Here is a 53,426-nt window from a genome sequence, read left to right as displayed (position 1 = left end):
AGGCTGAAGTGACGGATAGCGCGGGGCGCGTAGAGCATTATTGGCCTCCCAGTTCGGCGACGGCCTGATCGGCGGTGATCTCGCCGCGGGCCAGGCGCTCCAGCACCTCGGCGCGAGCCAAGGTGGGATGGGGCTCCGGATCGACCTCGACGAATTCGAGGCTGGCGGCGATGCGGTTCAGCCGGGCCTTGATGGTCGGGTAGGAGACGCCGAACACCTGCTCCATCTCCTTGATCGAGCCGTGGCCGCGCACAAAGGCGGCCACGAACACCTGATCCTCGGCGGAGAGCTGGGCGAGCCGCGGCAACTCGAAGGCGCCCTCGATGGCCACGCCCTGTTCGACCAGGCGCACGCGCTCGACGACGATGGGCCGGCCACGGGTCAGCTCACTCAGCGCTTGCCAGTCCTGGACGGCGGCTTGGGTTTTTGTATCGCTCATGACTCTGATATTGAGATTTTTAATATTGAAGTCAAGTTTTTTAATTTTGCACCGCGCACCTAGGGGAAAATCGGTCCTGCCGATTGAATCCGGCCGCCGGCTCTGCGACACCGGCTGTCACAATTGGGAGTGCGAGATGGCGTGGAAGCTTGTGATGGCCGTGACCGCGGCGGCGGTCTTGACGATGGGCGCGGACCCCGCGCCACCCTCCGCCATGCCGCCGCCGCCCGCCATCAAGCCCTATCTCGGCGCCGCGGGCCTCCCCGACACGCTCAAGATCCTGCCGCCGGCCCCGCAGAAGGGCGACATCCGCTACGAGACCGACCGCAAGATGTTCCTGGGCACGCGCAAGCTGGCCGGCACGCCCCGCTTCGCACTGGCGCTGAATGACGACGCGCTTTCCGGTCAGGCGCTGATGAAGGACTTCAGCTGCGCGCTCGGCGTCGAACTCACCGCGGCCAACGCGCCGAAGTTCATGTCGATGATCCCGCGCATCGGCCGCGACGCCTCGACCGCCACCAACCTGCCCAAGGACTACTGGAAGCGGCAGCGGCCGTTCCTGATCGACAAGGGCCCGACCTGCATCGATCAGAACGGCCCGATCAAGGACACCCTGGACTATCCCTCCGGCCACAACACCTACAGCTGGGCCGTGGGCCTGATCCTGGCGGAGCTGGCCCCCGACCGGGCGACGGAGATCCTGGTCCGCGCCCGGGCCTATGGCGAAAGCCGGATGGTCTGCGGCGTGCACAACATGAGCGCGGTGGAGAACGGCCGCACCAATGGCGGGATCCTGGTCGCCGCCCTGCACTCGTCCCCGGAGTTCCGCGCCGACATCGAGACGGTCCGCGCCGAGATCGCCAAGGCGCGCAAGGCGGGCCCGGCCCCCGATCCGGCCGCCTGCGCCAAGGAAGCGGAGCTGCTGACGTCGCCGTACTGAGCCGACCCCGGCCTTCGCAGGGGTGAGTCGCTACGCGCTCAAATCCCCGCGTACCACTCGTAGCCGCGGTCTTCCCAGAAGCCGCCATTGCCGCGGCCGAGGTGGGCGTAGTCCGCCACCGCCTCGATGCGCATGATGTACTTCGCCTGCTTGTAGCCCAGCTGGCGCTCCACCCGCAGACGCAGCGGGGCCCCGTGCGCCACCGGCAGGACCTGGTCGTTCATGGCGTAGGCCAGGATGGTCTGCGGGTGGTAAGCGTCGACCAGGTCGATGCTCTCGTAGTACTGGCCGGTCCCGTCGAGCGTCTGCTCCAGGGTGTCGCCGCAGTGGAAGACGATGTAGCGGGCGCTCGGCTTCAGGCCCGCCTTGTCGAGCAACGGCCCCAGCCGCGCCCCGGTCCACTTGGCGATCGACGACCAGCCCTCGACGCAGTCGTGCCGTGTGATCTGGGTGCGCGAGGGCTGGGCGCGCAAGTCCGCGAGGCTGAGCGACAGGGGCCGCTCCACCAGACCATCGATCACCAGCCGGTAGTCGGCGAAGCCCTTGGTCTTCAGCGCCACATAGTCGGGGTCGTTGGGATCGATGGAGCCGTTCGGCCGGAAGTCGGAGGAGATGTCGGCATGGGTGAATTCCCGCGCCAGGGCCTTGCGGTCGACCAGCAGGCGCTGCGCGCGCCGCGTCAGGCCCTCGGCGCTCTGCAGGAAGGCGACGCCCTGCTTGCTGTTGGTGATCTTGTCGCAGGCGCCCAGCGCCAGCGCGCCGGCCGAGGCCAGGCCCGCCCGCAGCCAGCCGCGGCGGTTGACGGGGGCGTTCACGCCGGCTCTCCCGTCTTGTCGGGGATGATGGCGTAGCGGCCGGTGATCATCGAGCGGATGTTGTTCCAGGTCCCCGACGCCACGACCATGAACAGATGCAGCAGCACGAAGCCGACGAGGCTGAAGGCGGTCAGGAAGTGGATCGTCCGCGCCGACTGGCGGCCGCCGAAGAAGTCCACCAGCCCCGGCGCAAACGCGTCGAAGCCCGGCGACATGCAAAGCCCGGTCAGCACCATCAGCGGCAGCAGGATCAGCACCACCGCCAGATAGGCGCCCTTCTGCAGGACGTTGTAGTGGCGCGCCTCCTCGCCCTTGGGGAACTTGAGCTTCGCGTGGGTGACGATCTCATGCCAGACGTTCCTGGGCGCGACGTCGTGCCTGGTCGGCAGAAGGTCCTTGCGGATATGGCCGCCGATGAGGCCGGCCAGCCAGTAGGTCAGGCCGTTGATCACGAAGAGCCAGGCGAAGAAGAAGTGCCAATGCCGGCTGTCGGCGAGATCACGGAAGCTCGGCACGGTCGCCCAGGCCGGGAAGGCCACCGGGACCCGTTCGCCCACCTTGCCGGAATAGCCGAGCAGGCCGGTGGTGTTGAACTTCGCCGCGCCGATCTGGGTGAAGCCGATCATGTCGGCGCCCTTCGGCTCCGCGCCGATCAGCACCCACGGGTGGGCGAAGACCGCCTTCTGCCCCCAGTAGAGGGCCGGATGCGCGCCGAAGATGTTGAGCCCGCTCATCAGCAGGAAGGTGAGCGCCAGCACATTGATCCAGTGCGTCGCGCGGGTGACCGCGGCGTGGCGGTAGACCAGGACTTTCTTCGGTTTGGCCATCGTCTCGAAAGCTCCTCCCCCGAAGCTTGCCTCTGTTTGGCGTCAAACACCATTCGCGGCGGCGCGGCCAAGGTTACAGGCGCGGCGCTAGGCGTTTCGGGGCGGGCGCCCTTAAGTTCCGCGCGCACGGCGGCGGGAGGCGGGTCTTGAGCGAGGGCGTGGAGGTCTGGCGGGGCAGCGTGGCGACGTGGGAGTGCGACGCCATGGGCCACCTGAACGTCGGCTTCTATGTGGCCAAGTCGATGGAAGGGCTCGCCAGCCTCGCCGCCGAACTCGGCATGGCCGGGGCCTTCGCCGCCGACGCGCGGGCGACCCTGACCGTGCGCGAGCAGCACATCCGCTTCCTTCGCGAGGCCAGGCCCGGCATGCCGCTCGCCATGACCGGCGGGGTCATCGAGATCGGCGAGAGCCAGGCCCGGCTGATCTTCCTGCTACGCCACGCCGACGGTCAGTTGGCCGCGAGCTTCCAGACGCTCGTCGACCACGTCACCGCCCGGGACGCCCGCGCCTTTCCCTGGCCGGCGCGGGTGCTGGCGCGCGCGCAGGCCCTGCGCCTGCCGGTCCCGCCGGAAGCGGCGCCACGCAGCCTCGGCCTGGAGCCGGTGGAAAGCCGCGCGAGCCTGGCGCGGGCGAATGAACTCGGCCTTCGCCGCACCGGCCTGGGCGCGGTGCGGCCGGGCGACTGCGACCTCTTCGGGCGGATGCGCACTGAGCTGATGATGGCCCGCATCTCCGACGGCATCCCGCACTTCCTGCAAGGCCGCTCGCTGAACGGCGAACCGCCGGGCCAGCGGGCCGGCGGCGCGGCGCTGGAATACCGGCTGATTCACCTGGACTGGCCGCGCGCCGGCGACCGGGTCGAACTGCGCTCCGGGGCCTCGGGCGGCGACGCGCGGTTCCGCAAGCTGACCCACTGGCTGCTGGACCCGGACTCAGGCCGCGCCTGGGGCGCCGCGCAGGCCATCGCCGTCTCCTTCGACCTGGAGACCCGCAAGATCATTACGCTTTCCGACGAGGCGCTGGCCGCCGCCGACGCCCAGGTGATCCCCGGCCTGACCCTCTAGCGCGCCGCGCAGGAGGCCAGGAGCGCGCGGACCAGCTCCGGGCGCTCCATCGGCAGGAAGTGCGTGGTCTTGGGGATGGTCTGCACCTGGATGCGGCCGTCGTCGCCCAGATCGTTCTCGTGGCCTTCGAGCCGGAAGGTCGAGCCCTCGGCGGCCCGCAGCACGCGGATCGGACAGCGGCTTTCGTGGAAGGCCGCCCAGGCGTCGTAGTTGTGGGTGCGGAAGTTCGACGCCTCCCATTCCGGCGCGCAGGTCAGCGTCACCTCACCGTCCGCCGTCTCGCGGAAGCCGGCCTCGACGTAGTCGGCGATCTGCGCCTCGCTCCAGGTCCTGAAGCCGCCGCGGCCGAGGTAGGCCTCGAAGGCCGCCTGCTTGCTGGGGAAGGTCGCGCGGCGCCTGAGCGCGCCCGCCAGCAGCGGCGAGTCCTCCGTCGCGCCGGACCGCTGCGCCTCGACCGGCACCACCACCGGGTCGAACAGCGCCAGCGCGCGCACCCGCGCCGGCTCCGCCGCGGCGGCCAGCAGGCTGGAGGTTCCGCCCATGGAATGGCCGCCCAGCACCACCGGCGCCTCGCAGGCCGCCGCCAGCAGCGCCAGCAGGTCGTCGCGGAACTCCAGCCATCCCTGCCGGCCCTTGATCACCGTCGGCAGGGTGCTCGCGCCGTGACCTCGCAGGTCGAGCGCCAGGATGCGCACATCCGAGGCGAGCGGCTGCAGGATCGTGCGGTAGGTGCGGCCGTTGAAGCCGTTGGCGTGGGAGAAGACGATGTCCACCGGCCGGTCGGCGGGTCCGAAGTCCAGCGCGGCCATGGCCCCGCCTCGGCTGGGAAGCGGAATCGTCCGCTCACGCGGCTCGGTGTCGACCAGGGCGTTCATGGCCCCCATATAGCCGCCAGACCCAGGAGGAGAAGACATGAAGCTCGCGACCGTCGGCTATGAACGCGACACCCAACCGGCGGTGATCGACCGGTTGAAGGCGGCCGGCGTCGAGCTGGTGATCGACGTCCGGGCCGTCGCCGCCTCGCGCAAGGCCGGCTTCTCCAAGACCCTGCTGTCGGCCAGTCTCAATGCCGAGGGCATCGGCTACGTCCACCTCCGCCAGCTCGGCACGCCCAAGCCCGGCCGCGACGCTGCGCGGAAGGGCCACGTGGCGGAGATGCACGAGATCTTCAAGGCGCACATGGCCGAGCCCGGCGCGCGCATGGAACTGGCCAAGGCGACCGAACTGGTGCGCGACGGCAAGAAGGTGGCCCTGCTCTGCTACGAGGCCGACGCGGCGGGCTGCCACCGCACGATCCTGGCGAACTGGATCTGCGAGGATCTGGGCTGCGGGATCGAGAACCTCTAGCGCGAGCCTAGACTTCCAGTTCGGCGTCGGTCAGGTCGCAACCGGCGAGGTTCGCGCCGTTCATGTCGGCTTCCAGGAAGCGCGCCCGGTGGGCGTGGGCCCCGCGCAGGTCGGCGCCGCGCAGCACCGCGCGGGTGAAGTCGGTGCGCACGAAGCGGCCGCTGCCGATGGTCAGGGGGCCGAGCTTGGCGCCGCGCAGGTCGGCGCGGGTGAAGGACGCGCCGACGAGCTTGGCGCCGCGCAGATCGGCGTCGCGCAGGTCGCAGCCGCGGAAGTCCGCGCCGGAGAGGTCGGCGCCCTGGAACTGGGCGGCCTGGATGTCGAGACCGAAGAAGATGCCGTTGCGGCCGACCAGCCCGGTCAGCCGGCGGTCCTTCAGCGTCTTCATCGGGCGGAAATCGACGCCGCTCATGTCGACCACCGAGCCCCGCGAGCCGCTGCTATCGCAATAGGCCTCGTGCTCGGCCAGCACCTTGTCGAGCGGCCGCTCGTCCACATAGGTCACTTCCGGCGGGGCGCGCAGCACGTCGGTCATGTCGACGTTGTCGAGGATCGCGCCCTCCAACATCGCGCCCGACAGCACCGTGCGCTTCATCGAGGCGCCGGAGAGGTCCGCGCCCGCGAGGTCAGCGCCGGTGAGATCGGCGCCGTCGAGCACGGCGCGGGTCAACTTGGCGCCGGCCATGTGGGCGCCGGAGAGATTGGCGTCGGTGAAGTCGCTGGACATGGCCACGGCGCCGGCCATCTGCGCCCCGGCCAGGTTCGCGCCCGAGAGGATCGCGTAGTTCAGCTCGCCGGGCCTGTGCTCGTGGCGCAGGATGCGGAAGCCGTCGAGCTTGTCCTGCAGGGCGATGCGCCCCTCGCGCAGGTCGCAGCCAGGCAGTTCGGCGCCGGCGAGGTTCGCGCCTCTGAGGCAGGCGCCGCGCAGGTCGGCGCGGCTGAGATTGGCGCGCCGCAGGTCGGCTTCCCGCAGGTCGGCGCCAAACAGGATGCCGCGCGTCAGGTTGGCCCGAGCGAGCGTCGCCCCGTGGAAATTCGCGCCGGCGAAGTCCGCCTCGCGCAGATCCAGGCCCTCGAGCGTGCAGTTGGAAAGGTCGGCATAGGTCAGGCTCAGGCGCCGTCCGCCGGAACGGCCCGCCAGATAGCGCTGGTGCGCCTCGACCGCCTCTCTGAGCGCCTGAGCGTCGAGAGCCAGATGGTGGGGTTGGGCTTGGGAGGGCATTGGTGACCTTTGCGCGCCCGCAAAATGCGGCGCCGTCACTTAAAGAACGGTTGCGCCGGGCCCTTCACGAACCAGGTTATTTCAGAACCAGCCGCGCCGCTTGAACCACAGGACCGGCAGGATCGCCGAAATCGCCATCAGGCTGAGCGCCATCGGATAGCCGAACGGGAAGTCCAGCTCCGGCATGTGCTTGAAATTCATCCCGTAGACGCTGGCCACCAGCGTCGGCGGCATCAGGATCACGGCGGCCACCGAAAAGAACTTGATGATCCCGTTCTGCTCGATGTTGATCAAGCCCAGCGCCGCGTCCAGCAGGAAGGCGATCTGACCCGACTGGGCGTTGGCGTGCTCGGTCAGCGACTGGCCGTCGCGCTGCAGGGCGTGCAGGTGCGCGGCGCACTCATGGTCGGCGGAGATTTCCGGCGCCAGCGCCGCGAAGCTGAACAGGCGCGAGAGGCTGACCAGGCTGTTGCGGGTCAGCGACGTCAGCGACTGGGCCCGCGCCAGGTCGGTCAAGAGGGCCTCGAACTGCGCGCCCTTGGGCCGGGCGAAGATCGCCTGGGAAACGCTCTCCACCTCGGCGCCGGACCGCTCCAAGAGGTCGGCCAACCGCTCGACCACCGCGTCGAGCAGGCCCAGCAGGCAGGAGGAGGCCGAGGCTGCCTCCAGCGACTGCGCCCGCTCGGCGAACAGGTCGAAGGCCTTCAGCTCGTCATAGCGGATGGTCACCAAGAGGCCGGCGGCCAGCACGAAGGTCACCGGCGCATCGGCGCGGCCCTGGCCGTCGTCGCCGCGGCGCGCCAAGAGGCTGGCGGTCATGAAGGTCGCGCCGTGCGCCTGATAGAGGCGGCTGGACGGCTCGATCTCGGCCATCTCCTCCCGCGTCGGCAGCCCCAGGGACAGCGCCGCCTCGACGGCCAGTTCCTCCTCGCGGGTCGGATGGATCAGGTCGAGCCAGAGCGCATCGGCCGGCGGACGCCAGCCGGAATCCGGCGTCACCGCTTCCGGGCGAGCCGCACCACGCCTCAGGATCTTCAGCACACCAGGTCTCCGCCAGGGAGCGTCCCTAGTGGAGCGTCACGCGAATAGCGTCAATTCGATTGGACGGGTCGGCTCTAGTTGCTGCCGCTGTCGCCACGGGCCGCCTTAGCGATCAGGGCGGCGATGCGGTCGGTGGAATCGGCCGCCTGATTGAGCATCGAAAGCGGGCCGCCGCCGGGCCGCACGGCCGAGGCCATCTGGCTGGCCGCCGACTGCGCCATGGCGATGGCGGTGTTCTCGGCGTTGGACAGGCCGCTGGCGGCATAGAGCTTGGCCTTGGCGTCCTGATAGATGAAGCCGTAGGTCTGATAGGTCGATCCGCCCAGATCGCGGCTGGGGTCGTACCAGACCTTCACCTGGCTCCAGTTGCCCTCGGGGGAGACGTCGACCAGGGTCACGTCCTTCTCGACCTTGCCGCGGCCGCCGTCGATCGGCGACCAGTTGGCGTGGGTGATCTGGACGATGCGGTCGGTCAGCACCTCGGAGACCACGGCCACGTGTCCCAGGCGCATGCGCTCGGTGGGCTTGAAGCAGAGCACCGCGCCGGCCTTCGGCTGAAAGCCCACGTCGTACTTGCCGATGGCCTGCTGCCACCAGGTGTAGGCGTCGCCGAAAAGTTGGATGCCGGACACCAGGCGCGCGAAGGGAACGCACTGCCAATAGGTCTCGGCGAACGCTCCCCCAACCGCGGGAACGAGGCTCATAACCGCCGCGACGGCGAGGGAACCCAAAAGGGTTCTCGTCCGCTTAAGCATGTTTGTGAAACTCCCCGAACGCAAACTCGATCATGAGATAACCCTATCCCGCGTAGAGTGAAAAGAGGGTTTAGATTCGCGCGACGGAACGCCGCGCACGGATTATCGCGCGTCAGGCTGAGCCGTAGGGCTGAATAGTTATAAAATCCGAGAGTTGACAAGAAAAATCCTACAATCAATCCCCTCGATTCAAGATATCAATCCCACTCAGCGCGTTCTTACGCCGTAAGATTGTCTATCTAGACGTCCAACGTATTCTGATGATTGTTCTGTCGCATCCATCGAACACTTCGGATCACGCCCCTGTAACGAAATGAAACAAGAGCTCGCCGTCCGTGGCGAGGTCTTCGCCTGCCAAGCGAATTTTTTCGCAGGCGCCCTCACAAGTTCGAGATGCGGGCGCCCGGCGCGCCAATCGCCTGCAAATGCGGCGGAATCGGTCATTTTCGGCCAGGCCGGCGCGGCCCGCGGCGCAACTGCGGACCACGCCCCCGCGTTCAGCCTGCCAGACATTTGGAGAGCCCCTATGAAAGCCTCGATCATCGCCGCCGCCCTGGCCGCGACCGGGTTGCTGGCCGGCGCCGCCGCCGCGCAGACCGGAGACAATGAAGCCGGCGTGCCGCTGACGCCCGCCGAAGCCGCCGGCGTCTGGACCGTGGCGTCGCAGGGCAAGGACCTCTGCGTGCTGACGCTCGGCGCCGCTCACTCGGTGAAGGCGCCCTCGACCTGCAACGAGGTCGTGGGCGGCAATCCGACCGGCTGGCAGCCGACCAAGGACGGCATGCAGCTGATCGGCGCCGGCGGCCAGCAGATGCTCGCCTTCCACCGCTGGAGCAACAGCCTGTTCGTTTCGCACCGCTCCAGCGGCGTGGACATTCAGCTGCGCCGCGGCGGTCCCACAGGCTAGGCCCTACAGGAAGCTGTAGGGATCGATGTCGATGGCCACGCGGATGGCCGCCGGCGGCCGCACCCGCGCGCGCCACGCCGCCATATAGGCCGAGAGGTCCACCGCGCGGTCGGCGCGGACCAGGAAGCGCTTGCGCCGCCGCCCGCGGATCAGGCCCAGCGGCGCGTCGGCCGGTCCATAGACCTCGACGCCCGCCGAATTGGGCGCGGCCTGAGCCATCAGCTGGACGAAGCTCTCCAGCTGCGCCGGGTCGATCCCCGACACCACCACCGCCGCCAGGCGCCCGAACGGCGGCAGGCCGGCGAGCTCGCGCTCCGCCATCTCGGCCTCCACGAAGGCGTCCCGGTCCTGCGCCGCCAGCGCCTGCATCACCGCATGCTCCGGCGCCCAGGTCTGCAAGAGCGCGCGGCCCGGTTTGTCCCGGCGCCCGGCCCGGCCGGTGGCCTGCGCCAGCAGCTGATAGGTCCGCTCCGCCGCGCGCAGGTCGCCGCCGCGCAACCCCAAGTCCGCGTCCACCACGCCCACCAGGGTCAGGTCCGGGAAATTGTGCCCCTTGGCCGCCGCCTGGGTCGCCACCAGGATATCGATCTGGCCAGCCGCCATGGCTTCGATCAGCCGGCGGCCCTCCCGCGCGTCGAAGGCGGTGTCGGAAGAAAAGACCGCCACGCGGGCCTGCGGGAACAGCTCCTTGGCCTCCTCCTCGACCCGCTCGACGCCCGGCCCGATGGAGACCAGCGCGTCGTGCGCGCCGCAGTGCGGGCAGGCCTTGGGCTTGGGCATGGAAAAGCCGGTCAGGTGGCAGACCAGCCGCCCGGAATAGCGGTGCTCGACCAGCCAGGAATCGGTGTCGGGCGCGGTCATCCGCTCGCCGCAGGCCTTGCAGAGCACAAGGGGCGCATAGCCCCGGCGGTTGAGGAACAAGAGCGTCTGTTCGCCCCGGGCGAAGGTCTCGCCCATGGCCTTGATGAGCGCCGGCGACAGCCAGCGGCCGGCGGCCGGCGGGCTTTCCCGCAGATCGATCAGCTCGATATCCGGCAGCTGGGCGTCGCCATGCCGCGCCGAGAGCCGCAGCCACCGGTAGCGGCCCTGCTCGGCGTTGCGCAGGCTCTCCAGCGACGGCGTCGCCGAGGCCAGCACCACCGCGGCATCCTCGATCTTGCCCCGCGCCACCGCCAGGTCGCGGGCGTGATAGATGAAGCCCTCCTCCTGCTTGAAGGAGGCGTCGTGCTCCTCGTCGACGACGATCAGCTTGAGGTTCGAAAACGGCAGGAACAGCGCCGAGCGCGCGCCGACCACGATCCGGCACCGCCCGTTCGCCACCGCTTCCCACACCCTGCGCCGCGCGGGCGGGGCGACGTCGGAGTGCCATTCGCCGGGCTCGGCCCCGAACCGCTCGGCGACGCGGCCGATCACCGCCTGGGTCAGCGCGATCTCCGGCAGCAGGATCAGCACCTGCGCCGTCGGATCGGCGGCGAGCGCCTGGGCGGCGGCCTCCAGATAGACCTCGGTCTTGCCCGAGCCGGTGACCCCGTCCAGCAGGGCGACGCCGTAGCCGCCCTCCGCCAGCATGGCTTTCAGGCCGTCCGCCGCCGCCGCCTGGCTGGGGTTGAGGCTGGCGCCGGCCCGCGCCGGGTCAGGCGGATCGAACGACGCCACCGCCTCGACCAGCGAAACCGCCAGCACGCCCTCGTCGATCAGCCCCTTCACGACGCCCGAGCCCACGCCCGCGGCGCGCGCCAGATCCGGCGGGGTGAGGGCCTGGGCGGCGGCGGCCTCCAGCACCCTAGCCCGCGCGGGCGTCGGACGCGCCGGCTGAGCGCCGGTGAGCGCTGTGATCCGCACCGGCCGGGGCTTTGGCGCGCGGGCGCCGCGTAGCGCGATGGCCAGCGGCTGGCCCGGCCAGTCGACCGAATAGCGCGCCGCCCACTGCACGAACTCCACGGTGCCGGGTGGCAGGCGCGGCTCCTCCAGCAGCGCTTCCAGGGGCTTCAGCGGCCGGTTGCCGCCGGCCGCCTCGCGCAGGCCCACCACCACGCCGCGCAGCAGGCGCGGACCGAGCGGCGCGGCCACCTGGTCGCCCAGCTGCAGGCCCATGCCCTCCGGCTCGGCGTAGTCGAAGGCCTCGGGCAGGGGCATCGGCAAAAGAACGGAGGCGATGCGACTCATCCCAAATCTTTCTCTGCGCGCGGAGCGCAGGGATGGGCTTTTGCGCTTTGCCTCTGGGCGAGTACAAGCCCCACTCTAGGACCTTGCCCCGCGGGCGCGGTCCGCGAACCCAGGATCTCAGCTATGCAACTCTTCCTCGACAGCACCGACGTGGCCGCCATCAAGGACCTCGCCGCCACCGGCCTGGTGGACGGCGTCACCACCAATCCCACCCTGATCGCCAAGTCCGGCCGTCCCATGGCCCAGGTCATCGCCGAAATCTGCGGCGTGGTCGAGGGGCCGGTGAGCGCCGAGGTCGCCGCCCAGGACACCGCCGGCATGCTGGACGAGGGTCGCAAGCTGGCCGGCATCGCGCCCAATGTTGTGGTCAAGGTGCCGCTGACCCGCGACGGCCTGATCGCCTGCCGCGAGTTCGCCCACGAGGGCATCTCCACCAACGTGACGCTGTGCTTCTCCGCCGCCCAGGCCCTGCTGGCCGCCAAATGCGGGGCCAGCTACATCTCGCCCTTCATCGGCCGCCTCGACGACGTCGGCGCCGACGGCATGGACCTGATCGTCGAGATCCGGGCGATCTACGACAACTACGATTTCGACACCGAGATCCTCGCCGCCTCGATCCGCTCGACGGCGCATGTGACCACCGCCGCGCTCGCCGGCGCCGACTGCGCGACCATCCCGCCCGACGTGTTCAACGGCCTCTTCAAGCACCCGTTAACCGAACGGGGCCTTGATCAGTTCATGAAGGACTGGGCCAAGACGGGTCAGTCCATCCTGTAGGCTTCTGAGGCGCTGACATGGACGGGACGCAGGGCGATCTTCTGGAGGCCCGGCTGGAGGGAGTCCGCCTCGAGCCCGGCGCCGTCCGCCGCTTCCTCTCGGACAATCCGGAATTCCTCACCGGCGACGACGGCCTGCTGGGCGAGCTTGGCCTGAAGGTCGCGGGCGGCAATGTCGTGGACTTCGCGCCCGCCGCCATGGCCCGCATCCACGCCGCCCACCAGCAGGAAGCCAGCCAGCGGCAATATCTGGAGGAAACCGCCCAGGCCAATTTCGCCGCCCAGGCCCAGACCCACGGCGCGGTCGTCGACCTTCTGGACGCCCGCAACCACTCCGACCTCGCCCGCCGCGTCGACGAGCTGGCGCAACAGCGCTTCGGCCTCGCCGCCGGGGTCATCGCGCTGGAGACCGAAGGCCTGCCGCCGGCCGGCTGGAAGATGCTGGTCGAGGGCCAGGTGGACATGATCCTGGGCGGGCCGCAGCGGCTGGCCCGCATGGGCTTCGCGCCCACCGCGCTTGGCCTGTTCGGCGAGCGGGCCGAGGGCGTCGCCTCGATGGCCATGGTGCGGATGGCCATGTGGGAGCCGTCGCGCCAGGGCCTGCTGGCCTTCGGCTCCGCCGATCCGGAAGGGTTTACGCAGGACATGGGCGCCGAACTGGTCGCCTTCCTCGCCCGCGTGGTCGAGCGCACCGCCGAGCGCTGGCCGATTCTCTGATGACCGCGAAAGAGGCCCTGGCGCTCTGGCTGGAGCACCTGGCCCACGAGCGCCGCGCGTCGCCGCGCACGCTGGAGGCCTACGGCTTCGCCGCGCGCCGCTACATCGCCTTCCTGGAACAGCATCGCGGCGAGGCGATCTCGCTCGCCGACCTGGGCGGGATGACCGCCGGCGAGGTGCGCGCCTGGCTGGCCCACCTGCGCCAGGGGGACAGGCCGCTGTCGCCCCGTTCGCTCAGCCAGGCGCTGTCGGCGATCCGCAGCTTCCACGGCTTCCTCGACCGGCGCCTGAACACCCCCAACGCGGCCATCGCGCTGGTCCGGGGGCCGAAGGTGAAGCCCGGCGCGCCCCGGCCGGTCAGCGAGGACCAGGCGCGGGGCATGCTGGCCGAACCCGGCCTCGACCCCGACCGCGAGGACTGGGAGGCCGCCCGCGACGAGGCGGTGCTGACGCTGCTTTACGGCTGCGGCCTGCGGATCTCCGAGGCGCTGTCGCTGAAGCGTTCAGACGCACCGTTCCCCGAGAGCCTGCGCATCCTCGGCAAAGGGTCCAAGACCCGCATCGTCCCGGTCCTGCCGGCCGTGCGCGAGGCCACGCAGGCCTATCTCGCCGAAATGCCCTTCGCGCTCGGTCCCGACGAGCCGCTGTTCCGCGCCAAGCGCGGCGGGCCCCTAAGCCCTCGCCACGTCCAGGCGACGGTCCAGACCCTGCGCGGGCGCCTGGGCCTGCCGCCCAGCGCAACGCCGCATGCCCTGCGCCACAGCTTCGCCACGCACCTTCTGGGCGCCGGCGCCGACCTGCGCTCGATTCAGGAATTGCTCGGCCACGCCTCGCTGACCACGACCCAACGCTACACCCAGGTCGACGCGACGGCCCTGCTCAGCGCCTATTCGAAGGCGCATCCTCACGCTTGATCGCCGTTGAGACCGCCTGCGTCGTCACCGACGGCGTCGCGGGGTTCGGGTCGTCCGGTTTCACATTCCCCCAGAGCACGGTGATGACGCGGCAGCCGTCTATTTGGCGGTCGACGGCATAGATCACCCCGCCCGGTGGAAGCTCGGCGAGCTTGTGCGGCAGGACCTTGCCGTCGCGGTCCACCACCCGGTAGGGTTGGTCCCTGCAGCGGTCGGGAACCTGGAAAAGGTTCGGCGTGCGCTCGGTCCGTGGCGGGCCGCCGATCGTCGCGGCGGCGAAAAGTGCGGCGAGGATCATTTCGCGTCCTCCACCCAGCACGAGACGCCGTCGGGATAGTCGGCCCAATTCTTCAGAGGCTTTGGCGGCCGGTCGCCCTGGCGGTAGAGGGCGATGGGCTGGGCGAACGACACCTCCAGACGGCCGAGATCGTTGCGGCAGGCCGCTTTGCGGGGCAGCTGCCTGATGATCTCGGACGAGCGTGGCGGGGCCGGGGCGGCGAACGCCTGCAGGTTCGGATTGCTCGGGACCATCCCGACGATCTGCGAGGCGAGGAGGAGGGCGATCATGGCGCTTATCTCCGGGTCTTCGGCGAATTGGCCCGCAGAGTCTCACCGCGGCGTGGCGGCGACAAGTTAACTCTCAGGCCGGCCGCACCAGCCGCAGCCAGTCGATGTCCGAGCCCGGGTCGCGCCCGCGTTCGGTGCAGCGGAAGCCCTCGCGGCCGTAGAAGGCCTGGGCGCGGAGGTTGGGCGCCTGGACCTTCAGCGACAGGGGTCCGTCGGCGACCGACGCCACGTGGTCGAGCAGCGCCTTGCCCACGCCGCCGCCGCGCGCGTCCACATAGAGCGAGTGCAGGAAATTCTGCGGGCGGAAGAAGGCGGCCAGGCCGAGCACACACCCGCCGTCGACGGCGACATAGATCTCCTCCTCCTTGGCCGCGCGCAGGAAATCCTCGCGACGGTGCCGCGCGGGCGGCAGCCAGGTGAAGGTCTCCGACAGCACCCGCACATAGAGGTCCGCGCAGGCGCCGAGCTCATCGGACCTGGCGCGGCGGATCTCCATCGGAGGATTCAGGCCTGCATCGTCCACCCCTCGACGCCCATGGCCGCCTGGCGCAGCGCCTCGGAGCGTGTGGGGTGCGGGTGGCAGGTGCGTGCGACGTCCTCGCTGGCGGCGCGGAACTCCATGGCCACGCAGTATTCGCCGACCATCTCGGAGACGCTGGGCCCGATCAGGTGGGCGCCCAGCACCTCGTCGGTGGCGGCGTCGGCCAGGACCTTCACGAAGCCCTCGGTCTCGTGGTTGATCTTGGCGCGGCTGTTGGCGGTGAAGGGGAACTTGCCGGCCTTGTAGGCGCGGCCCTCGGCCTTCAGCTCCTCCTCGGTCTTGCCGACCCAGGCGACCTCCGGGGTCGTGTAGACCACGCTTGGGATGATCCCATAGGCCACGTGCCCCGCCTTGCCGGCGATGGTCTCGATGCAGGCCACCGCCTCGTCCTCGGCTTTGTGCGCCAGCATCGGGCCGTGGGTGACGTCGCCGATGGCCCAGACGCCGGGCGCCGAGGTCTTCCAGTGGTCGGTCTCGATGAAGCCGCGCTTGTCGGGCGCGATCCCGACGCTCTCAAGGCCGAGCCCGTCGGTGTAGGGCTTCCGCCCGATGGCCAGCAGGACGTAGTCCGCCTCGATGGTCTCGGCCGCGCCGCCGGCCACCGGCTCGACGGTGACGCTGACGCCCTTCTTGCCCGCCTTGGCGCCGGTGACCTTGCTGGAGAGCTTGAAGACCATGCCCTGCTTGGTCAGCGACCGCTGGAAGGTCTTGGCGACCTCGGCGTCCATGCCGGGCGTGATGCGGTCGAGGAATTCGATGACCGTCACCTGCGCGCCCAGCCTGCGCCACACCGAGCCCAGCTCCAGGCCGATGATGCCCGCCCCGATCACCACCAGGCTCTTGGGAACCTCCGGCAGCGATAGCGCGCCGGTGGAATCGACGATCCGCTTCTGGTCCACCTCGACGCCCGCCAGGCCGGACGGCAGCGAGCCGGTGGCGATGACGATGTTCTTCGCCTCGTGGGTCGCGACAGCGCCATCGGGGCCGGTGACCTCGACCTTGCCGGGTCCGGCGATCTTGCCGGTCCCGCGCAGCCATTCGACCTTGTTCTTCTTGAACAGGAACTCGATGCCCTTGGTCAGCTGGCCGACCGAGGTCGCCTTCTGGGCCATCATCTGAGTGAGGTTCAGCTTCGGCGCGACCTCGATGCCGAGCTCGGCGAAATGGTTGGCCGCGGCGTCGTACATCTCCGAGGCGTGCAGCAGGGCCTTGGACGGCATGCAGCCGACGTTCAGACAGGTGCCGCCGAGCGTCGCGCCGCCATCGATCCCCTTGTCGACGCAGGCGACCTTCAGCCCCAGCTGGCCCGCGCGGATGGCGGCGTTGTAGCCGCCGGGGCCGCCGCCGATGATGATGACGTCATACTGAGCCATGGAGAGAGCGCCTGCTTCAAAAGTGCGGGCTCAGATATAGGCATTTCGGCCGCGAAGCGAGGCCGCAGGGGCGCTTTCTACCTCTGTCTCGACGCCCGCCGCCGGCGGACGCTCAGACGGTCCTAGTGCGGGCTGGGCTCCGCCACCGCCGTCGGCGGGTTGGGCGCGTCGCCGCTGCCGGGCGGACCCTTGGTCGTCGTGCTGCTGTTCGCGCCGGTGATGGCGGGCGCGACGGCGGTCGAGCCGGAGTGCTGCGAGCCGTCCATCCAGCTGCTGCAGGCCGCCAGCGTCAGGACGGCGGCCGCGACGCCGGCGAGGCGCGTGCCGGCGATCAGGTCATGTCTCATCGGAGGGTCCTCCAGGTGGGTCCGGACCAGCAAAACCCTGTCCAGGCGTCGCCGTTCCCGGAAACCCCGCCCGGAAGGCGCCTAGAGATCGAGCAGCAGGCGCTGCGGCTCCTCGATGGCTTCCTTCACGTGCACCAGGAAGGTCACCGCGCCCTGGCCGTCGACCACGCGGTGATCGTAGCTCAGCGCCAGGTACATCATCGGACGGATCACCACCTGGCCGCCGATGGCCATGGGGCGCTCCTGTATCTTGTGCATGCCGAGAATCCCCGACTGCGGCGCGTTCAGGATCGGCGTCGACATCAGCGAGCCATAGACCCCGCCGTTGGAGATGGTGAAGGTGCCGCCCTGCATGTCCTCGATGGCCAGCTGGCCGTCGCGGGCTTTTTTGCCCAGCGCCCCGATGGCCTTTTCGATATCGGCCAGGCTCATGGCGTCGGCGTCACGCACCACCGGGACCACCAGGCCCTTCTCGGTGCCGACCGCGACGCCGATGTCGTAGTGGTTCTTGTAGATCAGGTCCTGGCCGTCGATCTCGGCGTTGACGTCCGGCACCATCTTCAGCGCGTGGGTCACCGCGCGGACGAAGAAGCTCATGAAGCCGAGCTTCACCCCGTGGGTCTTCTCGAAGGCGTCCTTGTAGGTCGCCCGCATGGCCATCACCGCGGTCATGTCCACCTCGTTGAAGGTGGTCAGCATGGCGGCGTTGTTCTGGGCTTCCTTCAGGCGGCGCGCGATGGTCTGGCGCAGGCGCGTCATCCGCACCCGCTCCTCGCGCTCGTGCACCGCGCGGACCGGCGCGGGACCGGCGGGCGCCGGGGCCGGGGCGTTGGCGCGGGCGTCCAGCGCGGCCAGCGCATCGCCCTTGGTGATCCGGCCGTCCTTGCCGGTGCCGGCGATGGCGGAGGCGTCGAGCTTGTTCTCGGCCACCACGCGCTGCGCCGAGGGCGCCAGCACCGGCTCGGCGGCAGTCTTGGCGGCCGGGGCCGGAGCGGGCGCAGGTTCAGCCGCCTTCGCGGGCGCCGGCGCGGGCGTTTCGGCCTTGGCCGGGGCCGGCGCCGCGGCGGGCGCGGCCGCCTTGGGTGCGGCGGCGCCTTCGGTGATCTTGCCCAGGATCGCGCCCGGCTCAACGGTCGCGCCTTCCTCGAAGGCGATCTCGCTCAGCACCCCGTCCGACGGGGCGGCCACTTCCAGGCTCACCTTGTCGGTTTCCAGTTCGACCAGGATCTCATCCTTGCGGACCGCATCGCCGGCCTTCTTGGCCCAGCGCGCCACCGTGGCTTCGGTGACGGACTCGCCCAGCGCTGGCGTCATGATGTCGGCCATAGGGGATGCGCTCCTTAGATTCTCAAAAACTCAGACGAACTTGACGGATCAGGCGAAGGCTTCGGTGAGGAAGGCTTCGAGTTCTTTCAGGTGCCGCGCCATCAGGCCGGCCGCGGTCGAGGCCGAGGCCGGACGGCCGACGTAGCGGGCGCGCTTGGCCTTGATGTTCAGCCGGTCCAGCGTCAGCTCCAGCCAGGGGTCGACGAAGGTCCAGCCGCCCATGTTCTTCGGCTCTTCCTGGCACCAGACAAGGTCGGCGTTCTTGAACCGCTTCAGCACGCTGGAGATCGACTTCAGCGGCCACGGATAGAACTGCTCCAGCCGCAGCACATAGACGTCGTCGCGGCCCAGCTTGGCCCGCTGGTCGGTGATGTCGAAATAGACCTTGCCGGAGCAGATGATCACCCGGGTGATCTTGTCGTCGGGCTGCAGCACGATCCCGCCGACGTCGGCGCCGGCCTCGGCCCCGTCGATCATCACCCGGTGGAAGCTGGTGCCCTCGGCCAGGTCGGAGAGGTTGGAGACCGCGCGCTTGTTCCTGAGCAGCGACTTGGGCGTCATGACGATCAGGGGCTTGCGGAACTCGCGGATCATCTGGCGGCGCAGGACGTGGAAATAGTTGGCCGGGGTCGAACAGTTGACCACCTGCATATTGTCTTCCGCGCAGCTCTGCAGGAAGCGCTCGAGGCGCGCCGAGGAGTGCTCGGGGCCCTGGCCTTCGTAGCCGTGCGGCAGCAGCATCACGAGCCCGCTCATCCGCAGCCACTTGCGCTCGCCCGACGAGATGAACTGGTCGATGACCACCTGGGCGCCGTTCACGAAGTCGCCGAACTGGGCTTCCCACATGTCCAGCGTATTGGGGTCGGTCAGCGAGAAGCCGTACTCGAAGCCCAGCACCGCCTCCTCCGACAGCGCCGAGTTCAAGACCTCGAAGTGCGCCTGGTTGGGGCCGAGGTTGCGCAGCGGGAAATAGGTCTCTTCGGTCGTCTGGTCGATGATGCCGGCGTGGCGCTGGGTGAAGGTGCCGCGGATCGAGTCCTGGCCCGACAGGCGCACCGGGTAGCCCTGGTCGAGCAGGGTGGCGAAGGCTAGGTGCTCGGCGGTCGACCAGTCCAGGCCCTCGCCCTTTTCGATCGCCTCGCGGCGACCGGCGATCACCCGGTCGACCGTCTTGTGGACGCTGATCCGGTCGGGGACGGTGGTGATCTTCTGGCCCAGATCGAGGAGCTTCTGCTTCGGAACCCCGGTGACGCCGCTCTCTTCGGAGCCCGGCAGTTTCAGGCCCGACCACTTGCCGTCCAGCCAGTCGGCCTTGTCGGCGTGGTAGGTCTTGCCGCTGTCGAACTCGGCGTCGAGGAACTTGTCGAAGTCGGCGATCCAGCCGTCGACCTCGGCCTGTGTCGCCGTTCCCTCGCTCACCAGGCGCTTGGCGTAGAGGTCGCGGACCGTCGGGTGGTCCTTGATCTTCGCGTACATCAAGGGCTGGGTCATCGTCGGGTCGTCGCCCTCGTTGTGACCGAACCGGCGGTAGCAGAACATGTCGACCACCACGTCCTTGCCGAACTGCTGGCGGTACTCGGTGGCGACCTTGGCGGCGAACACCACCGCTTCCGGATCGTCGCCGTTGGCGTGGAAGATCGGGGCCTCGACCATCAGGGCCACGTCCGACGGATAGGGCGAGGAGCGGGAATTCTTCGGGCTGGTGGTGAAGCCGATCTGGTTGTTGACGATGAAGTGGACCGAGCCGCCGACGCCATAGCCGCGCAGTTGCGAGAGCGCGAAGCACTCGGCCACCACGCCCTGGCCGGCGAAGGCCGCGTCGCCGTGCATCAGCAGCGGCAGCACATGGCCGCGCCCGGCGCTGGCGTTGGCGCGCAGCGTGAAGGCCTGCTTGGCGCGCGCCTTGCCGATCACCACCGGGTTGACGATTTCGAGGTGGCTGGGGTTGGCGGTCAGCGACAGATGGACGGAGTTGCCGTCGAAGGCGCGGTCGGAGCTGGCGCCCAGGTGGTACTTCACGTCGCCCGAACCCTCGACGTCGGAGGGGAGCGACGAGCCGCCCTGGAACTCGTGGAAGATCACCTGATAGGGCTTGCCCATCACCGCGGCGAGCACGTTCAGGCGGCCGCGGTGCGGCATGCCGATGATGATGTCCTTCACGCCCAGCGCGCCGCCGCGCTTGATGATCTGCTCCAGGGCCGGCACCAGGCTCTCGCCGCCGTCCAGGCCGAAGCGCTTGGTGCCGGGGAAGCGGCGGTGCAGGAACTTCTCGAAGCCCTCGGTCTCGATCAGCTTCTTCAGGATGGCGACCTTGCCCTCCTTGGTGAAGACGATCTCCTTGTCACGGCCCTCGATGCGGGCCTGCAGCCAGCCCTTCTCCTTGGGGTCGGAGATGTGCATGTACTGCACGCCGACATTGCCGCAGTAGGTGCGCCTAACGATCTCCAGGATCTCGCGGATCGTCGCGGTCTCCAGGCCCAGCACGAAGTCCAGGAAGATCGGCCGGTCGTAGTCGGCGTCCGAGAAGCCGTAGGTCGCGGGATCCAGTTCGGAGGCGTCGCCGGGCGTGGTGGCGATGCCCAGGGGATCGAGATTGGCCTTCAGGTGGCCGCGCATCCGATAGGCGCGGATCATCATGATGGCGCGCAGGGAATCCAGCGTCGCGGCGCGGACGGCGTCGGTGGAGGGCGCGGGGCCGGAGGGCGCGGCGGCCGCGGGCGCGGCGGCGCGTTCGGCGATCTTGGCGCCGAGCTTGGCTTCCACCGCCGGCCACATGCCGTCGAGCGCCGAGAGCCAGTCGGGACGGGCGGGCGGGGCGGCGCGCTGGATCCAGGCGGGGTCGGCCGCGGCGCGCGTCACATCGCCCGCGGCGTCGTGCAGCGAGGCGAAGAAGGCGCGCCACGAGGCTTCGACCGAATTCGGGTCGGCCGACCACTGCGCATAGAGGTCTTCCACGAAGGCCGCGTTGCCGCCGTAGAGGAAGGAGGTCTCCGACAAGACCTCGTTGATCAGACCTGCATCGTCCGCCATGTCGTCCGCATTCCCTTAAGCGGGGACCGCGGAGCTTCTAGGAAAAGGAGCCGAGCGCGGACCGCTCTACTTACGTCTAGTTACCGGCTTAAGCCCCTTTAAGGACCTCAAGAAGGGTTTCACCGAGTTTCGCCGGCGATGGGGAGACACGGATGCCCGCAGCCTCCATCGCGGCGATCTTGTCCTCGGCTCCGCCCTTGCCGCCGGAGATGATCGCGCCCGCGTGACCCATGCGCCGTCCAGGCGGCGCGGTGCGTCCCGCGATGAAGCCGACCATAGGCTTCTTGGTCGGTGAATTCTTGATGAATTCCGCCGCATCTTCCTCGCCCGCGCCGCCGATCTCGCCGATCATGATGATCGACTCGGTCTCCGGGTCCTTCAGGAACAGGTCGAGCATGGCGATGAACTCGGTGCCCTTCACCGGGTCGCCGCCGATGCCCACGGCCGTCGTCTGGCCGAGGCCCACCTGAGTGGTCTGGAACACGGCCTCATAGGTAAGGGTGCCGGAGCGGGAAACCACCCCCACCGAGCCCTTCTTGAAGATGTTGCCCGGCATGATGCCTATTTTGCATTCATTGGGGGTCAGCACGCCCGGGCAATTGGGTCCGATCAGCCTGGATTTCGAGCCGTCCAGGGCGCGGCGCACCTTGACCATGTCCGACACCGGGATGCCCTCGGTGATGCAGATGATCAGCGGGATCTCCGCGTCGATGGCTTCCAGGATGGAGTCCGCGGCGAAGGCCGGCGGGACGTAGATCGCCGAGGCGTCCACCCGCTCGTTCTTCACGATCTCGGCGACGGTGTTGAACACCGGCAGGCCGATGTGGGTCGTGCCGCCCTTGCCCGGGGTCACCCCGCCCAGCATCTTGGTGCCGTAGGCGATGGCCTGCTCCGAGTGGAACGTGCCCTGCGCGCCGGTGAAGCCCTGGCAGATGACCCGGGTGTCTTTGTTGATCAGGATCGACATTCAGTTCGGGCTCATTTTGGTGGTCGCGATCATGCCAATCGCCACAAACGGACCGAGGCCTTGTGTAAACAGGACCTTCGCTCCCTCGGCTGAAGACGTTTGAAGCTCGTCCGACGACAAAGCCTTGCGGCCACCTCGCCCGTCTCGCCATGCGTAAGCCGTCGCGCCAGGAACAAGGCCGGAGGTTTCGGGGACCGCGGCATAGGTCGACGCGTCAGTTTTGACACTCTGCGCGTCGCCTTGGACGATAGTGGCACAAAAATCCGCGCCGAAAGGGAAGCCTTCAGCGATCTTTGCGGCATGTCCAACGACGACCGCGGCCTTGATAGAGGCGGGGGAATTCAGATCGCCATCGACCCAACCATCAACGTCCGAAGGCTGGCCGACAAAAGTCGGAAACGTGGCGAGCTTCTCCCTCGGAATGGCGCTCCACTTACGAGAGTCCGCTGCGGCCAGGACGCCGGCTTTGGAACCAGCAGTATCCAGGCAAACGGCCTTGAAAGTCTCAAAGCCGGTCTCTGCCCGCGCAGCTGCAGGCGCGATCACGACCAAGACTGCCAGGGCGGCGAGGCTCAGCTTCACGCAGCGCCCCGCACGGCCTTGACGATCTTCTCGGCGCCGTCCGAGAGGTCGTTGGCGGCGATGACGTTCAGGCCGCTCTCGTTGATGATCTTCTTGCCGAGCTCGGCGTTGGTGCCTTCCAGGCGCACCACCAGCGGGACCTTCAGCCCCACCTGCTTCACGGCCGCGACGACGCCCATGGCCAGGATATCGCAGCGGGCGATGCCGCCGAAGATGTTGACCAGGATGCCCTTCACGTTCGGGTCGGCGATGATGATCTTGAAGGCCGCGGTGACCTTGGCCTCGTCGGCGCCGCCGCCGACGTCGAGGAAGTTGGCGGGCTCGGCGCCATAGAGCTTGATGATGTCCATGGTCGCCATGGCCAGGCCCGCGCCGTTGACCATGCAGCCGATCTCGCCGTCGAGCGCGATGTAGGAGAGGTCGTACTTCGAGGCCTCGATCTCCTTGGGGTCCTCCTCGCTCTCGTCGCGCAGCGCCTTGATATCCGGGTGGCGGAACAGCGCGTTGTCGTCGAAGGAGACCTTGGCGTCGAGGACGCGGAGCTGGTCATCGGCGGTGACGATCAGCGGGTTCACTTCCAGCATCGCCATGTCCTTGGCGACGAAGGCTTCGTAGAGCTGGCCGAGGAGCTTGCCGGCCTGCTTGGTCAGGTCGCCGGTCAGGCCCAGCGCCGCGGCCAGCTTCAGGCCATGGAAGCCGCGCACCCCGGTCACCGGGTCGATGGAGAAACTCACGATTTTCTCGGGAGTCGATTGCGCGACCTCCTCGATGTCCATGCCGCCTTCGGTGGAGGCCACGACCGAGACCCGGCTCGTCTCGCGGTCGACCAGCAGCGAGAGGTAGAGCTCGCGGGCGATGGCGGCGCCTTCCTCGATGTAGAGGCGGTTGACCTGTTTGCCCTTGGGCCCGGTCTGGTGGGTCACCAGCACCCGGCCCAGCATCTCGGCGGCGTTGGCGGTGACGTCGGCCACCGACTTGACCACCCGGACCCCGCCCTTGGCGTCGGGGCCGAGGCCCTCGAAGCGGCCCTTGCCGCGCCCGCCGGCGTGGATCTGCGATTTCACCACGAAGACCGGACCCCCCAGCTTCTCGGCGGCGGCGGTGGCCTCGGCGACGGTGAAGGCCGCGAAGCCTTTCGGGACCGCCACGCCGAACTCGGCGAGGACGGCCTTGGCTTGGTGTTCGTGGATGTTCATGAGGCTCGCAGGAACGCGCTGGCGAAGGGGGCCCGCCGGCTCGGCGAGTGGGCGGCGTTATAGGCGCCGCTCCGAGGGAAGACAACCGCGGGACGGTCGTAAATCCAGGTTCTCTAGCCCGCGCCTTCGAAGGCGGCGCTGGCGCGGCGTTCGAGCTTGCCCCAGCCGACGCGCGCGCCGTGCAGGGCCGCGTCGATCGACTTGACCACCACATAGTACATCAGCTGCCGGTAGCCGAAGCGCTGGATCGGCATCCAGACGAGGTCGCCCCAGGGCGCGCGGCGCTCCAGCGCCATGCCGAGCGCGCCGGCCGACAGGTCCAGGAAGATGAAGGCGGCCCAGTAGAACAGCGGCCGGGCCAGGTCGTCGGGCGACCACTCCGTCGCATGGTTGGTGAAGCCGTAGAGCGCCGAGATCAGGCTCCAGACCACCGCCAGGTCGATCAGCGGCGCGACCGCCGTCAGGATGATCTGGAACAGCCAGATCTGCGGCAGGGCGACGAAGCCCAGCACCGGGCGCTTGGGATTGAACAGCGCCGAGCGGTGCTTGTAGATGCATTGCAGGGTGCCGAACGACCAGCGGAACCGCTGCTTCAGCAGGCCGCCCACCGTCTCCGGCGCCTCGGTGTAGGCGCGCGCCTCCGGATCGAACTCCACCCGCCAGCCGGCGATCTGCAGGGCCATGGTCAGGTCCTGGTCTTCGGCCAGGGTGTCATCGGGGTAGCCGCCCATCGCATCGAGCGCGGCCTTGCGCCAGGCCCCGACCGCGCCCGGCACCACGGTCACCGCGCCCAGGGCGGCGAGCGCGCGGCGCTCCAGGTTCTGGGCGGTGACATATTCCAGCGCCTGCCAGCGGGTGATCAGGTTGCGCCGGTTGCCGACCAGCGCGTTGCCGGCCACCGCGCCGACGCGCGGATCGCCGAACCAGCGGGCGAGCTTGGCCAGGGTGTCGGACGGGAACAGGGTGTCGGCGTCCAGGGCCACAACCACCTCGCCGTGCGCCTTGGCGAGGCCCCGGTTGAGCGCGCGCGCCTTGCCGCCGTTCTCGAAGCTCATCAGGGTCACGCGCGGCTCTTCCGAGAAGGCCTTGCGCACCACCTCGGCGGTGTGGTCGGACGAGCCGTCGTCCAGCACCAGGACCTCCAGCTTCGCCCAGTTGGACGCCAGGATCCGGCGCACCGAGCTCTCGATCACCTTCTCCTCGTTGAAGCAGGGGATCAGCACGCTGATCAGCGGTCCGGTCGCCGGGTCCGGCATCGGCGGCGTGCGCCGGGTGATCGTGAAGCGGTGGACCAGCGCCAGGATCCCCAGCAGCAGCAGCCGGGCCACGCCCAGCACGATGGCGGTGATGAACAGCGTCGTGAGCGCGATGTTCACCCCGTGGAAGAAGCCGAAGCCGATCCGGTCGAGCAGCAGCTCGAAGGAATTGCGGCTGGTGGGCGGCATGGCCTCGGCGTTGGTCATGCCCGCCAGGTCGCCGATGGTCACCAGCTTGTAGCCATGCGCGCGGATCGCATCGATCAGCCCGGGCAGGGCCTCGACGGTGCGGCTGCGGTCGCCGCCGGAGTCGTGCAGCAGGATCACCTGGCCGGGCGGCCGGCCGCCGCTCGAGGTCTTTTCCGCCAGGCGGGTGAGCGCAACATTGACGACCCGGGCCGCCGTCGTCGAGTCGGGGTGATCCCAGTCGTCGGGGTCGATGCGCAGGCCGACGGCGAGATAGCCCTGGGTCTGACCGGTCAAAAGCGGCGCCACCTCGCGCGGCGTCGACGGCTCGGCGTCGCCGAAATAGGGCGGCCGGAAGAGGCGCATGGACCGCCCGGTGATCGTCTCGAACAGCCTCTGTGTGGCCGACAACTCCACCGCGGCCTGCGCCGCCGAGACCTTGGAGATGTCGGGATGGGTCCAGGTGTGGTTGCCGACGTCGTGGCCCTCGCGAACCTCGCGCGCCACCAGGCCCGGCTTGTTGGCCATGTTCTTGCCGATCACGAAGAAGGTGGCCGGCGCGTGCTTGGCTTTGAGGATGTCGAGGATCTTGGGCGTCCAGCGCCCGTCGGGCCCGTCGTCGAAGGTGATCGCCGCCCAGCCCGGGTGATAGCCGTAGCGCTGAATCACATAGGAGCTCGGCATCACCTCGTAGTTCTCGCCGGAGACCAGGCCGGTGTCGGAATCGATCTCCAGCGAGCGGCGCCCTGGCGCCGGGATCGACTGGACGTGCAGCACCTCGCCCTGGCCGTCGAATTCGACGCCGCCGCCGGGCCGCAGCATCTCCAGACCGTCCGGCTTGGCGTGGCCGTACTCGTGGCGCAGCACCTGGTAGTCGAGCCCATCCTCGGCCCCCATCCGCCAGAGCGCATAGCCGAGCGGCCGGAAGCCGTCGGCGACCTTGATCTGGTTGAACAGCGTTGGCGCATCCAGGAACCACACCACGTGCTTGCGGCCGGCGTCGTCCTGATAGCCGAAGGTCGGGTTGAGGGAGTTCTCCTCCATCTCGACCTGGGCCTCGGCGTCATGCGCCTTCTGGGTCGCGTCGGCGAACAGGATGGCGCAGGCCGGGTAGCAGGCCTTGTCGGCGACGGCCTTGTTCTTCGGGTCCGGCAGCGTCCAGTCGTAGCCGACGTTGTCGAGCGCAACGATCGTCTTGGCCGGGTCGAGATGCTCCATCCGCTTGGCGATGTTGGACTCGAACCAATCCTGCGCCGCCACCGGCCCGGGCTCGCCGCCGCCATAGTGCTGGTCGTAGGCCATCAGCATCACCGCGTCCGCGGCGTCCTGCAGCGCCTTGTAGGGATAGTCGTCGTCCGCGAAGGGGGTGGTCACCCAGACCTCGCGGCCGATGGCCTTCAGCGCCGTCCGCGCCTGGGCGATGAAGCCGGGATAGGCCCGCACGCCGGCCTCGCTCAGGGCCTCGAAATCAAAGACGTAGCCGGCGTAACCCCGCTTCTGGGCCTGGGTGACAAGGTCGGCGATCATCGTCGCGCGCGCCTGCGGGTTGAGCAGGAAGGCGCTGGCCATGGGGCCGTTCCAGTCGCCGCCCGTGGGCTTGTTGTAGATTTGCGGCAGGATCGAAGGCGGATGCTTGGCCGCGGCGATGATCGCGCGGGCCTGCGGGTCGGAGGTGTAGGCGAGCCCGCCCGTCGCCGTGGTCAGCTCGATCCACTGGGGCGAAACCACGTCCAGCTGGTCGATGTGGTCGGCCAGCGACTCCCGCGAGTCTTCGTCCCAGGACACATAGATGCCCACCGCCAACGGCCGGGCCGGGCCGCCGGCCGCCGCCGGGCTGCGCGGATGCGGGATGCGGTTCCACTGCCCGCGGCCCCTCAGCTTGTGCGCCGTCTCCTGGTGCAGGGCCTGGGGCAGGGTCCCCGGGTCCTTCAGGCTGACCGTGGGCAGGCGCGGCGCGAACGCCAGCGTCGCGAAGAAGGCGGCCACCAGCAGCGCCAGGAACGAGGCCACCAGCCCGCCCATGAAGCGCACGCGCCTGGCCCTGCGTCCGGTCGGATCGTGGAAGACGAGGTCGGCCATTTAAGAGCGGGCGGGCGCCATGGTGAATCGGCCGATGTTATGCCCCGCTCCGGCAGCCGAAGCTAGGCGTGTGACATTTGCGAAACCGGCGGCATCGGCTATCCCCGGCCGGAGGCTGTGCTCGGGAGTCCGCCAACCATGGCGTCCACGCCAAAGTTCCTGCGCTGGGGGCCCTACGACAGCTGGCAGGAATGGCTGCGCGGCCTGGGCATCACCCTGGTGGGCGCCGCCTTCCTGGCCTACGCCGAGGCCTTCGGATCCGCCCGGCTCTCGATACCCGTCCGCTACGCTTATTGGTTCGGGCTTATGTTCGTCGGCTGGCTCTGGGGCGTGAGCGTCGCCAATTTCTTCTTCGGCAAAATCCGCCGGCCGCAGCGCCTGTGGTTGCGGATCCTGATCTCTTCGCTGGTGATCTCGATCCCCTATTCGGTGGTGGTCGGCGTCGCCTCTTCGCTGACCCGAGGCTCGTCGGCCTACTACGTCAGCGCCGCCGGCATGGCCGAGATCCTGTTCACGACGCTGCTGATCTCGGCGGTGATGATCCTCCTCAACGTGCTGGTCGCCCGCCAGGCCGGCGGCGTCACCTCCGCCTCGGCCCAGCCGCCCAAGTTCCTCGAACGCCTGCCCGCCAAGCTGAATGGCGCGGAGGTCTGGGCAGTGGAGGCCGAGGATCACTACCTGCGCCTGCATACCTCGCAGGGGCAGGACCTGATCCTGATGCGCCTCTCCGACGCCGTCGCCGAGCTGCAGGGGATCGAGGGGGCCCAGGTGCACCGGTCCTGGTGGGTGGCGCGCAGCGCGATCGCCGAGGCCGTGCGCGGCGACGGCCGCGCGACGCTGACGCTCAGGGACGGCGCGGAGGTCCCGGTCAGCCGCACCTACGCGCGCCTGCTGCGCCAGAGTGGTTGGATCTAGCGCCGCCGCGCCAGCCACTGCTCGCGGGTCTGGCCCCAGGTCTCGACCACCTCGTGCTCGTAGGGGGGCGGCATCTTGGAGGGGCCCCAGAGCGTCGCGCCCAGCCGCTTGGCCACCGCCTGAGACGCGAGGTTGCCGGGCTCGATGGTGTGGATGGCTTCGCTCCAGCCCAGCTTGTCGAAGGCGAAGTCCATGCAGGCGCTCGCCCCTTCGGTGGCGTAGCCCTTGCCCCAGCATTCGCGCGCCAGGCCCCAACCGACCTCCGTGCCCGGCCAGTCCTCCGGCTGCCAGGGCCCAAGGCGCCCGACCCAGCGGCCGCTCGCCTTTTCGATCACCGAGAACATGCCAAAGCCGCGGATGGTCCAGGACCCGGTGACCGTGCACAGGCCCCGCCAGGCCACCGAGCGGGCCTGCACGCCGCCGAGATAGCGCATGGTCTCTTCGTCGGCGGCGAATTTGACCCACGGTTCAAGGTCTTCGGCGGCCGGCGCGCGAAGGATGAGGCGATCTGTCTCAAGAATTGGCGCTGGCGCAAACATCGGTTTTGAGGCTCTAATGTGACCGGGAGAGAGATCGTGGTGGGGGTCCTTAGCTTAGCCGTGGGCGCGGCGGGCGGGCCAGCACTACCTTCGTCGAGGGATCCGCTAGGGGCTGGATCTCGCATGACACCTGACGCCACACCACCGGAAGACGCGCTGCTGGCCTTGCCGGACGCCGAAGATTTCAGCGCGCCGCAAAGGCCACGCCGACGCGGACGCGGCGTGCTGTTCGCGGGCGTCGCCGGCGCCTGCGTGCTGGGCGCGGGCCTTGGCCTTTGGGCGCGGCCGGGGATGAGCGAGCGCCAGCTGGCGCTGACGCCGCCGGCGCCGCCCGCGCCGGTCGGCCCGGTCCGCACTCTGCAGGTGGTGGTCGACGACCGCCCGGCGCCGCTCGGCGCCCCGATGCAGGTGCTGCCGACGACGGACGCCAAGCCGGCGGCGCCGATGGCCTTGCCGGTCTTCACCGGCCCCGCACGGACGCCGGACCCCGTGGTCCGCGCGCCCGTCGCGTCGCCGCCCGTGCAGCTGGCCGCCGCCCAGACGCCCGCGCCGAAGCCCTTCGCGGTGGCCAGGCTCGCGCCGATGATCGCCGCCGCCGTCGCCGCGCCGAGGATGCTGATCACCCGGCTGGAGGCGCCCAAGCCGCCGCCGATCCTGCTGGCCAAGGCCGAGCCCGACCAAGCGGCGGCGAAGGCCGCGGCGCACAAGGCGGCGCTCGCCAAGATCGCCGACGAGAAGGCCGCCCAGGCGAAGGCCGACAGGGCCGATGCGGCCCGCGAGCAAGCCGCCGAGACCCGCCTCGCCGAGCAGAAGGCGGCGCAGATCAAGGTGGCGCAGGCCAAGGAAGCCAAGGCGAGGGACGCCAAGGCCAAGGCTGCGCAGGTGCAGCTCGCCAGGGCCGAGGCTGCGAAAGCCGCCAGGGCGGAGCATCTGGCGCAACTCGCGCAGGCGCAGAGCCGGGCCGAGAGCCGGGCCCAGGCCCTGATCAAGGCGAAGGCCGACAAGACCGAGTCGATCCGGCTCGCCAAGGCCGAAGCCAAGGGCCGCGCCGAGGCGCGCGCCGAAGCCCGGACCGAAGCCCTGGAGGTGGCGAAGGAGGAGGCCCAGAAACAGATCCGCCTGGCGAGCCTGGTGCGCACGCTGAAGCGCGTCCTGCCGCACGAGACCCGGCCGCAGCCCGCCCCGGTCCAGACCGCCAAGCTCGACCGCAAGCACGGCAAGAAGGCGCAACGCCGCGAGGCGATGATCGAGCGCGCCTCGCTGAAAGGCCACAGGACCCCGCACGCCGCCGAGCCGCCGATCCGCGCCCACGCCGCCCCGGCGATCCCGCCGCCGCGGCCCTCGGGCCTGATGAGGGTCTCGGCGCCGCGCTGCGGCCAGCGCGATCCCGGCGAAGCCCTGGTCTGCGCCGACCCGAACCTGGGCGCCGCCGACCGCCAGCTCGCCCGCGCCTACCAGGGCGCCCGCGCCGCCGGCGTCCCCGACTCCCAGCTCCTGCGCCAGCAGCAACGCTGGCTCGCCGCCCGCACCGCCGCCGCCCGGGAGGCTCCCTGGGCGGTGCACGACGTCTACATGGCGCGCATCGCGGAGCTGAACGGCCAGGCGCGCGAGGCGCACGGCGACGGATACGAATAGCCGGCTCTGCCGTTGCAACCGCTGAGTCACGCCACGGGTTAGGCCGCGTGGGACACAAGCAGTGAGTATCGGCAGATGACCAGTTACCCCGCCTTCAGGTCGCTTGCAGACCCGGCGGACGATGGGCTCTATCCGGGCTATGCCGCGCCTTCGGCCACCCTCGCCGCTCCGCCCGCGGCCAGCGTCTCACACCGGCCGATACGCGGCGTCGTCGTGGCCGGCGGCATAGCCATCGCGCTTGCCCTGGGGCTCGCCGTTGGATTCCTGGCGCGGCCCGAGCTGGACATGGCGTCGGATAGTCCCGCCAAGCCGATGGCGCCCGCCGCGCCTGGCGCACAGCAAGGGCTGACGATCCAGCCCGGCGCGCCGCAGGCCGTCGCCTCGGTCAAGCCATCGGGAAAGCTGCAGGTGCTGCCGCCAGATATGGCCGCCGCGGCCCGCACCGTCCCCGCCGCGGCGCCGTCCGCCGCAGCCCCCACCGCCGTTCGCGACGTCTCTGATGTGGTGCGGGAGCCCGCTTCGGCGCCGCCGCCCGCTCGACGGGCCGACCCGCCCTATCCAAGGTTCGCCGCCGCCGAGGGCGCGTGCGCCGGTGGGGCTGCTGCGCAGATGGTCTGCGCCGATCCGGACCTCAGCGCCGCCGACCGGGCGCTGAACCAAGCCTATCGCCGCGCCATGCGCTCCGGCGCCATTCCGCCTGACGAACTTCGCGCCGACCAGCAGGATTGGCTGGCGTTCCGCGAGGACGCCGCGCGCCGGTCGCCCCGCGCGCTGGCGCGGGCCTACGACCAGCGGATCGACGAGCTGAACCAGCTCGCCGACGACGGGCCTGGCGACTAGGCCAGCATCTCCTTCACCGTGTCGCGCTCGCCGACCAGTTCGTCATTGGTGATGGCGATCTTGGACTTGGCGAAGTCGTCCATCTGGTAGCTGTCGATGACGTCATAGCCCGTGGCGGTGGTCTTCACCGGCATGCCGGCCCAGACGCCGTCGGCGAAGCCGTAGCGGCCTTTGCTCTCGACGGCGACCGAGTGGATCTTGCCGGGCGTGACCAGGTCGCGGACGTGGTCGACCAGCGCATTGGCCGCCGAGGCCGCCGAAGAGACGCCGCGCGCCTCGATGATCGCCGCGCCGCGCTTGCCGACGGCGGGCAGGAAATCGGTCTTCAGCCAGGCCTCGTCGCCGATCACGCTGGCGGCGTCCTTGCCGTTGATCTTGGCGTGGGTGAAGTCGGCGAACATCGTCGGCGAGTGATTGCCGTAGATGAAGGTGTCGGTGACCGCGTCGATCGAGACCCCGGCCTTCTTGGCCAGCTGGGCGCGGGCGCGGTTCTCGTCCAGGCGCACCATGGCGGTGAAGCGGTCCTTCGGCAGGCGCCTGGCCTGGTTGGCGGCGATCATCACATTGGTGTTGCAGGGGTTGCCGACCACCGCGACCCGACAGTCGTCGGCGGCCACGCGGTCGATCGACTGGCCCTGGGCGATGAAGATCTTGCCGTTGTCCTTCAGGAGGTCGGCGCGTTCCATGCCCGGGCCGCGCGGCTTGGAGCCGACCAGAAGCGCCCAGTTCACGTCCTTAAAGGCGACGTCCGCCTCGCCGGTCAGCACCATGTCGTGGACCAGCGGGAAAGCGCAGTCGTCGATCTCCATGGCCACGCCCTTCAGCGCCTTCTGCGGGCCTTCGACCGGGATTTCCAGCAGTTGCAGGATCAGCGGCTGATCGGCGCCGAACATCTGGCCAGACGCGATGCGGAACAGCAGCGCGTAGCCGATGTTGCCGGCCGCGCCGGTAACCGCCACACGGATCGGGGACTTGGCCATGCTGGTGCTCCTGTGAAGTGCGTCTTTGGGAGGGCTGTTGCGGCGGGTCCGTAGCCCACCGAGGGGCGGCCCGCAATGCTGCGCTGCGGGGAAACGGCTTGGCAGGCGGGCGTCCGGCGCCCAAGCTCGCCGGCATGTTCGAGATCGACCCCGCCTTCCTCGCCACCTCGCACGCGCTCGGCGACCTGGCGCTCAGCCATGTGCGCCTGCAGGCCGACGCGCGCTTTCCCTGGCTCGTGCTGATCCCGCGCCGCGAAGGGGCCCGCGAGCTGGAGGACCTGGCGGCCGGCGAGCGCGACGTGCTGATGGACGAGATCCTGCAGGCCGGCGGCGCCGTGCGCGCCGTCGCCGATGCGCTGGGCCGGCCGGCGCCCAAGCTCAACGTCGGCCAGCTCGGCAACATCACCGCCCAGCTGCATGTGCATGTGATCGCCAGGCGCCCCGAAGACGCCGCCTGGCCCGCGCCCGTCTGGGGGTTCGGCGCGGCCGAGGCCTACGAACCGCAAGCGCTGGAAGCGGCCATGGCCGCGGCGCGGCTGGCGTTGGGGTTTTAAGCGATGGTCGCGCGTTCGGACCTCCTTCGAACCCTGGTCCTGTGTGCGTTTCTCGCAGGCTGCATGACGGCGGACCCGAACTCGGCCTTCAAGGACACCCCCGCAAGCTGGGGCCTTTGGAAAGATGGGATCGACTCCGCAATTCGGGCCGAGAAGGCGGGGCGCCCGGGTCCCGGACTACAGACATGGGAGACCTATTGGCGCGGAATTCAAACCACGCTCTCAACGCGGACCCGATCCGGCGAGTACCAGTATGAAGGCCCGTACCTCTATGAACACGCCGATCGGTACATAAAATACATTGTGGACCAGCGCCGCGCGGTCGGGCTGCCAGATATCCCGTTCTATCCGAAGGACCCCTAGTCACACCTAGGCTGCCTGCATCCTTCAGGATGCTGGATAGCCCTGAACTCCATGGTTGATTGCGAGCTTGGGCCTCTCGGCAAGTCAAGGAGCGGCCCTTGGCCGCCCGCATGGCGGCGCGCCTCTGGCGCGTCCTTGAGTTGCCGAGAGGCCCAAGCAAATCTGGCCGCCATGGACTTAAGGCGCAGTCCGTCCGAGACCGTCGATCGGGGCTGATACTCTCGCCGCGCAGACCGACCGCCTAGGGCCCCGTCCGCCGCATCGTCACCTGGAAGCTCGCGTCGCCGCGCACCAGCTTGCCGCTCCAGCGGCCGTCGCCGGCCTCGCGCAGGGTCAGCGTCAGGTCCGGCGTCTTGGTCTCGGTGAACTTCAGCGTCAGGTCGCCGCCGTTGCGTTGGATCTGATCCACCAGGCCCGAGCCCTCGATGGAGCCCGGCCGGCGCAGGTCGCGCCACACCGCCTCCAGCCGGTCGCGGCGGTCGACGATCTGCAGCACATAGCGGTCGCCAAATTGGTCGGCCAGCGTCCAGCCGCCGTCCAGCGGGCCCTGGAAGCTCTGCGCCGAGGCGAACGAGGAGCGGATGCGCGCGTCATAGGCAAGGTCGCGGATGGTCGGCGGGGCGTCCGGCGTCTTGCCGGTCTCATCGATGCCGACCGGGGCGTCCTGCTGGGTGCGCGGCGCGGGCGTGTAGCTGTGCGGCTGCGGGCCGGTGGGCAGGAGCGCGGGCGGGATGTCGGGGCCGGTGCGCGGCTGGCCGGCGGTGTCGGGCTCGTCCTCGTCGCCGGGCGCGCCGCGGTTGAGGAGGTCGCCGATGGGATCGCGGCTGGGCGTGGCGGGCGCCGGGCCAGCCCCCGGGGCCGGCAGTCCAGCGGGCTGGGACCGGGCCGGTCCCGCCAGGGCCGCGAGGGCCAACAGCGCTAGAAACGATCCTCGCATCGACCGTTCAAACCTCGTTCGGCGCCTGGGCGGCCGCGGCGATGGCCTCCGCCACCGCGATCAGCCTGCGCGCCTCGTCCAGGTGCAACCGCTCCACCATACGCCCGTCCACCTTGAGAACTCCTTTCCCGGAATTTTCCGGCGAATCGAAGGCCGCCGCGACGGTCCGCGCCCAGGCCACCGCCTGCGCTTCCGGGGCGAAGATGCGGTTGGCGATCTCCAGGTGGGTCGGATGGATCAGGCTCTTGCCGTCGAAGCCGAGGTCCGCCCCCTGCGCGCTCTCGCGCTCAAGCCCCTCCAGGTCGGGGATGTCATTGTAGACCCCGTCGACGATGGCGAGGCCGTGCGCGCGGGCGGCCATGACGCTCAAGGCCAGCGCCGGCAGCAGCGGCGCGCGGTCCGCGCCCGGCCGGCAGCGCATCTCCTTGATCAGGTCGTTGACCCCGACCACCCAGGCTTCGACGCCTTCGGCGGCCGAGGCGCGGCCGAGCGCGTCCAGCGCGAAGACCGCCTGGCAGGTCTCGATCATCGCCCAGAGGGTCGCCTTGGGCCCCACGGCGGCGCGATAGGCCGCCAGGTCCGCCGGCGAGGCGACCTTGGGAACCAGCACCGCGTCAGGCCCCGCCTCGCCCGCGGCGGCGAGGTCCTCGGCGCCCCAGGGCGTGTCCAGCCCGTTCACGCGGACCACCAGCTCGCGCGGGCCGAAGCCGCCCAGCCGCACCGCCTCGCAGGCCAGCGCCCGGGCGGCGAGCTTGGCCTCCGGCGCGACGGAGTCCTCCAGGTCGAGGATCACCACGTCGCAGGGAAGCGTGCGCGCCTTCTCGATGGCGCGGAGGTTGGAGCCGGGCAGGTAGAGGACGCTGCGGCGCGGCTTATGGTGACGGGAAGACATGGCCCGATCTTAGCGGCTAGGGTGAGCCCATGGCCACACGCCCAATCACCACCCGCTACGATCCGGAGGCCCGCAACGTCCTGGGCGGTGAACTCAAGCCCTGCTCGGTCGATCCGGTCACCGGCTTCTTCCGCAACGGCTGCTGCGAGACCAGCCACGAGGACGTCGGCCTGCACACCGTCTGCGCGGTGATGACCGCCGATTTCCTGGCCTTCAGCCGCGCGGCGGGAAACGACCTCTCGACGCCGGTCCCCGAAGCGCAGTTCCCGGGCTTGAAGCCCGGCGACCGCTGGTGCCTCTGCGCGCCCCGCTGGAAGGAGGCGCTGGACGCCGGCGCCGCGCCGCAGGTGGTGCTGGACGCCACCCACGAGGAGACGCTGGCCATCGTGCCGCTGGGCGTGCTCAAGGACCACGCCGCCTAGCCTCTCGCCGCTGCGCGGCGAGGGCGGGGGCCTAGGTCAGCGGATATTCGGCCTCCAAGCGGTAGTGCGCCTGCTCGCTGCCGAGGAAGCTGGAATAGAGGCCGAAGCTTGCGACGCGGATCGGCGGCGACCTGAGCAGGTTGTTGGCCTGGATCCAGGCGGCGACCTCGGCCGGGTCGGGGCGGCGCAGATAGGCGAGCGTCAGGTGCGGCCGGTAGACCCGCGTTTCCGGCTTCAGGCCCACGCGGCGCGCGGCGCTCTCGCAGGCCTTGGCGAGGCGCCGCAGGGCCTCGTTCTCCGCCACCCCGGCCCACAGCACATGCAGGTCCGGGCCTTCGCCGAAGGCGCCGACGCCGGCCAGTTCCAGGTCGAAGGCCTGGCCGTGCAGGCCCACCAGCTCGGAATCCAGGTCGCGGGCGATGTCCTCGCGGATGTCGCCGAAGAACCGCAGCGTGACGTGCAGGCTCGCCAGCGGCCGCCAGCGCGCGCCCTCGACGCCGGCCTGGCGGCGGGCGAGCGCCTGGCCGATCTCCTCGGGAAGCGCGACAGCGGCGAAGAGCCGGATCATGCGCCTAACTATCTCCGCCCGCGCCGCCCTGCAAAAGACCCCGAAATCCTTGGTGAAAACCTTAACGGGACCTTGACCAACAAGGCCTTGCTTCCGCCTCACGCGGACCCGATATTTAGCGCGCGTCCAATCGGGACGTTCAAATCAAGGGTTTTGCTCAAATGAGCGACTTCAACCGCGGCTATGCGCGCCCGACCCAGGTGGGTTCGGCCGATATGTCGGTTGACGTGGGCCTCCGGGGTTTCATGCTCGGGGTCTACAACAAGGTGGCGCTGGGCCTCGTGCTCTCCGCCGCGCTGGCCTACCTCACCGGCTCCTTCGCGCCCGTGCGCGACCTAATGTTCACCGTGGCCAACGGCCGGGTGGGCTATTCGATCCTGGGGCTCGTCGTCGCCTTCGCGCCGCTGGCGGTGCTGCTGTTCTCGGGCTTCGCGCGCCGCGTGACGCCCAAGTCGGCGAACATCACCTACTGGACGGTGGTCGCCCTCATCGGCGCCTCGCTGGGCGTCGTGGTGCTGCGCTACACCGGCGCCTCGATCGGCGAGACCTTCCTGCTGACCGCGACCTCGTTCGGCGCGCTCAGCCTGGTGGGCTACACCACCAAGCGCGACCTGACCGCCTTCGGCAGCTTCCTGATCATGGGCCTGTGGGGCCTGATCGGCGCCATGCTGATCAACGTCTTCCTGCAGAACTCGATGATGGCGCTGATCGTCGACGTGATCGGCGTGCTGATCTTCGCCGGCCTCATCGCCTACGACACCCAGAAGCTGAAGATGACCTATTACCAGCTGCAGGGCGACGATGCGGGCATGAGCGTGGCCACCAGCTACGGCGCGCTCAGCCTCTACCTCGACTTCATCAACCTCTTCCAGTTCCTGCTGGCCCTGTTCGGCAACCGCCGCTAGGCCCTCGCGGAAGAGACTTAAGACGAAAGCCCCGGCGGGAAACCTCCGGGGCTTTTTCTTGTGGGGATCTAGTCGACGACCTTAAAGCGGCCGCGGTCGAAGAACCGCAGCACCTGCTCCAGCTCGTGGCCGCGGCGCAGGACCATGCCGCCCTGACCCAGAACGGCCCAGGCGCCCTGCCGCCGCGCCAGGTTGGGGCGCTTTTCGATGCGGTAGAGCGGCGCCTCGGAACTGCGCTTGTAGACCGAGAACACCGCCGATTCGCTCAGGCCATCGATGGCGTAGTCGCGCCACTCGCCGGCGGAAACCATGCGGCCATAGAGGGATAGCAGGCGGGTCAGCTCGCGCCGTTCGAAGAAGACGGTCGCCTGACGCGGCGACGCGTGGGACGAGTCGAAAGCCATTGCCCCGAGCCTAGACCGGAATCGCCGGTTCGGGCCAGAGGGGCGTGCAGGCGCTTAAGGCCCTGCCGCGAAATGACCTTATTGCTGACCCGCGAGCGCCCGATGGGGTTCCGATATTGCAGTTGTCGGTTGGTCAGAGACGGCGGTCCCGGATCCTGAACAGCCCCCCCAGCCCCCCTGGATCGGCGGACTGGCCAGCCGACGCCTTCTTAACGTCAAGAACCCCCGCGGGTGCTCTCCAGCCGCGGGGGTTTTCTTTTGCGGGGTTGGCTTCAGCCCTTGGGCTGACCCACCGCGAGGATGCGGCCGCCCTTTCCGGCCTGGACGAGGATCACGGTCTTCAGCCCGTCGTCGCTGGGCGCGGGCAGCCTGAACGACACCGGCTGGCCGCGCCAGGCGCCCAGGCGGGTGAGGTCGCGGACCACGTTCCTTTCGGGGAGTGTCTGGCCCTTGTTGTCGCCGGACTTGACCGCGATGTCCTGCTGGCGCGGGTCGTAGCGCACCAGCCAGACGTCGCCGCCGCCCTTGGGCGCGCGGGCCGAGCCCACATAGACCCGCCGCTCGCCGACGAAATGCACGTCCGGCGGGGTTGCGCGCCGCGCCTTGGCCGCGTCGGCGACCAGCTTGTCGACCTTGGCGGTTTTCGAACCGGTGGCCTGGGCCGCCCCATCGACCACCACCTGCGGCGTGTAGGGCTCGCGGAGCGCCAGCTTCGCCGCATAGGCTTTCTGGCGCTCGGCGAACTCGGGCTTGGCGAAGGTGTCGGCCCAGCCGAGGTAGTCCCAGTATCCGACCGAGAAGGTGAGGGCGAGCAGGCCCGGCTTCTCGGCCAGCTTGGCCACGTGGCCGTTGGCCTCGCCGCACGAGGCGCAACCCTGCGCCGTATAAAGCTCGACCACCACGGGCGGCTTGGCCGCCGCCGTCCCCGAAACGGCGGACAGGGGCAGGGCGAGCAAGGTCAGGCTGAAAAGCGCCGCTTTCCGCATCGCCTCGGGCTTAAAGGGGCATCTGCGCCAAGTAAATTACAACAAGGCGTGAGCGGTGGACGGACGACCCTGCCGGGCCGCCCGCCCAGCACATTCAGGCGGTGCGCGCGAGGTTGCGCAGCACGTAGTTCAGGACGCCGCCGTTCTTGTAATACTCAAGCTCGGTGGGCGTATCGATCCGGCAGCGAACCGGGAAGCGCGCGATGCGGCCGTCCGAAGGGCGGTACATCTCGACGGTCAGCTGGCGGCGCGGCGAGAGCTCGGTCAGGCCGCGGATGGTGACGATCTCCTCGCCGGTGAGCGCCAGCTTGTGCCAGCCTTCCTGAAGGAACTGCAGCGGCAGCACGCCCATGCCGACCAGATTCGAGCGGTGGATGCGCTCGAAGCTCTCGGCCACCACGGCGCGGACGCCCAAGAGCTTGGTGCCCTTGGCCGCCCAGTCGCGGGACGAGCCGGTGCCGTATTCCTTGCCCGCGAACACCACCAGGTGGCGGCCCTCGGACTGGTAGCGCATGGCCGCGTCATAGATCGACATCACATCGCCCGAGGGGAAGTGCTTGGTCATGCCGCCTTCGATTTCCGGCGTGATGCGGTTGCGGATGCGGATGTTGGCGAAGGTGCCGCGCATCATCACTTCGTGGTTGCCGCGGCGCGCGCCGTAGGAGTTGAACTCGGTCGAGGGCACCTGGCGGTCGCGCAGATAGACGCCGGCCGGCGAGGTGGCCTTGATCGAACCGGCCGGGGAGATGTGGTCGGTGGTGATCGAGTCGCCGAACACCGCCAGCACGCGGGCCTCCACCAGGTCGGTGACCGGCGTCGGCTCCATCGACATGTCCTGGAAGTAGGGTGGGTTCTGGACGTAGGTCGAACCCATGTCCCAGCCGTAGGTCTGGCCGCCCTCGATCTTGATGCCCTGCCAGGCCTTGTCGCCCTTGAAGACGTCGGCGTAGCGGGTGGCGAACATCTTCTGCGTCACGAACTTGCGCTGCAGGGCGGCCACTTCCTCGGTCGTGGGCCAGATGTCCTTCAGATAGACCGGCTTGCCGCCCTTGCCCTCGCCCAGCGGCTCGGTGGTGATGTCGATCGACATGGAACCGGCCAGCGCATAGGCCACCACCAGCGGCGGCGAGGCCAGGTAGTTGGCGCGCACGTCGGGGTTCACCCGGCCTTCGAAGTTGCGGTTGCCCGACAGCACCGAGACCGCCACCAGATCGCCCTTCTGCACCGCGTCCGAGATCGGCTCGGCCAGCGGGCCGGAGTTGCCGATGCAGGTGGTGCAGCCGTAGCCGACCAGGTTGAAGCCGAGCGCATCCAGGCTCTTGTCCAACTTCGCGGCCTTCAGATAGTCGGTGACCACCTGGCTTCCGGGGGCCAGCGAGGTCTTGACCCACGGCTTCACCTTGAGGCCAAGCTCGACGGCCTTCTTGGCGACCAGGCCCGCGGCGATTAGCACGCTGGGGTTGGAGGTGTTGGTGCAGGAGGTGATGGCGGCGATCACCACGTCGCCGTGGCCGACGTCGAAGTTGGCGCCCTCCACCTGAACGCGGCTCGCCATGTCCTCGGCCTTGCCGAAGTCACCGGCCAGCGCCGCCTTGAACTCGACCGCGGCGTTGGTCAGCACCACGCGGTCCTGCGGACGCTTGGGGCCAGCGAGCGAGGGCAGCACGGAGCTCAGGTCCAGCTCCAGGGTGTCGGTGAACACCGGATCGGGGTCGCTCGGCTCGCGCCAGATGCCCTGTTCCTTGGCGTAGGCCTCGACCAGCGCCACGCGCTGGGCGTCGCGGCCGGTGGCGGTCAGGTAGTCGATGGTCGAGCGGGTGACCGGGAAGAAGCCGCAGGTCGCGCCATATTCCGGGGCCATGTTGGCGATGGTCGCCTGGTCCTCGATGGTCATCTTCGCCAGACCCGGGCCGTAGAACTCCACGAACTTGCCGACCACGCCCTACTTGCGCAGCATTTGCGTGACGGTCAGCACCAGGTCGGTGGCCGTCGCGCCTTCGGGCATCGCGCCCTCCAGCTTGAAGCCGATGACCTCGGGGATCAGCATCGGGATCGGCTGGCCGAGCATGGCGGCCTCGGCCTCGATGCCGCCGACGCCCCAGCCCAGGACCGAGAGGCCATTGACCATGGTGGTGTGGCTGTCGGTGCCGACGACGGTGTCGGGATAGGCCACGGCGTGACCCGCGTCCTCGTTCACCCAGACGGTCTGGGCGAGGTACTCAAGATTCACCTGGTGGCAGATGCCGGTGCCGGGCGGCACGACCCGGAAGTTGTTGAAGGCCGAAGAACCCCAGCGCAGGAAGCGGTAGCGCTCCATGTTGCGCTCATATTCGCGGTCGACGTTCTCGCCGAAGGCCTTGGCGGTGCCGAAATAGTCGACCATCACCGAGTGGTCGATCACCAGGTCGACCGGGTTCAGCGGATTGATCTTCTCCGGATTGGCCCCCAGGTGGGTCATCGCGTCCCGCATGGCGGCCAGGTCGACCACCGCCGGCACGCCGGTGAAGTCCTGCATCAGCACCCGCGCCGGGCGGAAGCTGATCTCGTGCTCCACCGAGCCCTTGTTCGTGAGCCATGCGGCGATCGCCTGCAGGTCGTCACGGCCCACCGATGTGCCGTCTTCGTTGCGCAGCAGGTTCTCGAGCAGCACCTTCATGGAGATCGGAAGGTTCGAGATGCCGGAAAGTCCGGCTTCCTCGGCGGCGCGAAGGCTGTAGTAAGCGTAGGTTTGCTTGCCCACCGTGAGTTCACGGCGGGTCTTCAAGCTGTCGATTGACGCCATTTGGGGAGATCCTCTCTCTGTCCCGGCCGCACCACGCCCACCCCGGAGATCGCGCGCTTTGATGAACGGACACACAGCGTCCGAACCTGCGCGGCGAGGGTCCCCCGAGGCGACGGCGGCCGCGGGCTTCATAGACCGCGCAGTGTTACGCGTCCATGCACGGCCACGGTTGAGCTTGGCGGCGCCATGATCGATGCCTTGACCTTGAGCGGCCTGGCCGTGCGCCGGGGCGGGCGCAAGCTGTTCGGCGGCCTGTCGCTGAGCCTGCAGGCCGGCGAGGCCTGCGCGCTGACCGGCGCCAACGGCGCGGGCAAGACCAGCCTTTTGCGGGCGGTGGCGGGGCTGGTCCCCATCGAAGAGGGCGAGATCGGCTTTGGGGCCATCGACGCCGGCGACGCGCGGGCCGGCGGCCTGCACCTGGTCGGCCACCAGGATGGGCTGAAGCCCGCCCGCACGACCCGTGAGGAATTGGATTTCTGGAGCGTCTGGAGCGGCGGGACGACGGCGAGCGCGCTCGCCGCCGCCGAGACCTTGGAGCTCACCGGCCTGCTCGACCTGGAGGTCAGGCGCCTCTCGGCCGGCCAGCGGCGCAGGTTGGTGCTCTCGCGCCTGCTGGCGGCGCCTCGGCCCCTCTGGCTGCTGGACGAGCCGCTGAGCCCGCTGGACGCCCGCTGGCGCATCCGCTTCGGCGAGATGATGGCCGCGCACCTGACCGGCGGCGGCCTGATCCTGGCCGCGGTGCATGACCCCCTGCCGATCGCCGCCAAGGCGCTGGAGATCGGATCATGAGCCCTCCTACGCCAAGGCTTCGGAGGGCTGACTTTGATCCTTCGAAGCTCCTGAAGGGAGCGAAGTAGGATGAGCAGGCTTTCCGCCCTGCTCGCCCGCGAGACGGCGCTGGCCTGGGGCCGTGGCGGCGGGCCGATGGTCAGCGTCGGCTTCTACGCCGGGGTCGCCACCCTGCTGCCGCTGGCCATCGGGCCCGAGCCGCAGCGGCTGGCGGCCATCGCGCCGGGCGCGGCCTGGGTGGCGCTGGCGCTGGCCTCGCTGCTCTCGCTCGACCGGCTGTTCGAGCGCGACTTCGAGGACGGCGCGCTCGATCACCTGGCCCTCTCGCCCACGCCCCTGGAGCTTATCTGCGCGGTCAAGTGCTTCGGCCAGTGGCTGGCGACCGGCGCGCCCCTGGCGGCAGCCGCCCCCATCGCCGCCATGAGCCTGGGCGCGCCGGTGGCGCTCGCGCCGCTGATCTTCGTCTGCGCGCTGGTGGGAGGCCTCGCCTTCACCTTCACCGGTGGGATCGGCGCAGCGCTCAGCCTGGGCGCGCGCCGCGGCGGCCTGCTGACCGCGGTGATCGTGCTGCCGCTGTTCATCGCCCCGGTGATCTTCGGCGGCGGCGCGCTGGCGGCCTATCAGACCGGCCTGCCGTGGACCGCGGGCTTCGCCTACCTCTGCGCCTATGCGGCGGCCTTCGTGGCCTTGGGCCCGCTGTTCATGGCCGCAGCCTGCCGCAACGCCCTGTCCTAGGGCGCCAACCCCTGGCGAGCATTACCAAAGCTTCATTTCGCATGGCGCCGTTTCGCCAATATCCCGGACAACGGTGAAGCTCGCCCTTCCAATCTGGAGACATGCCCATGTCACGCCCTGTTCTGGGATACCTCGCGGGGGCGGCCTTCGCCCTGGCCGCCACCACCGCCTTCGCCCAGGCCGCCGCCCCCGCGGCTCCGGCCACGCCCGCCGCCAGCGATCACGAACACGGCCAGCGCATCGAGCGCCGGGTGATCATGCGCGACGGCGGCGAAGGCCATCACATGGACCAGGCCGAGCATCTGCGCACCATGCTGCAGCTGAAGCCCAGCCAGGAAGCCGCGCTCACCGCCTACCTCGCCGCCGTGAAGCCCGACCATCGCCACGAGACCATCGTCGAGATGTCCAATCACGGCGATGGGGCCCATGGCGACGCGCCCAAGACCACGCCCCAGCGGCTGGCCGACATGGAAACCCGCCTCGCCGAGCAGACCGCCCAGGGCAAGGCCCGCATCGAAGCCACCCGCAAGTTCTACGACCAGCTCGAGCCCTCGCAGAAGAAGGTGTTCGACGAGCTGCCGATGCTGATGATCGGCCCGATGGGTCCGATGATGAACATGGGCAACATGCGGGTGATGGTGAACATGGAAGGCGTCCCGCCCCTGCCGCCGCTGCCCCCTATGCCGCCGCGGCCGGCCGCTCCGCCGCATCTGTAGTGGCGATCGAAAGGGGGCCCGCTTGCCGGACCCCCTGTCCGCGGTCTAAGCCCGCTGCATGACCGCTCCGCCTTCGCCGTCGATGGGCCCGCGCCTCTCGTGGCATGCGTTCGTCCTGCTGTTCGCCAATCCCGAGCGGTTCATGGCCTGGTCGCGCTGGGCCGCGCCGCTGTTCGGCGCTCTCGCCGTGGCCGCCGGCGTCCTGGGCCTCTACCTCGGCTGGAGCGCGCCGCCCGACTACCAGCAGGGCGCGACCGTCCGCATCCTCTTCATTCACATCGCCTCAGCCTGGATGAGCGAGTTCGTTTACGCCTGCCTGGCGGTGGCGAGCCTGCTGGCCCTGGTCTGGCGCCAGATGCTGGCCGACGCCGCCGCGCAGGCCGCAGCCCCGCTCGGCGCCGGCTTCACCGTGCTGGCTTTGGTCACCGGCTCGCTCTGGGGCCGGCCCATGTGGGGAACCTACTGGGTGTGGGACGCGCGCCTGACCTCGGTGCTGGCCTTGCTGCTGATCTATCTCGCCTACATCGCGCTTCGGGCCTCGATGGACGACGAGACCAAGGGGGGCCGCGCCGCGGCGATCCTGGCCCTGGTGGGCGCGGTCAACCTGCCGATCATCCACTACAGCGTCACCTGGTGGAACACCCTGCATCAGGGCGCCTCGGTGTTCCGGTCCGGCGGCTCGGCGCTGGCGCCGGTGTTCTACTGGCCGGCGATCCTGGTGGCGTTGAGCTACATGTCGGCGTTCGGCTCGCTCTGGCTGGTGCGGATCCGCGGCGAGATCTGGCGCCGCCGCGCCGACGCCGCCGCGCTGCGGGCCGCTAGGGGCTAGGCCATGATTCATCTCGAGACCGGCAAGTACGGCTTCTTCATCTGGACCGCCTACGGGATCAGCGCGGCCATGTGGGTGCTGTTGATCGTCAGCACCCTCCTGCACGCGCGCCGCTGGCGCCGGCGCGCCGAAGCCCTCACCCGCAAGTAATGGCGCGCAAATGACCCGCTGGTTCGCCGCCCTGCCGCTGATCGCCATCGTCGCGCTCGGCGTGTTCTTCGCCGGCTACGCCCTGCACCGCAATCCGCAGGTGGTGCCGCAGGCCATGGTCGGCAAACAGATGCCCGACGTCACCTTGCCAAGCTTCGACTCCGGCGCCGAGGTGCGCCTGCGCGACGCGCTCAAGCAGGGTCCGGTGCTGGTCAATTTCTTCGCCTCCTGGTGCGGCCCCTGCGCCATCGAGCAGCCGGTTCTGATGCAGCTGAAGTCGCAGGGCGTGCGGATCATCGGCGTCAACTACGAGGACGTGGCGCCGCGCGGCTCCGCCCAGGCCGCCCAGGCGTTCCTCGCCAAGCTCGGCGATCCCTACATGGCCAAGGTCGCCGATCCGGACGGCCGCGCAGGCATCGACTTTGGTCTTTCCGGCGTGCCGGAGACCTATCTCGTGGCCGCCGACGGCAAGGTGCTGGCGAAATACACAAACCTCACGCAAGGCGACGCGCGCGCGCTCACCGCACGGATGTTAACCGCGCGTTGATCGGCTGGGGGCCAGATTGAGCGGGCGTTAACCATAAACCCGAGCTCGCCTGCCCGTGACGCCGATCCGCCCCGACGCCTTTCCGACGCCCGCCAGCCAGCCCCAAGGGGCCGGAGCGCCGGCCGATGCAGCGCGCGCCGCGGCGCAGCGGGCCTTCTTCGACGCCGCCATGGGCCGCTCGGCCGCGCCGGCGTCTCAGGCGGCTCCGGTCGCCGCGGCGCAGACGGCTGTGTTCACGCCCTCCACCGCGCCGGTTCAGCGGGCCGAGATTCGCCCCGCCCCCAACGCCGAGCCGCCGACCAAAGTCCTGCGCCCCGGCTCGCTTCTCGACATTCGCGTCTGAAGCGAAGCCACTGACCGCTTAAGCTGTTAAAATAATTAACTTTCGGAAGGGTGGAACGCCGTAGGCGATTCCGTGTTTTCCGAGTCATGGAAGATCGGGACCAGCGCATTTACGACGAGGCCGCCGCGCTCTGGCGCGAAGTCTTCGGCAAGCCGCCGCCGGTTCGCGTGGGCGGGCCTCGGTTGCTGGAGATCATCACGAGCGACCTGAGCGAGGTTTCCTACGACCGCCTGCGCTCGCCCCACCTGCGCCCCTCGACCATCGCCGGCCCGGGCCAGCCGCGGGACGAGAGCCAGGCGGCGTAGGCCGCTTAAGCCGCCTTCTTCTTCGCCTTCTTGCCGCCCTTGTGCGGCTTGCCGCTCTTCACGGCCTTGGCGGGCTTGGGCGCCTTCACCTTTGCGGCCTTGGGCTTGGCGGGATCGGCGGGGGCCGCGGACTTGGTGAGGTCGCGCAGCAAGGCCAGGAAGGTCGCACGCCGGCCGCCCCCGGAGATCAGCTTCAGGAGCTTGCCGTCGGCGGACGCCATCTTCGGGCGGGCGTCGGCCAGCGCCGCGCGGCCGGCGTCGGTCAGACGCACGGCGTTGGCGCGGGCGTCGACGTTGGAGCGCTCGCGTTCCAACAGGCCCTTGGCGATCATCCGCCTGGCCATGTCGGCCAGCGTCGAGCGGTCGATGCCGGTGATCCGCACCAGGTCGGCCTGGGTCGCCCCCTCGCGCTCGTCGGCGGCGGCCATGACCGCGAACTGACGCTGGGTCACGCCGCTCTCGCCGAACTCCTCCACATAGATGTCCAGCGCGCGCTGCAGGGCGCGGTGCAGGAGATGACTCGCCGATTGATCCAAGGCGGCGATACCGCCCTTAGCGCCTGACTTGGTCTTGGCCATCGGTCGTCCCCCGCGAGGCTCGCCGCCGTCACTAAAGGAGGATTACGTCGATTTGATTACAGACCTTCCGTGGGCGGCGCAGCAAGCCCCCAGCGGCGATCAGCTCGCTGTCAGGAGCCCTCGGGCGGCGGTTTCGGCTCTTCGTCGGGCATATGCTTCATCATCAGGGGCGCCTGGCTCATGGCGAACAGGAAGATGAGGATCGGCACGCCGGGGAACTTGAAGAAGGCCCAGAAGACCGTGCTCTGCGTGCGCCAAACCACCTCGTTGGCGGCGGCGAGCGCGAAGAAGAACAGGGCGTAGCGCACCGTGAGGGTGCGGATCACCGTCTCCGGCAGATGGAAGGCGTCGCCCATCAACACCTTCAGCGGGTTCTTGCCGCGCAGCGCGCCGGTGACCAGGAAGAGGCCGAAGGCCGTGTAGAGAATGGTCGGCTTGACCTTGATGAACCGTTCGTCGTGGAAGAACAGCGTCAGCCCGCCGAAGATGATGCCGAGCACGGCGGTGGCCAACGGCATCGGCGGGACCCGCTTTTCCACCGCCACGCCCACCACCAGGGCGATGAGCGAGGCGGCGACGATCACCCAGCTCGAGGTCACGCCGTTGCGGGTGATCGCGATCGTCAGCACCCAGGCGGCGAGACCGCCGTAGTCGATCGTGTAGCGCACCCAGGCGGGCAGGGCGCGGGCCTGCGGCGTCATTTCACTCATCGGCCCTCACTCACGCGCGCGCCCAACTCATCGTATCGGCTCCGCCAGCCCGACCAGAGACCGCGCGAAGGCGTGGGCGTTGAACGGCTGCAGATCGTCGATCCCCTCGCCCACGCCGATCAGCTTGATCGGACTGTCCGAGGCCTGAGCGACCGGCACCAGCACCCCGCCGCGGGCGGTGCCGTCCAGCTTGGTCATGACGATGCCGGAGACGCCGATCTGGTTGCCGAAGATGTTCTCCTGGGCCAGCGCGTTGCGGCCCACCGTGGCGTCCAGCACCAGCAGGGTCTCGTGCGGCGCGTCCGGATCGATCTTCTTCACCACGCGGATGATCTTGTGCAGCTCGTCCATCAGCCCCTGCTTGTTCTGCAGGCGCCCGGCGGTGTCGACCAGCACGACATCGTAGTTCTGAGCATGGGCCCGCTCGACCGCTTCGAACACCAACCCCGCGGCGTCGGAGTTCATCGGCCGCGAGATGAAGTCGGCGCCGGCGCGCTCGGCCCAGATCTTCAGCTGCTCGACGGCGGCGGCGCGGAAGGTATCGCCGGCCACCACCAGCACCTTGGCGCCGCGGCCGACCAGGTCCGACGCGATCTTGCCCAGCGTGGTGGTCTTGCCCGATCCGTTCACCCCGATGAAAAGCACGACATAGGGCTTGGGTCCCGAGAGCGCGTCGAAATCCGCCTGGTGGGTGGCCAGCTCGTCGCCGATCGCCGCGGCCAGCGCCTCCTTGATGTCGGCCTCGTCGACATCCTTGCCGAATTTCTCGTCGGCGAAGCGCTGGGTGATGCGGGCGGCGGAATGCGGGCCGAGGTCGGCCTCGATCAGCATCTCCTCCAGCTCGTCGAGCTTGGCCTGGTCGAGCGGCTCCTTGGCCACAAAGACCTGGGTGATCTGTTCGCCGATCTGTTTCGACGAGCGCGTCAGGCCTTCGGTGAGCCGCGCGAACCAGCCGCGTTTGGGTTCGGTCATGGAGGCGCTTCTAGCTGGGCGCTTGCACCACGTCACGCACCCTTGCAGGCTCACGTGCGGGATTTGAAGTTCGCCTCGTTCTGGGTCGTGCGCAGAGCGAACTTCAAATCCAAGAAGCACGCGAAAAGCCTATACTTGCTAGCGTCCTTCTTGATTCCGAAGTTCGTCGGAGCCCGCCACATGCGCATGCGAACTTCGGAATCAGGACGCTAGGCCCCATGGATCGCCTGAGCGCCACCCTGACCGTGCTGGACTACGCCGCCGTGGCGGTGTTCGGCGCGACCGGGGCGCTGGCGGCGGCGCGGCGCAAGCATGATATCGTCACCTTCGGCTTCTTCGCCGCGGTGACCGGGGTCGGCGGCGGCACGCTTCGCGACCTGTTGATCGGAGCGCCGGTGTTCTGGGTGGGGAGGCCTGCCTACATCGTCGTCTGTCTCGCCGCCGCGCTCGCCGTCTGGATTGTCGGCCCCCGGCGGTTTCGGGGCAGCATCCTGACCTGGCTCGACGCCCTGGGCATGGCCGCCTACGCCGTGGTCGGCGCCCTGAAGGCGATCTCGCTGGGCGTCCCGCCGTTCTCGGCGGTGCTGATGGGCGTGCTCACCGCCACCTTCGGCGGGGTGATCCGCGACGTGCTCGCCCACGAGCCTTCGGTGCTGCTGCAGCGCGAGCTCTATGTCACCCCGGCGCTCGCCGGCGCGGCGACCTTCGTGGCGCTGGAGCTGGTGGGCACGCCGGCCATTCCGGCCGGCGTCCTGGGGTTCATCGTGGCGCTGACGATCCGCGCCGGGGCGATCCTGTGGAAGTGGTCCCTGCCGGGATTTGGCGGGCCGGTCGACCCCGAGAGCTGATCAGGCCTTCGGCGGCCAGGTCTCGGTGTCGTGGTCGGGGTGCTGGTAGGAGACGATGCTCGCGATGTGGGCTGCGGCCCTGGGCTCGTCCTCCGGATGGGTCGGAAGCGCCGCCAGCTCGGCGAAATCGGCCAGGCGGGCGCTCGAGGCAAGCTGCTCGCTGATCCTGATCTCGCCCGGCCGGTCGAAGGCGGCGATGGCGAGCGACAGGTGGGTTTCGCCGTATTCGAAGGTCAGCGGCGTCCCGCAGTCGCCGCAAAAGCCGCGATGGATCTTGTTCGAGCTCTGGAACCGCTTGCGCGCGCCGCGGGTCCAGGCGAGGCCGGCGGGCCCCACCTCGACGAACGGGCCGAAGAAGGCGCCCATGGCCTTCTGGCACATGCGGCAATGGCAGATCGACGCCTCGCCGAGTTCGCCATCCACCCGGAAGCGGATCGCGCCGCACTGGCATCCGCCGCTCAGGCTCATTCGGCGGCCTCCAGCACCCGGGTCCGGGCGAGCGCCCGCCTCCCGTCGTGGCCGGTGACCACCAGGGATACGATCTCGCCCACGGTCGCCTCGCCGGTGAAGGCGATCTCGGTGAAGTCGTCGGCCCGCGCCAGGCCGTCCCGCTCCACCAGGCCCATCAGCGTCCGCCCCACCTGTCGCTGCAGATGCCGCGCCAGGGCCGCCTCGCCGGCGGCCCGCAGCCGCGCGGCGCGGGCCTTCACGACGCCGCCCTTCACCGCCGGCATCCGCGCGGCCGGCGTGCCGGGCCGGGCGCTGTAGGGGAAGACGTGCAGGAACGACAGGCCCGCCTCCTCGACCATGGAAAGGGTGTTGTCGAACATGGCGTCCGTCTCGGTGGGGAAGCCGGCGATCAGGTCGGCGCCGAAGGCGGTGTCGGGGCGGACAGCACGAACGTTTTCAATGAGTTGCAGAGCATCGGCGCGGCTGTGGCGGCGCTTCATGCGCTTGAGGATCATGTCGTCGCCGGCCTGTAGGGACAGGTGGAGATAGGGCATCAGCCGCGGCTCCTCGGCGAGGCAGCGCATGAGGTCCGGATCGATCTCGGCGGCGTCGATGGAGGAGAGCCGCAGGCGGGGCAGCTCCGGGACCAGCTTGAGGATCCGCGCGACCAGTTGGCCCAGCGTCGGGGCGCCCGGCAGGTCGGCGCCCCAGCTGGTCACGTCGACGCCGGTCAGCACGACCTCGCGGTAGCCCTGGGCGGCCAGGCGCTTGACCTGCGCCACCACCTCGCCGGCGGCGGCGGAGCGCGAATTGCCGCGCCCGAACGGGATGATGCAGAAGGTGCAGCGGTGGTCGCAGCCGTTCTGCACCTCGACGTAGGCGCGGGCGCGATCCTTCAGGCCGTCGATCAGGTGACCGGCGGTCTCGCGCACGCTCATGATGTCGTTGACCCGCACGCGGCCGAGCTCCGGCCCAGACTCTCGCGAAAACGGCAGATAGGCGCCGGGCGCGGCCTTCTCGGCGTTGCCGAGCACCAGGTCGACCTCAGGCATGCCGGCGAAGGCGGCGGGGTCGATCTGGGCGGCGCAGCCGGTGACGATCAGCGTCGCGCCCGGCCGCTCGCGCCGCGCCTTGCGGATCGCCTGGCGGGCCTGGCGCACGGCCTCGCCGGTCACCGCGCAGGTGTTGAAGACCACGGCGTCGGAGAGGCCGTCGGCGGCGGCCTGCTTGCGGATGATCTCACTCTCGTAGGCGTTCAGCCGGCAGCCGAAGGTCACCACGTCGACGTCTTGGTGGGCGCGGGCGGTCATGGCAGCTCGCCCGCGAAGTCGACGGCGGCCGGGCCGGTCATGATCACGTGGTCGTCGTCGGCGCGCCACTCGATCAGGAGCTCGCCGCCGTCGGTGACGACCACGGCGGTGCGGTCGGTGAGGTCGCGCCGCGCGGCCGCCACCAGGGCGGCGCAGGCGCCGGTGCCGCAGGCCTTGGTGAGGCCCGCGCCGCGCTCCCAGACGCGCAGCCGGATGCGGCCACGGTCGATGACCTGGGCGAAGCCGACGTTCACGGCTTGCGGGAACAGCGGATGATGCTCGACCATCGGCCCGGCGGTGGTCACCGGCGCCGCGTCCAGGTCGGGGGTGAAGAACACCACGTGCGGATTGCCCATGGAGACGCATCCCGGCGCGGTCGAGAGCCGTGCGTCCGGATACAGCGCCACGTCCAGGGCGCGCGTGTCCTGCTCGCGGGCGAGCGGGATATCGCGCCAGTCCAGGCCGGGCTTGCCCATGTCGACGCTGACCAGCCGCTCGCCGGCGCGGGTGGCGATGAGGCGCCCGGCCTTGCTCTCGATCACCGCCCGGTCGGCGCCGGAGGCCTGCATCAGGAGCCAGCCGACGCAGCGCGTGCCGTTGCCGCAGGCGGAAATCTCCTCGCCGTCCGAGTTCCAGAACCGCACCCGCGCATCGACGCCCTCGCCGGGGGCCGGCGGCTCCAGGACGATGAGCTGGTCGAAGCCGATGCCGCGGGCGCGGTCGCCCAGCGCGCGCACCTCTTCGGCGCTCGGCTCGAACGGCGCGCTGCGGGCCTCGACCACGACGAAGTCGTTGCCGAGCCCGTTCATCTTCAGGAACGGACGGCTCATGGCGGCGGACATATAGGCGAAGAGGGCTCGCGACGCACGCGCCGGCGCAGACGCGGGCTTTTTGGAACCGCCAAGACGCCAAGTTCGCCAAGAGACCGAGCTAGGCCGCTACGCCCCGATCGAACACGAAGACCACGAAGGACACGAAGATCACGAAGACGCTCCGCCACCTGGCCGGCCGCACGCCGAGTCCTCCAGGGGATTGGAAAGACGGCTCGCTGCGCTCGCGGGCGACGCGGCCTCTTCGTGGTCTTCGTGGTCTTCGTGTCCTCCTTCAGCTCGGAACCCTTGGTGATCTTGGCGTCTTGGCGGTCATCCCAACGCCGCCGCGCGCACGTTTCTGGCCCGAAACCACTCGGCGCGAGACAGGCCCGTTCGGGCCCGGCTAGAAAAGCGGCATGAAAGCTCTGCCGCTCGCGCTCGCCGCTGTCGCCCCGTTTGTTCTCGCTGGCGCCATCGCCGGCGTCTCGCTCACCGCCGCCCACGCCCAGGGCCCCAAGGAGGTCGGCGCGGTCGATCCCTTCCTATGGCTGGAGGACATCGAAAGCCCGCGCGCGCTGGCCTGGGTGGAGGGGCAGAACGCCAAGAGCCACGTGCGGCTGGAGGAGGACCCGCGCTACGAGGTGTTCCGCAAGGAAGCCCTGGCGATCTTCACCGCCAAGGACCGCATCGCGCTCCCACGCTTCAGGGCCGGCGGGGTCGACAACTTCTGGCAGGATGGGACCCATATCCACGGCATCTGGCGCCACACGACGCTGGCCTCCTACAAGACCGCCGATCCGAAGTGGGAGACCCTGCTCGACCTCGACGCGCTGTCGAAAGCCGAGGGCAAGAACTGGATCTGGAAGGGGGCCAATTGCCTCAAGCCCGCCCAGACGCTCTGCCTCGTGCACCTCTCCAACGGCGGCTCCGACGCCGTCGAGGACCGCGAGTTCGACACTGCGACCGGCAAGTTCGTGGACGGCGGCTTCCACTTCCCGAACGCCAAGCAGAACGCCGCCTGGATCGACCGCGACACGCTGATCGTCTCGCGCCCCTGGACGCCGGACGAGGTGACCAAGTCCGGCTACGCCTATGTGGTGAAGATCGTGAAGCGCGGCGGGGCTGAGCCCCGCGAGGTGTTCCGCGGCGCAAAGAGCGACGTCCAGGCCGGCGCGCGGGTGCTGGAAGGCAGGGACGGCCAGGTCGATGGCGTGATGGTCGACCGCGGCCTCACCTTCTACGAACGCGAATACAAGCTGCTCGACGACAAGGGCGGCCTGACCGATATCCCGCTCCCGAAGAAGGTCGAGGGCGACACCTATGTCGACGGCCAGCTGGTCTTCACCATCAAGGAGGACTGGAAAGCCTTCAAAGCCGGCGCTGTCATCAGCTACGACCTCACCGAATTGAAGAAGAACCCCGCCGCGGCCAAGGCCCAGCTGGTGTTCATGCCCGGATCGCACGACGCCGTCGACCAGGTGGCCTCGTCCAAGGACCGGCTGGTCATCGACCTGCTGCAGGACGTGAAGGGCGCGGTCGACACCTACGACCACAAGGCCGGCGTATGGTTGCCGCGCCGGCTGAAGCTGCCGGGGAACGCCAACATCAAGCTGGTCGCGGCGAGCGACGACGACAACCAGCTGTTCTTCACCGTCGAAGGCTTCCTCGACCCGACGTCCCTGTGGCTGGCCGAGGCCGACGGCGCGGTCGCCAAGGTCAAGCAGCTGCCGGCCCAGTTCGACGCCAGCAAGGACGTGGTCGAGCAGCACTTCGCGACCTCGAACGACGGGACCAAGGTCCCCTACTTCGTGGTCCACCGGAAGGACATGAAGCTCGACGGCTCCACGCCGACCCAGATGTTCGGCTACGGCGGCTTCGAGCTCTCGGAACCGCCCGTCTACATCCCGCAGATGGGCAAGCTCTGGCTGGAGCGCGGCGGCGCCTATGTGATCGCCAACATCCGCGGCGGCGGCGAGTTCGGGCCGGCCTGGCACGAGGCGGCGCTGCGCGAGCACCGCCAGCGGGCCTTCGACGACTTCGCCTCGGTCGCCAAGGACCTGGAGGCGCGCAAGATCACCTCGCCACGCCATCTGGGCATCTACGCCCGGTCGAACGGCGGCATCCTGACCACGGTCTCGATGACCCAGCATCCGGAGCTGTTCAACGCCATCGTCATCGAGAGCCCGCTGATCGACATGCTGCGCTACAACCACCTGTCGGCCGGCGCGTC

General features: G+C 69.4%; 56 protein-coding genes and 1 pseudogene (1 of these 57 running past the window's edge). 23 read left to right on the top strand and 34 right to left on the bottom strand.

From position 1 onward, the window contains the following. On the bottom strand, positions 1-38 hold the start of the coding sequence (locus tag VKQ35_RS05165; RefSeq protein ID WP_324359215.1) for a hypothetical protein. Its footprint begins 325 nt before the window's first position; the window shows 38 of its 363 coding nt (coding positions 1-38); it begins with the start codon at positions 36-38; the stop codon falls past the left edge of the window. Beyond that, on the bottom strand, positions 38-439 hold the full coding sequence (locus tag VKQ35_RS05160; protein WP_324359213.1) for a DUF2089 domain-containing protein: 402 nt from the start codon (positions 437-439) through the stop codon (positions 38-40). The genes VKQ35_RS05165 and VKQ35_RS05160 overlap by 1 nt, the downstream gene beginning before the upstream one ends. Before the next feature lie 136 nt (positions 440-575). Between VKQ35_RS05160 and VKQ35_RS05155 the strand changes: the two genes are divergently transcribed. After that, positions 576-1,379, top strand: coding sequence for a phosphatase PAP2 family protein (locus VKQ35_RS05155; RefSeq protein ID WP_324359211.1), 804 nt, complete (start codon positions 576-578; stop codon positions 1,377-1,379). A gap of 38 nt (positions 1,380-1,417) precedes the next feature. On the opposite strand, the gene VKQ35_RS05150 is transcribed toward VKQ35_RS05155, so the two are convergent. Together VKQ35_RS05150 and VKQ35_RS05145 are read right to left on the bottom strand one after the other, a co-directional pair. Next, positions 1,418-2,194: a molybdopterin-binding protein gene (locus tag VKQ35_RS05150; protein WP_324359209.1), complete on the bottom strand. Its 777-nt coding sequence runs from the start codon at positions 2,192-2,194 to the stop codon at positions 1,418-1,420. Continuing rightward, positions 2,191-3,021: a cytochrome b/b6 domain-containing protein gene (locus VKQ35_RS05145; RefSeq protein ID WP_324359207.1), complete on the bottom strand. Its 831-nt coding sequence runs from the start codon at positions 3,019-3,021 to the stop codon at positions 2,191-2,193. Before VKQ35_RS05145 ends, VKQ35_RS05150 begins: the two co-directional genes overlap by 4 nt. 146 nt (positions 3,022-3,167) lie before the next feature. Here VKQ35_RS05145 and VKQ35_RS05140 point away from each other — a divergent pair, with 146 nt between their 5' ends. Then, the gene (locus VKQ35_RS05140; protein ID WP_324359205.1) at positions 3,168-4,085 is read left to right on the top strand and encodes a thioesterase family protein; all 918 of its coding nucleotides are present in this window, start codon (positions 3,168-3,170) and stop codon (positions 4,083-4,085) included. Here the strand turns inward: VKQ35_RS05140 and VKQ35_RS05135 are convergent. Further along, positions 4,082-4,960, bottom strand: coding sequence for an alpha/beta hydrolase (locus VKQ35_RS05135; RefSeq protein WP_324359203.1), 879 nt, complete (start codon positions 4,958-4,960; stop codon positions 4,082-4,084). The genes VKQ35_RS05140 and VKQ35_RS05135 overlap by 4 nt on opposite strands. Positions 4,961-4,997: 37 nt before the next feature. On the opposite strand from VKQ35_RS05135, the gene VKQ35_RS05130 reads away from it, so the two are divergent. Then, complete coding sequence (locus VKQ35_RS05130; protein WP_324359201.1) at positions 4,998-5,432, top strand: DUF488 domain-containing protein; 435 nt, start codon at positions 4,998-5,000, stop codon at positions 5,430-5,432. Positions 5,433-5,439: 7 nt separating this feature from the next. On the opposite strand, the gene VKQ35_RS05125 is transcribed toward VKQ35_RS05130, so the two are convergent. From VKQ35_RS05125 to VKQ35_RS05115, 3 genes are all read right to left on the bottom strand, one after another. Further along, entirely contained in the window at positions 5,440-6,654 is a 1,215-nt protein-coding gene (locus VKQ35_RS05125) for a pentapeptide repeat-containing protein (protein ID WP_324359200.1), read from the bottom strand. 81 nt (positions 6,655-6,735) lie between these two features. Further along, positions 6,736-7,695, bottom strand: a complete 960-nt coding sequence (locus tag VKQ35_RS05120) for a magnesium transporter CorA family protein (protein WP_324359198.1) — start codon at positions 7,693-7,695, stop codon at positions 6,736-6,738. Positions 7,696-7,769: 74 nt separating this feature from the next. Beyond that, positions 7,770-8,450 carry a CHAP domain-containing protein gene (locus VKQ35_RS05115; protein ID WP_414692310.1) on the bottom strand — a complete coding sequence of 227 codons (681 nt, stop codon included), beginning with the start codon at positions 8,448-8,450 and terminating at the stop codon, positions 7,770-7,772. A gap of 526 nt (positions 8,451-8,976) precedes the next feature. Between VKQ35_RS05115 and VKQ35_RS05110 the strand changes: the two genes are divergently transcribed. Next, on the top strand, positions 8,977-9,357 hold the full coding sequence (locus tag VKQ35_RS05110; protein ID WP_324359193.1) for an AprI/Inh family metalloprotease inhibitor: 381 nt from the start codon (positions 8,977-8,979) through the stop codon (positions 9,355-9,357). A 3-nt stretch (positions 9,358-9,360) separates the two neighbouring features. Here VKQ35_RS05110 and VKQ35_RS05105 read toward each other — a convergent pair whose 3' ends face one another. Next, on the bottom strand, positions 9,361-11,523 hold the full coding sequence (locus VKQ35_RS05105) for a primosomal protein N' (RefSeq protein ID WP_324359191.1): 2,163 nt from the start codon (positions 11,521-11,523) through the stop codon (positions 9,361-9,363). A 123-nt stretch (positions 11,524-11,646) separates the two neighbouring features. On the opposite strand from VKQ35_RS05105, the gene fsa reads away from it, so the two are divergent. The 3 genes from fsa to VKQ35_RS05090 are packed head-to-tail and all read left to right on the top strand — an operon-like array spanning position 11,647 to position 13,930. Further along, on the top strand, positions 11,647-12,300 hold the full coding sequence (gene fsa, locus VKQ35_RS05100) for a fructose-6-phosphate aldolase (protein WP_324359189.1): 654 nt from the start codon (positions 11,647-11,649) through the stop codon (positions 12,298-12,300). Between the two features lie 17 nt (positions 12,301-12,317). After that, complete coding sequence (locus VKQ35_RS05095) at positions 12,318-13,016, top strand: DUF484 family protein (protein ID WP_324359187.1); 699 nt, start codon at positions 12,318-12,320, stop codon at positions 13,014-13,016. After that, positions 13,016-13,930, top strand: coding sequence for a tyrosine recombinase XerC (locus tag VKQ35_RS05090; RefSeq protein ID WP_324359185.1), 915 nt, complete (start codon positions 13,016-13,018; stop codon positions 13,928-13,930). The genes VKQ35_RS05095 and VKQ35_RS05090 overlap by 1 nt, the downstream gene beginning before the upstream one ends. On the opposite strand, the gene VKQ35_RS05085 is transcribed toward VKQ35_RS05090, so the two are convergent. The 11 genes from VKQ35_RS05085 to VKQ35_RS05035 form a co-directional block, all read right to left on the bottom strand. Next, entirely contained in the window at positions 13,896-14,228 is a 333-nt protein-coding gene (locus VKQ35_RS05085; protein ID WP_324359183.1) for a hypothetical protein, read from the bottom strand. The genes VKQ35_RS05090 and VKQ35_RS05085 overlap by 35 nt on opposite strands. Further along, positions 14,225-14,497 carry a hypothetical protein gene (locus VKQ35_RS05080; protein WP_324359182.1) on the bottom strand — a complete coding sequence of 91 codons (273 nt, stop codon included), beginning with the start codon at positions 14,495-14,497 and terminating at the stop codon, positions 14,225-14,227. Before VKQ35_RS05080 ends, VKQ35_RS05085 begins: the two co-directional genes overlap by 4 nt. Positions 14,498-14,570: 73 nt before the next feature. Beyond that, on the bottom strand, positions 14,571-14,993 hold the full coding sequence (locus VKQ35_RS05075) for a GNAT family N-acetyltransferase (RefSeq protein WP_324359180.1): 423 nt from the start codon (positions 14,991-14,993) through the stop codon (positions 14,571-14,573). Between the two features lie 8 nt (positions 14,994-15,001). Next, positions 15,002-16,411, bottom strand: a complete 1,410-nt coding sequence (lpdA, locus tag VKQ35_RS05070; protein ID WP_324359178.1) for a dihydrolipoyl dehydrogenase — start codon at positions 16,409-16,411, stop codon at positions 15,002-15,004. Between the two features lie 122 nt (positions 16,412-16,533). Next, on the bottom strand, positions 16,534-16,758 hold the full coding sequence (locus VKQ35_RS05065) for a hypothetical protein (protein WP_324359176.1): 225 nt from the start codon (positions 16,756-16,758) through the stop codon (positions 16,534-16,536). Positions 16,759-16,839: 81 nt separating this feature from the next. Further along, entirely contained in the window at positions 16,840-18,084 is a 1,245-nt protein-coding gene (gene odhB, locus VKQ35_RS05060; RefSeq protein ID WP_324359174.1) for a 2-oxoglutarate dehydrogenase complex dihydrolipoyllysine-residue succinyltransferase, read from the bottom strand. A gap of 48 nt (positions 18,085-18,132) precedes the next feature. Continuing rightward, entirely contained in the window at positions 18,133-21,114 is a 2,982-nt protein-coding gene (locus VKQ35_RS05055; protein WP_324359172.1) for a 2-oxoglutarate dehydrogenase E1 component, read from the bottom strand. 88 nt (positions 21,115-21,202) lie between these two features. Then, positions 21,203-22,081 carry a succinate--CoA ligase subunit alpha gene (gene sucD / locus VKQ35_RS05050; protein WP_324359170.1) on the bottom strand — a complete coding sequence of 293 codons (879 nt, stop codon included), beginning with the start codon at positions 22,079-22,081 and terminating at the stop codon, positions 21,203-21,205. Further along, positions 22,082-22,663, bottom strand: a complete 582-nt coding sequence (locus tag VKQ35_RS05045; RefSeq protein ID WP_324359168.1) for a hypothetical protein — start codon at positions 22,661-22,663, stop codon at positions 22,082-22,084. Next, the gene (sucC, locus tag VKQ35_RS05040; protein WP_324359166.1) at positions 22,660-23,859 is read right to left on the bottom strand and encodes an ADP-forming succinate--CoA ligase subunit beta; all 1,200 of its coding nucleotides are present in this window, start codon (positions 23,857-23,859) and stop codon (positions 22,660-22,662) included. Before sucC ends, VKQ35_RS05045 begins: the two co-directional genes overlap by 4 nt. A gap of 113 nt (positions 23,860-23,972) precedes the next feature. Further along, complete coding sequence (locus VKQ35_RS05035) at positions 23,973-27,380, bottom strand: glycosyltransferase (RefSeq protein WP_324359164.1); 3,408 nt, start codon at positions 27,378-27,380, stop codon at positions 23,973-23,975. A 138-nt stretch (positions 27,381-27,518) separates the two neighbouring features. Between VKQ35_RS05035 and VKQ35_RS05030 the strand changes: the two genes are divergently transcribed. Next, positions 27,519-28,295 (top strand): LytTR family DNA-binding domain-containing protein, encoded by a 777-nt coding sequence (locus VKQ35_RS05030; RefSeq protein ID WP_324359162.1) that lies wholly within the window; start codon positions 27,519-27,521, stop codon positions 28,293-28,295. Here VKQ35_RS05030 and VKQ35_RS05025 read toward each other — a convergent pair. Then, positions 28,292-28,834, bottom strand: coding sequence for a GNAT family N-acetyltransferase (locus VKQ35_RS05025; protein ID WP_324359160.1), 543 nt, complete (start codon positions 28,832-28,834; stop codon positions 28,292-28,294). The two genes, VKQ35_RS05030 and VKQ35_RS05025, sit on opposite strands and share 4 nt — an antisense overlap. A gap of 123 nt (positions 28,835-28,957) precedes the next feature. Here VKQ35_RS05025 and VKQ35_RS05020 point away from each other — a divergent pair, with 123 nt between their 5' ends. Together VKQ35_RS05020 and VKQ35_RS05015 are read left to right on the top strand one after the other, a co-directional pair. Next, on the top strand, positions 28,958-30,469 hold the full coding sequence (locus VKQ35_RS05020) for a hypothetical protein (protein WP_324359158.1): 1,512 nt from the start codon (positions 28,958-28,960) through the stop codon (positions 30,467-30,469). A gap of 75 nt (positions 30,470-30,544) precedes the next feature. After that, positions 30,545-31,309 (top strand): lysozyme inhibitor LprI family protein, encoded by a 765-nt coding sequence (locus tag VKQ35_RS05015; RefSeq protein WP_324359156.1) that lies wholly within the window; start codon positions 30,545-30,547, stop codon positions 31,307-31,309. On the opposite strand, the gene VKQ35_RS05010 is transcribed toward VKQ35_RS05015, so the two are convergent. Next, positions 31,306-32,289, bottom strand: coding sequence for a malate dehydrogenase (locus tag VKQ35_RS05010; RefSeq protein ID WP_324359154.1), 984 nt, complete (start codon positions 32,287-32,289; stop codon positions 31,306-31,308). The two genes, VKQ35_RS05015 and VKQ35_RS05010, sit on opposite strands and share 4 nt — an antisense overlap. Positions 32,290-32,423: 134 nt before the next feature. Between VKQ35_RS05010 and VKQ35_RS05005 the strand changes: the two genes are divergently transcribed. Further along, positions 32,424-32,843, top strand: coding sequence for an HIT domain-containing protein (locus VKQ35_RS05005; protein WP_324359272.1), 420 nt, complete (start codon positions 32,424-32,426; stop codon positions 32,841-32,843). Positions 32,844-33,447: 604 nt separating this feature from the next. Here VKQ35_RS05005 and VKQ35_RS05000 read toward each other — a convergent pair. Both VKQ35_RS05000 and VKQ35_RS04995 read right to left on the bottom strand, forming a co-directional pair. Then, complete coding sequence (locus VKQ35_RS05000) at positions 33,448-34,119, bottom strand: hypothetical protein (RefSeq protein ID WP_324359152.1); 672 nt, start codon at positions 34,117-34,119, stop codon at positions 33,448-33,450. 31 nt (positions 34,120-34,150) lie between these two features. Continuing rightward, the gene (locus VKQ35_RS04995) at positions 34,151-35,035 is read right to left on the bottom strand and encodes a CoA ester lyase (RefSeq protein WP_324359150.1); all 885 of its coding nucleotides are present in this window, start codon (positions 35,033-35,035) and stop codon (positions 34,151-34,153) included. 29 nt (positions 35,036-35,064) lie between these two features. Between VKQ35_RS04995 and VKQ35_RS04990 the strand changes: the two genes are divergently transcribed. Next, positions 35,065-35,457 (top strand): DUF2237 domain-containing protein, encoded by a 393-nt coding sequence (locus tag VKQ35_RS04990; RefSeq protein ID WP_324359148.1) that lies wholly within the window; start codon positions 35,065-35,067, stop codon positions 35,455-35,457. A 31-nt stretch (positions 35,458-35,488) separates the two neighbouring features. On the opposite strand, the gene thpR is transcribed toward VKQ35_RS04990, so the two are convergent. Then, positions 35,489-36,025 carry an RNA 2',3'-cyclic phosphodiesterase gene (thpR, locus tag VKQ35_RS04985; RefSeq protein ID WP_324359146.1) on the bottom strand — a complete coding sequence of 179 codons (537 nt, stop codon included), beginning with the start codon at positions 36,023-36,025 and terminating at the stop codon, positions 35,489-35,491. 161 nt (positions 36,026-36,186) lie between these two features. Between thpR and VKQ35_RS04980 the strand changes: the two genes are divergently transcribed. Further along, the gene (locus VKQ35_RS04980) at positions 36,187-36,930 is read left to right on the top strand and encodes a Bax inhibitor-1/YccA family protein (protein WP_324359144.1); all 744 of its coding nucleotides are present in this window, start codon (positions 36,187-36,189) and stop codon (positions 36,928-36,930) included. A gap of 68 nt (positions 36,931-36,998) precedes the next feature. Here the strand turns inward: VKQ35_RS04980 and VKQ35_RS04975 are convergent, their stop codons facing one another. From VKQ35_RS04975 to acnA, 3 genes and pseudogenes are all read right to left on the bottom strand, one after another. Beyond that, positions 36,999-37,334: a DUF2794 domain-containing protein gene (locus VKQ35_RS04975; protein ID WP_324359142.1), complete on the bottom strand. Its 336-nt coding sequence runs from the start codon at positions 37,332-37,334 to the stop codon at positions 36,999-37,001. A 272-nt stretch (positions 37,335-37,606) separates the two neighbouring features. Further along, positions 37,607-38,320: a DUF1223 domain-containing protein gene (locus VKQ35_RS04970; protein WP_324359140.1), complete on the bottom strand. Its 714-nt coding sequence runs from the start codon at positions 38,318-38,320 to the stop codon at positions 37,607-37,609. Positions 38,321-38,414: 94 nt separating this feature from the next. Continuing rightward, positions 38,415-41,102, bottom strand: a pseudogene (acnA, locus tag VKQ35_RS04965) (aconitate hydratase AcnA). A gap of 186 nt (positions 41,103-41,288) precedes the next feature. On the opposite strand from acnA, the gene ccmA reads away from it, so the two are divergent. The 8 genes from ccmA (at position 41,289) to VKQ35_RS04925 (ending at position 45,516) form a co-directional block, all read left to right on the top strand. Beyond that, positions 41,289-41,891 carry a heme ABC exporter ATP-binding protein CcmA gene (gene ccmA, locus VKQ35_RS04960; RefSeq protein WP_324359138.1) on the top strand — a complete coding sequence of 201 codons (603 nt, stop codon included), beginning with the start codon at positions 41,289-41,291 and terminating at the stop codon, positions 41,889-41,891. Positions 41,892-41,960: 69 nt separating this feature from the next. Further along, a complete protein-coding gene (gene ccmB / locus VKQ35_RS04955; RefSeq protein ID WP_324359136.1) occupies positions 41,961-42,626 on the top strand; it encodes a heme exporter protein CcmB in 666 nt (221 codons plus the stop codon). A gap of 107 nt (positions 42,627-42,733) precedes the next feature. Further along, positions 42,734-43,342, top strand: a complete 609-nt coding sequence (locus VKQ35_RS04950; protein WP_324359134.1) for a Spy/CpxP family protein refolding chaperone — start codon at positions 42,734-42,736, stop codon at positions 43,340-43,342. A gap of 82 nt (positions 43,343-43,424) precedes the next feature. After that, a complete protein-coding gene (gene ccmC, locus VKQ35_RS04945) occupies positions 43,425-44,171 on the top strand; it encodes a heme ABC transporter permease CcmC (RefSeq protein WP_324359270.1) in 747 nt (248 codons plus the stop codon). A gap of 3 nt (positions 44,172-44,174) precedes the next feature. Continuing rightward, entirely contained in the window at positions 44,175-44,321 is a 147-nt protein-coding gene (gene ccmD / locus VKQ35_RS04940) for a heme exporter protein CcmD (RefSeq protein WP_324359132.1), read from the top strand. A gap of 10 nt (positions 44,322-44,331) precedes the next feature. After that, a complete protein-coding gene (locus VKQ35_RS04935) occupies positions 44,332-44,868 on the top strand; it encodes a DsbE family thiol:disulfide interchange protein (protein WP_324359130.1) in 537 nt (178 codons plus the stop codon). A 55-nt stretch (positions 44,869-44,923) separates the two neighbouring features. After that, positions 44,924-45,211, top strand: a complete 288-nt coding sequence (locus VKQ35_RS04930; RefSeq protein ID WP_324359128.1) for a hypothetical protein — start codon at positions 44,924-44,926, stop codon at positions 45,209-45,211. Positions 45,212-45,297: 86 nt separating this feature from the next. Next, positions 45,298-45,516, top strand: coding sequence for a hypothetical protein (locus tag VKQ35_RS04925; protein WP_324359126.1), 219 nt, complete (start codon positions 45,298-45,300; stop codon positions 45,514-45,516). A 5-nt stretch (positions 45,517-45,521) separates the two neighbouring features. Here the strand turns inward: VKQ35_RS04925 and VKQ35_RS04920 are convergent, their stop codons facing one another. The 3 genes from VKQ35_RS04920 to ftsY all read right to left on the bottom strand — a co-directional run bounded on the left by VKQ35_RS04920 (position 45,522) and on the right by ftsY (position 47,776). Further along, positions 45,522-46,094, bottom strand: coding sequence for a MarR family winged helix-turn-helix transcriptional regulator (locus VKQ35_RS04920; RefSeq protein WP_324359124.1), 573 nt, complete (start codon positions 46,092-46,094; stop codon positions 45,522-45,524). A 110-nt stretch (positions 46,095-46,204) separates the two neighbouring features. Continuing rightward, entirely contained in the window at positions 46,205-46,804 is a 600-nt protein-coding gene (locus tag VKQ35_RS04915) for an inner membrane-spanning protein YciB (RefSeq protein ID WP_324359122.1), read from the bottom strand. Between the two features lie 27 nt (positions 46,805-46,831). Then, positions 46,832-47,776, bottom strand: a complete 945-nt coding sequence (gene ftsY, locus VKQ35_RS04910; RefSeq protein WP_324359120.1) for a signal recognition particle-docking protein FtsY — start codon at positions 47,774-47,776, stop codon at positions 46,832-46,834. A 218-nt stretch (positions 47,777-47,994) separates the two neighbouring features. Here ftsY and VKQ35_RS04905 point away from each other — a divergent pair, with 218 nt between their 5' ends. Beyond that, positions 47,995-48,624, top strand: a complete 630-nt coding sequence (locus tag VKQ35_RS04905; protein ID WP_324359118.1) for a trimeric intracellular cation channel family protein — start codon at positions 47,995-47,997, stop codon at positions 48,622-48,624. Here VKQ35_RS04905 and VKQ35_RS04900 read toward each other — a convergent pair whose 3' ends face one another. The 3 genes from VKQ35_RS04900 to dapF are packed head-to-tail and all read right to left on the bottom strand — an operon-like array spanning position 48,625 to position 51,214. Beyond that, complete coding sequence (locus VKQ35_RS04900) at positions 48,625-49,092, bottom strand: GFA family protein (protein WP_324359117.1); 468 nt, start codon at positions 49,090-49,092, stop codon at positions 48,625-48,627. Next, the gene (mtaB, locus tag VKQ35_RS04895; RefSeq protein WP_324359115.1) at positions 49,089-50,384 is read right to left on the bottom strand and encodes a tRNA (N(6)-L-threonylcarbamoyladenosine(37)-C(2))-methylthiotransferase MtaB; all 1,296 of its coding nucleotides are present in this window, start codon (positions 50,382-50,384) and stop codon (positions 49,089-49,091) included. The genes VKQ35_RS04900 and mtaB overlap by 4 nt, the downstream gene beginning before the upstream one ends. Next, positions 50,381-51,214, bottom strand: a complete 834-nt coding sequence (dapF, locus tag VKQ35_RS04890) for a diaminopimelate epimerase (RefSeq protein WP_324359112.1) — start codon at positions 51,212-51,214, stop codon at positions 50,381-50,383. Before dapF ends, mtaB begins: the two co-directional genes overlap by 4 nt. A gap of 398 nt (positions 51,215-51,612) precedes the next feature. Between dapF and VKQ35_RS04885 the strand changes: the two genes are divergently transcribed. Beyond that, a partial coding sequence (locus VKQ35_RS04885; RefSeq protein WP_324359110.1) for a prolyl oligopeptidase family serine peptidase occupies positions 51,613-53,426 on the top strand: 1,814 nt, incomplete at its 3' end.

The organism is Phenylobacterium sp. (assembly GCF_035309685.1).
In the GTDB taxonomy this organism is placed as follows: domain Bacteria; phylum Pseudomonadota; class Alphaproteobacteria; order Caulobacterales; family Caulobacteraceae; genus Phenylobacterium.
The sequence above is the reverse complement of the archived record's forward strand: the minus strand, read 5'-3'. Positions and strand labels throughout refer to the sequence as shown.

What these genes read in the sequence shown, in the direction of transcription:
- VKQ35_RS04925 (WP_324359126.1), top strand. Translation starts at nt 45,298, where the DNA reads ATGGAAGATCGGGACCAGCGCATTTACGACGAGGCCGCCGCGCTCTGG.
- VKQ35_RS04980 (WP_324359144.1), top strand. Translation starts at nt 36,187, where the DNA reads ATGAGCGACTTCAACCGCGGCTATGCGCGCCCGACCCAGGTGGGTTCG.
- VKQ35_RS05090 (WP_324359185.1), top strand. Translation starts at nt 13,016, where the DNA reads ATGACCGCGAAAGAGGCCCTGGCGCTCTGGCTGGAGCACCTGGCCCAC.
- VKQ35_RS05130 (WP_324359201.1), top strand. Translation starts at nt 4,998, where the DNA reads ATGAAGCTCGCGACCGTCGGCTATGAACGCGACACCCAACCGGCGGTG.
- VKQ35_RS04915 (WP_324359122.1), bottom strand. Translation starts at nt 46,804, where the DNA reads ATGAGTGAAATGACGCCGCAGGCCCGCGCCCTGCCCGCCTGGGTGCGC.
- VKQ35_RS04935 (WP_324359130.1), top strand. Translation starts at nt 44,332, where the DNA reads ATGACCCGCTGGTTCGCCGCCCTGCCGCTGATCGCCATCGTCGCGCTC.
- VKQ35_RS05080 (WP_324359182.1), bottom strand. Translation starts at nt 14,497, where the DNA reads ATGATCGCCCTCCTCCTCGCCTCGCAGATCGTCGGGATGGTCCCGAGC.
- VKQ35_RS04950 (WP_324359134.1), top strand. Translation starts at nt 42,734, where the DNA reads ATGTCACGCCCTGTTCTGGGATACCTCGCGGGGGCGGCCTTCGCCCTG.
- fsa (WP_324359189.1), top strand. Translation starts at nt 11,647, where the DNA reads ATGCAACTCTTCCTCGACAGCACCGACGTGGCCGCCATCAAGGACCTC.
- VKQ35_RS05105 (WP_324359191.1), bottom strand. Translation starts at nt 11,523, where the DNA reads ATGAGTCGCATCGCCTCCGTTCTTTTGCCGATGCCCCTGCCCGAGGCC.
- VKQ35_RS05015 (WP_324359156.1), top strand. Translation starts at nt 30,545, where the DNA reads ATGACCAGTTACCCCGCCTTCAGGTCGCTTGCAGACCCGGCGGACGAT.
- sucC (WP_324359166.1), bottom strand. Translation starts at nt 23,859, where the DNA reads ATGAACATCCACGAACACCAAGCCAAGGCCGTCCTCGCCGAGTTCGGC.
- VKQ35_RS04975 (WP_324359142.1), bottom strand. Translation starts at nt 37,334, where the DNA reads ATGGCTTTCGACTCGTCCCACGCGTCGCCGCGTCAGGCGACCGTCTTC.
- VKQ35_RS05095 (WP_324359187.1), top strand. Translation starts at nt 12,318, where the DNA reads ATGGACGGGACGCAGGGCGATCTTCTGGAGGCCCGGCTGGAGGGAGTC.
- VKQ35_RS05075 (WP_324359180.1), bottom strand. Translation starts at nt 14,993, where the DNA reads ATGGAGATCCGCCGCGCCAGGTCCGATGAGCTCGGCGCCTGCGCGGAC.
- ccmD (WP_324359132.1), top strand. Translation starts at nt 44,175, where the DNA reads ATGATTCATCTCGAGACCGGCAAGTACGGCTTCTTCATCTGGACCGCC.
- VKQ35_RS05115 (WP_414692310.1), bottom strand. Translation starts at nt 8,450, where the DNA reads ATGCTTAAGCGGACGAGAACCCTTTTGGGTTCCCTCGCCGTCGCGGCG.
- VKQ35_RS05125 (WP_324359200.1), bottom strand. Translation starts at nt 6,654, where the DNA reads ATGCCCTCCCAAGCCCAACCCCACCATCTGGCTCTCGACGCTCAGGCG.
- odhB (WP_324359174.1), bottom strand. Translation starts at nt 18,084, where the DNA reads ATGGCCGACATCATGACGCCAGCGCTGGGCGAGTCCGTCACCGAAGCC.
- VKQ35_RS05110 (WP_324359193.1), top strand. Translation starts at nt 8,977, where the DNA reads ATGAAAGCCTCGATCATCGCCGCCGCCCTGGCCGCGACCGGGTTGCTG.
- ccmC (WP_324359270.1), top strand. Translation starts at nt 43,425, where the DNA reads ATGGGCCCGCGCCTCTCGTGGCATGCGTTCGTCCTGCTGTTCGCCAAT.
- VKQ35_RS04900 (WP_324359117.1), bottom strand. Translation starts at nt 49,092, where the DNA reads ATGAGCCTGAGCGGCGGATGCCAGTGCGGCGCGATCCGCTTCCGGGTG.
- VKQ35_RS05135 (WP_324359203.1), bottom strand. Translation starts at nt 4,960, where the DNA reads ATGAACGCCCTGGTCGACACCGAGCCGCGTGAGCGGACGATTCCGCTT.
- VKQ35_RS04970 (WP_324359140.1), bottom strand. Translation starts at nt 38,320, where the DNA reads ATGCGGAAAGCGGCGCTTTTCAGCCTGACCTTGCTCGCCCTGCCCCTG.
- VKQ35_RS04905 (WP_324359118.1), top strand. Translation starts at nt 47,995, where the DNA reads ATGGATCGCCTGAGCGCCACCCTGACCGTGCTGGACTACGCCGCCGTG.
- VKQ35_RS04990 (WP_324359148.1), top strand. Translation starts at nt 35,065, where the DNA reads ATGGCCACACGCCCAATCACCACCCGCTACGATCCGGAGGCCCGCAAC.
- lpdA (WP_324359178.1), bottom strand. Translation starts at nt 16,411, where the DNA reads ATGGCTCAGTATGACGTCATCATCATCGGCGGCGGCCCCGGCGGCTAC.
- VKQ35_RS05035 (WP_324359164.1), bottom strand. Translation starts at nt 27,380, where the DNA reads ATGGCCGACCTCGTCTTCCACGATCCGACCGGACGCAGGGCCAGGCGC.
- thpR (WP_324359146.1), bottom strand. Translation starts at nt 36,025, where the DNA reads ATGATCCGGCTCTTCGCCGCTGTCGCGCTTCCCGAGGAGATCGGCCAG.
- ccmB (WP_324359136.1), top strand. Translation starts at nt 41,961, where the DNA reads ATGAGCAGGCTTTCCGCCCTGCTCGCCCGCGAGACGGCGCTGGCCTGG.
- mtaB (WP_324359115.1), bottom strand. Translation starts at nt 50,384, where the DNA reads ATGACCGCCCGCGCCCACCAAGACGTCGACGTGGTGACCTTCGGCTGC.
- VKQ35_RS05055 (WP_324359172.1), bottom strand. Translation starts at nt 21,114, where the DNA reads ATGGCGGACGATGCAGGTCTGATCAACGAGGTCTTGTCGGAGACCTCC.
- VKQ35_RS04920 (WP_324359124.1), bottom strand. Translation starts at nt 46,094, where the DNA reads ATGGCCAAGACCAAGTCAGGCGCTAAGGGCGGTATCGCCGCCTTGGAT.
- VKQ35_RS05020 (WP_324359158.1), top strand. Translation starts at nt 28,958, where the DNA reads ATGACACCTGACGCCACACCACCGGAAGACGCGCTGCTGGCCTTGCCG.
- ccmA (WP_324359138.1), top strand. Translation starts at nt 41,289, where the DNA reads ATGATCGATGCCTTGACCTTGAGCGGCCTGGCCGTGCGCCGGGGCGGG.
- VKQ35_RS05155 (WP_324359211.1), top strand. Translation starts at nt 576, where the DNA reads ATGGCGTGGAAGCTTGTGATGGCCGTGACCGCGGCGGCGGTCTTGACG.
- VKQ35_RS05145 (WP_324359207.1), bottom strand. Translation starts at nt 3,021, where the DNA reads ATGGCCAAACCGAAGAAAGTCCTGGTCTACCGCCACGCCGCGGTCACC.
- VKQ35_RS05025 (WP_324359160.1), bottom strand. Translation starts at nt 28,834, where the DNA reads ATGTTTGCGCCAGCGCCAATTCTTGAGACAGATCGCCTCATCCTTCGC.
- ftsY (WP_324359120.1), bottom strand. Translation starts at nt 47,776, where the DNA reads ATGACCGAACCCAAACGCGGCTGGTTCGCGCGGCTCACCGAAGGCCTG.
- sucD (WP_324359170.1), bottom strand. Translation starts at nt 22,081, where the DNA reads ATGTCGATCCTGATCAACAAAGACACCCGGGTCATCTGCCAGGGCTTC.
- VKQ35_RS05085 (WP_324359183.1), bottom strand. Translation starts at nt 14,228, where the DNA reads ATGATCCTCGCCGCACTTTTCGCCGCCGCGACGATCGGCGGCCCGCCA.
- VKQ35_RS05065 (WP_324359176.1), bottom strand. Translation starts at nt 16,758, where the DNA reads ATGAGACATGACCTGATCGCCGGCACGCGCCTCGCCGGCGTCGCGGCC.
- dapF (WP_324359112.1), bottom strand. Translation starts at nt 51,214, where the DNA reads ATGAGCCGTCCGTTCCTGAAGATGAACGGGCTCGGCAACGACTTCGTC.
- VKQ35_RS05010 (WP_324359154.1), bottom strand. Translation starts at nt 32,289, where the DNA reads ATGGCCAAGTCCCCGATCCGTGTGGCGGTTACCGGCGCGGCCGGCAAC.
- VKQ35_RS05005 (WP_324359272.1), top strand. Translation starts at nt 32,424, where the DNA reads ATGTTCGAGATCGACCCCGCCTTCCTCGCCACCTCGCACGCGCTCGGC.
- VKQ35_RS05160 (WP_324359213.1), bottom strand. Translation starts at nt 439, where the DNA reads ATGAGCGATACAAAAACCCAAGCCGCCGTCCAGGACTGGCAAGCGCTG.
- VKQ35_RS05030 (WP_324359162.1), top strand. Translation starts at nt 27,519, where the DNA reads ATGGCGTCCACGCCAAAGTTCCTGCGCTGGGGGCCCTACGACAGCTGG.
- VKQ35_RS04995 (WP_324359150.1), bottom strand. Translation starts at nt 35,035, where the DNA reads ATGTCTTCCCGTCACCATAAGCCGCGCCGCAGCGTCCTCTACCTGCCC.